The sequence below is a fragment of the Serratia nematodiphila DZ0503SBS1 genome (genome assembly GCF_000738675.1).
GTDB classification, from domain to species: Bacteria; Pseudomonadota; Gammaproteobacteria; order Enterobacterales; family Enterobacteriaceae; genus Serratia; species Serratia nematodiphila.
Window position 1 is genome coordinate 1 of record NZ_JPUX01000001.1, and the last position, 57,671, is coordinate 57,671.

Below are 57,671 nucleotides of genomic sequence, written 5' to 3' on the forward strand. Positions count from 1 at the left end.
GGCAGGCGTCACACCGTATACGTCCACTTTCGTGTTTGCACAGTGCTGTGTTTTTATTAAACCGTTGCAGCAGCTGGTATCTTCGACTGGCTTCAGCTCATCCGCAAGGGACTTCACCTACATGCCAGCGTGCCTTCTCCCGAAGTTACGGCACCATTTTGCCTAGTTCCTTCACCCGAGTTCTCTCAAGCGCCTTGGTATTCTCTACCTGACCACCTGTGTCGGTTTGGGGTACGATTTAATGTTACCTGGAGCTTAGAGGATTTCCTGGAAGCAGGGCATCAACTACTTCTGCACGTAGTGCATCGTCATCACGCCTCAGGGTTAACATGCAACCGGATTTACCAGGTCACACCCCCTACACGCTTAAACCGGGACAACCGTCGCCCGGCTAGCCTAGCCTTCTCCGTCCCCCCTTCGCAGTAACACCAAGTACAGGAATATTAACCTGTTTCCCATCGACTACGCTTTTCAGCCTCGCCTTAGGGTCGACTCACCCTGCCCCGATTAACGTTGGACAGGAACCCTTGGTCTTCCGGCGAGCGGGCTTTTCACCCGCTTTATCGTTACTTATGTCAGCATTCGCACTTCTGATACCTCCAGCAACCCTCACAGGCCACCTTCAACGGCTTACAGAACGCTCCCCTACCCAACAACGCTAAGCGTCGCTGCCGCAGCTTCGGTGCATGGTTTAGCCCCGTTACATCTTCCGCGCAGGCCGACTCGACCAGTGAGCTATTACGCTTTCTTTAAATGATGGCTGCTTCTAAGCCAACATCCTGGCTGTCTATGCCTTCCCACATCGTTTCCCACTTAACCATGACTTTGGGACCTTAGCTGGCGGTCTGGGTTGTTTCCCTCTTCACGACGGACGTTAGCACCCGCCGTGTGTCTCCCGTGATAACATTCTTCGGTATTCGGAGTTTGCATCGGTTTGGTAAGCCGGGATGGCCCCCTAGCCGAAACAGTGCTCTACCCCCGAAGATGAGTTCACGAGGCGCTACCTAAATAGCTTTCGGGGAGAACCAGCTATCTCCCGGTTTGATTGGCCTTTCACCCCCAGCCACAAGTCATCCGCTAATTTTTCAACATTAGTCGGTTCGGTCCTCCAGTTAGTGTTACCCAACCTTCAACCTGCCATGGCTAGATCACCGGGTTTCGGGTCTATACCTTGCAACTAGTCGCCCAGTTAAGACTCGGTTTCCCTACGGCTCCCCTATACGGTTAACCTTGCTACAAAATATAAGTCGCTGACCCATTATACAAAAGGTACGCAGTCACACCACGAAGGTGCTCCCACTGCTTGTACGTACACGGTTTCAGGTTCTATTTCACTCCCCTCGCCGGGGTTCTTTTCGCCTTTCCCTCACGGTACTGGTTCACTATCGGTCAGTCAGGAGTATTTAGCCTTGGAGGATGGTCCCCCCATATTCAGACAGGATGTCACGTGTCCCGCCCTACTCATCGAACTCACGACCTGTGCATTTTAGTGTACGGGGCTATCACCCTTTGCTGCGCGACTTTCCAGACGCTTCCACTAACACACAAGCCGATTCAGGTTCTGGGCTCCTCCCCGTTCGCTCGCCGCTACTGGGGGAATCTCGGTTGATTTCTTTTCCTCGGGTACTTAGATGTTTCAGTTCCCCCGGTTCGCCTCATGCCACTATGTATTCATGACATGATAGTGTGTCGAAACACACTGGGTTTCCCCATTCGGGTATCGCCGGTTATAACGGTTCATATCACCTTACCGACGCTTTTCGCAGATTAGCACGCCCTTCATCGCCTCTGACTGCCTAGGCATCCACCGTGTACGCTTAGTCACTTAACCTCACAACCCGAAGATGTTTCCATCGTTCGCGCTGCAAACATTTGAGAGACTCTATGACAGGTTACTCTTTATCCCAATACTTCTACGGAGGGATAAATTTCAGCCGTCATGTTTCAATTTTCAGCTTGTTCCAGATTGTTAAAGAGCAAAATACTTCGCAGCATACTGTCGCCAATATACTCTGAAGTATTGAAATACCGGACTATATGGTGGAGCTAAGCGGGATCGAACCGCTGACCTCCTGCGTGCAAGGCAGGCGCTCTCCCAGCTGAGCTATAGCCCCATACAGTCACGCGCAGTACCTTTTCCACTTCATGAGAAGTGGTAGGCCTGAGTGGACTTGAACCACCGACCTCACCCTTATCAGGGGTGCGCTCTAACCACCTGAGCTACAAGCCTATAAAGGTATTTCTGCTCGTTACTTTCTATCAGACAATCTGTGTGAGCACGCCACTCGAACTAATATCTTTAGGTAAGGAGGTGATCCAACCGCAGGTTCCCCTACGGTTACCTTGTTACGACTTCACCCCAGTCATGAATCACAAAGTGGTAAGCGCCCTCCCGAAGGTTAAGCTACCTACTTCTTTTGCAACCCACTCCCATGGTGTGACGGGCGGTGTGTACAAGGCCCGGGAACGTATTCACCGTAGCATTCTGATCTACGATTACTAGCGATTCCGACTTCATGGAGTCGAGTTGCAGACTCCAATCCGGACTACGACGTACTTTATGAGGTCCGCTTGCTCTCGCGAGGTCGCTTCTCTTTGTATACGCCATTGTAGCACGTGTGTAGCCCTACTCGTAAGGGCCATGATGACTTGACGTCATCCCCACCTTCCTCCAGTTTATCACTGGCAGTCTCCTTTGAGTTCCCGGCCGAACCGCTGGCAACAAAGGATAAGGGTTGCGCTCGTTGCGGGACTTAACCCAACATTTCACAACACGAGCTGACGACAGCCATGCAGCACCTGTCTCAGAGTTCCCGAAGGCACCAATCCATCTCTGGAAAGTTCTCTGGATGTCAAGAGTAGGTAAGGTTCTTCGCGTTGCATCGAATTAAACCACATGCTCCACCGCTTGTGCGGGCCCCCGTCAATTCATTTGAGTTTTAACCTTGCGGCCGTACTCCCCAGGCGGTCGATTTAACGCGTTAGCTCCGGAAGCCACGCCTCAAGGGCACAACCTCCAAATCGACATCGTTTACAGCGTGGACTACCAGGGTATCTAATCCTGTTTGCTCCCCACGCTTTCGCACCTGAGCGTCAGTCTTCGTCCAGGGGGCCGCCTTCGCCACCGGTATTCCTCCAGATCTCTACGCATTTCACCGCTACACCTGGAATTCTACCCCCCTCTACGAGACTCTAGCTTGCCAGTTTCAAATGCAGTTCCCAGGTTGAGCCCGGGGATTTCACATCTGACTTAACAAACCGCCTGCGTGCGCTTTACGCCCAGTAATTCCGATTAACGCTTGCACCCTCCGTATTACCGCGGCTGCTGGCACGGAGTTAGCCGGTGCTTCTTCTGCGAGTAACGTCAATTGATGAACGTATTAAGTTCACCACCTTCCTCCTCGCTGAAAGTGCTTTACAACCCGAAGGCCTTCTTCACACACGCGGCATGGCTGCATCAGGCTTGCGCCCATTGTGCAATATTCCCCACTGCTGCCTCCCGTAGGAGTCTGGACCGTGTCTCAGTTCCAGTGTGGCTGGTCATCCTCTCAGACCAGCTAGGGATCGTCGCCTAGGTGAGCCATTACCCCACCTACTAGCTAATCCCATCTGGGCACATCTGATGGCAAGAGGCCCGAAGGTCCCCCTCTTTGGTCTTGCGACGTTATGCGGTATTAGCTACCGTTTCCAGTAGTTATCCCCCTCCATCAGGCAGTTTCCCAGACATTACTCACCCGTCCGCCGCTCGTCACCCGGGGAGCAAGCTCCCTTGTGCTACCGCTCGACTTGCATGTGTTAAGCCTGCCGCCAGCGTTCAATCTGAGCCATGATCAAACTCTTCAATTAAAAGCTTGATGTGCTTCCACTCGAGAAGCGATGCTCAAAGATTTACTGCATGAATTTTACTTCAGTTAGTCACTCTTCAAGACTTGATATTTTTTTGCATCCGAAGATGCTGGATATCGTCTTGTGGAGTGCCCACACAGATTGTCTGATAAATTGTTAAAGAGCAGCGCCGAGAAACTCATCGGCGCGGGCTGCGTATACTACGCTTTTCGCCCGGAGAGTCAAGCGTTTATTTCGCTTTCTTCTCGCTGACCCGGCGGCTTGTCAGTCGTTGTTCCCGGTCAGTGGAGGCGCATTATAGGGAGTTCTCGGCGAGCCGCAACCCCTATTTTCAATATTTTTTCCGACCGTTGAATGTTTGACCAAAACACCGTTAAAGCGGCAGTTTTTTCAACGATTTAAAGCCATAGCCCTGCAAAACGGGCAATAAAGCGTCAGTATCTTCATTTAACGCCATGCAATACGCCAGATTCTCTTCCTGGCTCGAGACCAGGCTTTCCTGCGTAGAGATGAGCCAGGCGGTGCGGCGGGCAATCGCCGCGCCGGAATCCACCAATCGGGTGCCTTCGGGCAACACCTGCATCAGCTCTTCAGCTAACAGAGGAAAATGGGTGCAGCCCAGCACGACCGTATCCGGCGGCTCGCGCATGCTCAGCCAAGGATGCAGGATCTTCTTCAGCACCGGCAGCGGCACGGCTTCGCCGTGCAGCTTGGCTTCCGCCAGCTCCACCAGTTCAGAAGAGCCCAGCAGCTCAATCTTGCAATCGGTGGCGAACCGGGAAATCAGCTCATGGGTGTAGCTGCGCTGTACGGTGCCGCGGGTCGCCAACAGGCCGACAATGCCGTTGACGGTAAGACGGGCCGCAGGTTTGATGGCGGGCACCACGCCCACGACCGGGAAACTGAAACGCTCGCGCAAGGCCGGCAAGGAGACCGTGCTGGCGGTGTTGCAGGCGATGACGACAATCGCCAGAGGATGACGCTGCTGCACCGCGCCGACAATCTCCAGCACGCGCTCAACGATAAACTCTTCGGACTTCTCGCCGTAGGGGAACGCCACGTTGTCGAACGCGTATATATAGTGGAGATCCGGCAGCAACTGCCGAATCTCCTGATACACCGACAGCCCGCCGACGCCGGAATCAAAAACCAGCACCGTCGGGCGAGGTGTGGCGGTGCTGTTAGAAGGTATAGCTTCCAGTGAGGTAGTATTCTCTTCCTGGAGTAGCGTAGCCATAGGCCGTCTCATAATCTTTATCAAACAGGTTGGCAATTCTACCACGAACTGTCAGATGAGATGTGACCGGATACGAAACTGCGAGATCCCACAGGCTCACGCCGCCAAGTTTAACCGTACGCGTAGTGTAGCCGCTGTAATCACCGTCGTAGCGCTCTCCCAGATACTGGTAGGTTACCGCCCAATCAAAGTCATACAGCTGCCAGTCCAGCTCATATTTCACCTGCTGTTTGGCGCGGCGCAACAGCACTTCGTTGGTCTTGGCGTTGCGCGGGTCGACATAATCGTAACCAATCTGATGCGTCAGCGGACCGGTATCAAAAGACACCGTCGCTTCAACACCTTTAATCCTTGCCTGATTAACATTGTAATAGGCTGAACCTGAACCGCTTGATGCATAGCTGATCAGATTATCTATATCATTGCGATAACCGGTAACGCGCCAGGTGACCGGGCCGGTCAGCCCCTCAAAGCCCCCTTCCCACTGTTTGCTTTCTTCCGGTTTCAAATCCGGGTTGCCGCCAAAGCTGCCGTACTGCTGCCCCAAATTTGGCGCTTTAAACGCAGTACCATAAGACGCGATGGCGCGATAGCCCTCAACAAATTCCCAAGCCACGCTGGTTTGCCAAGTGCCATGCCAACCAAACTGCGAGTTATCGTCACCGCGCACCGCACCTTCCAAAGTAAAGGCATCCACTTGTTGCTGCGCCGTCAGATAGAGCCCGGTATTACGTTGGCTCTTGCTATCAGTGATGTAAGCCGTACCCGGTTCGATTTTCTGATTCTGCCAATCGACACCCGTACTGATATGGCCTTGAGCAACCTGGAACGTATTGCCCCACTGCACATTGTATTGCGTGGAGTCATCCAGGGTTGCAGACGCAGAATAAGGGCCGTATTTGGGATCGTAGTTATAGTCTTTGGTATGGCTATAGCTCGCGATCAACTGCGTAGCATAGATGCCGTCCTGATAGCGCAGACCGCTATCCCAACTTTGGCTATAGAGTTGGCGAGTGTCAGGCAACGCATCTAAATGCGCCGGATCCGAATAACTGTAATTACCGTCATAGGCCGTGCGATTGTCATAACCATAACCACGAACAAAGCCGCTGAACGCCTCATTGAACTTGTGCTCAATGCCGCCATACAGAGATTTGCTCATAAAGCCGTCGCGGTCAGGCTGTGCAGGATTGCCGAAGCTGTCCGGCAAGTTCGCTATAACATTATACCCTTTGGCATAGGTGTAGTTCCCCGCCACCGTCGCCACGGTGCTGTCGCCCAGCGGCTGTTGCGTCGACGCATCGTAGGATTGATAGCCGTTGGAGCCGACGCCGGCAGCCAGCGTCGTGCCGTTCTTTTCGCGGGTGGTAATAATGTTGACTACGCCGCCGATGGCGTCGGAACCGTATACCGCCGAACGCGGGCCGCGAATGTATTCGACTTTCTGCACCAGCGAGATCGGGATTTGGCTGAGATCGGAAGAGCCGCTGACGCCCGCCTGATTAAGGCGAATACCGTCAATTAACACCAGCACATGGCTGGAATTGGTGCCGCGAATAAACAACGAACTTTGCTGCCCCAGGCCGCCATTCTGCGCAATGTCCACGCCTGGCAAACGGCGCATCACGTCGGTCAGGCTCTTGGCCTGCCAGCGATCGATATCGTTACGGGTGACGACGGAGGTCGGCGCCAACACGGAAGAAACCGGCTGCGGGAAACGGTTGGCGGTCACCACCAGGTTATCGCCATTCGTGGCTGTAGTGTTGTCTTGCGCCCATCCAGAAAAAGCCGTGACGGAGGAGACCACCGCCAGCAGCGTATTTTTTGTAATTGTCATGAGAAAAGCATCCAAACTTAATTGGCGGATGCCGCAGGATCATGGCCGGTAGTTCGCGACGGCCACGGATATTGCGACGTAACACCGGCAGGTCTTCGGGCTTGGGATTTGCGGGCCGCGGGGCGCGACCGGCAACGGGCGATGACTTCCCATCCTGCAGTGGACAGTGTCTGCGTCAAAACGCTATCGCCGTGACTTCCCCTTACCGCTGCGCGTCAGCTCCGGATTCACACCGGATTCCCTTTTCACTCGCTGCTTGAGGCCGGACGGCAATGCTACGATCAATGCAAATAGATGTCTAGACTGCTACTAATGTTACAAATAATAAACGCGACAAAACTGGACTTCACGGGCTGATTCCCTACAATCCCCGCTGATCAAATTTGCCTGACGAGAAGACACACATGACGCCCGAGAATTTGCCTATTGAACGTTACGATGACCAACTGGCGGAGAAAGTCGCCCGCCTGAAGACGTTGATGTCACCGTTCGCGGCGCCCGAGCCGGAAGTGTTCCGCTCGCCAGTCGACCACTACCGCATGCGCGCCGAGTTCCGCATCTGGCACGATGCGGACGACATGTATCACATCATGTTCGATCAGCAGACCAAGCAGCGTATTCGCGTCGATCAATTCCCGGCCGCCAGCGAACTGATCAACCGCCTGATGAGCGCCCTGATCGCCGCGCTGAAACCGGAGCCGATCCTGCGTCACAAGCTGTTCCAGATCGATTATCTGTCGACGCAAAGCGGTAAAATCATCGCCTCGCTGCTGTACCACCGCAAGCTGGATGACGCTTGGCAGCAGCGCGCCGAGCAACTGCGCGACGAGCTGCGCGCGCAGGGTTTCGACCTGCAGCTGATCGGCCGAGCGTCGAAGACCAAGATCATGCTCGACCAGGATTATGTTGACGAAGTGCTGACGGTCGCCGGCCGCGATATGATCTACCGCCAGGTGGAAAACAGCTTTACTCAACCCAACGCGGCCATGAACGTGCAGATGCTGGAATGGGCGCTGGCGGTCACCGCCGGTTCCAAAGGCGATTTGCTGGAGCTGTACTGCGGCAACGGCAACTTCTCGCTGGCGTTGGCGCGCAATTTCGAGCGCGTGCTGGCGACCGAGATCGCCAAGCCGTCGGTGGCGGCGGCGCAGTACAACATCGCCGCCAACCATATCGACAATGTGCAAATCATCCGCATGGCGGCAGAAGACTTCACTCAGGCGATGAACGGAGTACGCGAATTCAACCGGTTGAAAGGCATCGATCTGAGCGGCTACAACTGCGAGACGATTTTCGTCGATCCGCCGCGCAGCGGGCTGGACGCGGAAACGGTGAAGATGGTGCAGGCTTACCCGCGCATTCTGTATATTTCATGCAATCCGGAAACGCTGTGCGCCAACCTGGAAACGCTGCAGGCCACGCACCGGGTCAGCCGCCTGGCGCTGTTCGACCAGTTCCCGTATACCCATCACATGGAATGCGGCGTGTTGCTGGAAAAACACCGCTGATACGACAGGGGCGCCATGATGGCGCCCCGTTTCATTACGGCTCTTGAGTCGGCGCATCCAGCGCCTTACGCGCCTTCAGCTTGACCCCAATCCACAGCACCAGCGCCACACAGATCACCGACGGCAGGAAGTTGGAGCCGATCTGCGGGTATTCGGCGCGCACGATGGCGCTGTACATCAACAGCCCCAGCAGGAAGCAGGCCGCCGCCAGCTTCGGCATGCCGTCCGGCATGGCGCGGTTCAGGTAACGCTGATGCAGACAGTACACCGCCAGCACCAACGCAATCAGCGGGAAGATCGAAAACGGCACCACCGAGCTGAACAGCGCGGCAAAGGAACCGTTGATCGAAAGGCCGGCAATCAACGCCAGCAGTAAGGTGCCATTTTCACGGCCTGGTTTTTCCATCATTTTTTACCTTTTTTATACGTGGGACACAGAAGCTTTTTCTTGTTCGCGACGATACCAGTAATACGCCCCTTTGGAGATCATCCGCAGCTGCAGCACCAGCCGTTCTTCCAGCTGCTGCCGCTGCTCGACATCGATATCCAGCGCTTCCGCGCCGGCGCTGAACACGATGGTGACCATCGCTTCCGCCTGCGCTTCGGTAAAGCTGCGCGGCATGTGGTTTTCCAACTCGAGGTAGTCCGCCAGTTCGGCGATGAAATGCTGGATCTCGCGCGCCACCGCCGCACGAAATGCCGCCGACGTGCCGGAGCGCTCGCGCAGCAGCAGGCGGAAGGCGTTCGGGTTGTTGCCGATAAATTCCATAAAGGTGGACACCGAGGTGCGGATCACGCTGCCGCCCTTGGCGATGCGTTGGCGCGCCTGGCGCATCAACTGACGCAGCATCAGGCCGCTTTCATCCACCATGGTCAGCCCAAGCTCATCCACGTCGCGGAAATGGCGGTAAAACGACGTGGGCGCGATGCCCGCCTCGCGTGAAACTTCCCGCAGGCTCAGGCTGGCGAAGCTGCGTTCGGCGCTCAGCTGGCTGAATGCGGCTTCGATCAGGGAACGACGAGTCCGTTCTTTTTGTTGTGCTCTGACGCCCATATGCATATCCGGATAGGTTCCATTCTCTCAGTCTAACGCCCTAGACTCGGCAATATAGCAAATTTTATTGCAACAGCATTTATACTAACGCGCTCTATCACACTTCCGCCCTGAGCCGATTGTGCTTTGACTCAAAAAGCCTAATGGTGATTGGGTGAGCAGCGCTATGATGTTAAGATACCGTTGTAATCTTGTATAAAAAAACAGGTCTCTCCTACATGCAACAGCACTATCAATTTGATGCCATAGTGATTGGCTCGGGCCCTGGTGGTGAAGGTGCCGCCATGGGGCTGGTGAAACAGGGCGCCCGTGTGGCCGTTATCGAACGGTACAACAACGTAGGCGGCGGATGTACCCATTGGGGCACCATCCCTTCCAAAGCCCTCCGCCACGCCGTCAGCCGCATTATCGAATTCAACCAGAACCCGCTTTACAACAATTCGCGCACGCTTAGCGCGACCTTCCCTGACATTTTACGCCACGCCGATAACGTCATCAGCCAGCAGACCCGCATGCGCCAAGGGTTCTATGAGCGGAACCAGTGCAAGCTGTTCGCCGGCGACGCGCGCTTCATCGACGCCAACACCGTCAGCGTCAGCTACATGGACGGCACCCAGGACACCATCCGCGCCGACCACATCGTGATCGCCTGCGGCTCGCGCCCTTACCATCCGGCCAGCGTCGATTTCAATCACCCGCGCATCTACGACAGCGACTCCATTCTCGAGCTGAGCCATGAGCCGCGCCACGTGATCATTTACGGCGCCGGGGTGATCGGCTGCGAATATGCGTCTATCTTCCGCGGCCTGAACGTCAAGGTGGATCTGATCAACACCCGCGATCGGCTGCTGGCGTTCCTCGATCAAGAGATGTCGGATTCGCTCTCTTACCACTTCTGGAACAACGGCGTGGTGATCCGCCACAACGAAGAATTCGAGAAGATCGAAGGCACCGAAGACGGCGTGATCGTGCACCTGAAGTCCGGCAAGAAGGTGAAAGCGGACTGCCTGCTGTACGCTAACGGCCGTACCGGCAACACCGATTCGTTGGGGTTGGAGAACGTCGGTCTGGAGTCGGACAGCCGCGGGCTGCTGAAAGTGAACAGCATGTATCAGACCGCGCTGTCGCACATCTATGCGGTCGGTGACGTGATCGGCTATCCGAGCCTGGCTTCCGCCGCCTACGATCAGGGCCGCATCGCCGCGCAAGCGATCGCCTCCGGCGAAGCCAGCGGTCACTTAATCGAAGATATCCCGACCGGCATCTACACCATTCCGGAAATCAGCTCCGTCGGCAAAACCGAGCAGGAACTGACCGCGATGAAGGTGCCGTATGAAGTGGGCCGCGCCCAGTTCAAGCATCTGGCGCGCGCGCAGATAGCCGGGATGAACGTCGGCAGCCTGAAGATCCTGTTCCATCGCGACACCCTGCAGATCCTCGGGATCCACTGCTTCGGCGAGCGTGCGGCGGAGATCATCCACATCGGTCAGGCGATCATGGAACAGAAAGGTGAAGGCAATACCATCGAGTATTTCGTTAATACGACCTTCAACTATCCGACCATGGCCGAAGCCTACCGGGTGGCGGCGCTTAACGGCTTAAACCGCCTGTTTTAACGCGCTGTCGATGTAGCCCTGCATGTGCTCGCGGATCGCTTCGGCCAACTGCTCATAACGGCTGCGCAGTGGGGAACCGGGGCGATACACCAACGCGATGGTGCGCTTCGGCTCCGGCTTGTAGCAATCCAGATAGCACACGCCGTCGCGTTCGCGCTGCGGCGGCACCGCCAGTGACGGCAGCAGGGTAATGCCGCTGCCGGCAGCGACCATATTGCGCAACGTTTCCAGACTGGTGGCGCGGAAGTGAGTATCTTCGTCCGCGCCCGCCTGGAAGCAGAAGCCCATCGCCTGATCGCGCAGGCAGTGGCCATCTTCCAACATCAGCAGCTTCTCTCCCGCTAAATCCGGCATCGCCACGCGCTCGCGCTGCGCCCACGGGTGATCGGAGTACACCGCCAGCTTCATCGGTTCATCGAACAGAGGCACTTCGATAAACGCCTCGGTTTCCTTCACCAACGCCAGAATGGCGCAGTCCAGTTTGCCGCTGTCGAGTTGCGCCAGCAGTTGGTGGGTTTGCGCTTCGTGCAGGTACATTTCCAGTTTCGGGAAGGTTTTGTGCAGTGTCGGTATGATCTGCGGCAGCAGATAAGGCCCCACGGTCGGGATCAGGCCGATGTGCAGCGGCCCGGACATGGCTTCGCCCTGCTGGCTGGCCATCTCCTTCAACACTTTCACTTCGCGCAGCACGGTACGCGCCTGCTCCACCAGCAACAGACCGGCCTGGGTGAACAGCACCTTGCGGCTGGTGCGCTCGAGCAGCATGACGCCCAACTCGTCTTCCAGCTTGCGGATCTGCCCGCTCAGCGTGGGCTGGCTCACATGGCATGAATCGGCCGCGCGGCGGAAGTGCCGGTGCTCGGCCAAGGCGACCAGATACTCTAAATCACGAATATTCATTGTTTCCCTCCATTCCATGATAGCTCATGGCGATAGATAAGATAGCAATGAGCGATTAGATCTATCAAGCCCCAGCGACAATAATGTGTCCCAACGAAGCGATATCGCGCTAAATGCTAAAAATTACTTTTCCTAATTAAGGGGTTAATCAATGTTTACCAGTCAAGAAGGCAAGAAAGTTCCTCAGGTTACTTTCCACACCCGTCAGGGCGACCAATGGATTGATGTGACCACTGATGACCTGTTCAAAAACAAAACCGTTATCGTGTTCTCGCTGCCGGGCGCGTTTACGCCGACCTGCTCTTCAAGCCATCTGCCGCGTTACAACGAGCTGTCCAGCGTATTCAAGCAGCACGGCGTCGACAGCATTCTTTGCGTCTCGGTGAACGACACCTTCGTCATGAACGCCTGGAAAGCCGATCAGCATGCGGAAAACATCACTTTCGTGCCGGACGGCAACGGTGAATTCACCAAAGGTATGAACATGCTGGTTGAGAAAGCGGATCTGGGCTTTGGCCCTCGCTCATGGCGCTACTCGATGCTGGTGCGCGACGGCGTGGTCGAGAAAATGTTTGTCGAACCAAACAAGCCGGGCGACCCGTTTGAAGTGTCCGACGCCGACACCATGCTGAAATACCTGGCGCCGGAATTCAAAGTGCAGGAATCGGTCTCCCTGTTCACCAAACCGGGCTGCCCATTCTGCGCCAAAGCCAAGCAGATGCTGCAAGAGCGCGGCATTCAGTATGAAGAGATCGTGCTGGGCAAAGACGCCACCACCGTCAGCCTGCGCGCCGTCAGCGGCCGCGCCACGGTGCCGCAGGTATTCATCGGCGGCCGTCACATCGGCGGCAGCGACGATCTGGAAACCTTCCTGTCAGCTTAATAAGTAATAACAAAGCCAACGTGAACTTTGGCGGGCTACGGCCCGCCTTTTTTTTACCTTTCAGGAGCGGATATGAAACTGTTGAACGTTGATGTCGCGGTCATCGGCGGCGGCACCGCAGGGCTCGGCGCCTACCGAGCGGCCAAACTGTCTACCCCCAGCGTGGTGATGATCGAAGGTGGGCCTTATGGCACCACCTGTGCGCGCGTTGGCTGCATGCCATCCAAATTATTGATCGCCGCCGCCGAAGCGGTGCATCAAATCGAACGTGCGCCGGGCTTTGGCGTGCACCCAAGCGGCAAAACGCGCATTGACGGGCGCGAGGTGATGGCTCGCGTCAAACGCGAACGCGATCGTTTCGTCGGCTTCGTGCTGGAAGGCGTGGACGAGATCCCGGCCGGCGACAAAATTCAGGGCTATGCCCGCTTTATCGACGACAACACGCTGCAGGTCGATGAGCATACGCGCATTGTGGCGCAGCGCATCGTAATCGCCACCGGCTCCCGCCCCAGCTGGCCGGCGCCGTGGAACGAACTGGGCGATCGCCTGATCGTCAACGACGATCTCTTCAACTGGGATGATTTGCCGCAGTCCGTAGCGGTGTTCGGCCCCGGCGTCATCGGGCTGGAACTGGGGCAAGCGCTGCACCGCCTCGGGGTCGACACCCGGGTCTTCGGCATCGGCGGCGCCGTCGGGCCGCTCACCGACAGCGCTGTGCGCGATTACGCCGCGAAAACGTTGGGGGAAGAGTTCTATCTCGACGCCGACGTGAAAGTGGAGATGATGCAGCGCGAAGGCGACAAGGTGTTTATCCGCTATCGGGATCTGCAGAGCCAACCGCAGGAGATCCTGGTGGACTACGTGTTGGCCGCCACTGGCCGCCGCCCCAACGTCGATCGGTTAGGCCTCGAAAACACCGGTTTGCAGCTCGACGCTCGAGGCGTGCCGCTGGCCGACCGCCTGACGATGCAAACCAGCGTGCCGCATATCTTCATCGCCGGCGACGCCAGCAACCAGCTGCCGCTGCTGCATGAGGCCAGCGATCAGGCGCGCATCGCCGGCGCCAACGCCGGCAGCTTCCCGGAGATCAATCCGGGTCTGCGCCGCAGCGCGATTTCGGTGGTGTTCTCCGATCCGCAGATCGCCATGGTCGGCTCGACCTTCCGCGAGCTGAGCGAGAAGTTCAGCGCCTGCGGCTGTTTTGAAGTGGGCAAGGTCTCGTTTGAGAATCAGGGCCGCTCTCGGGTGATGCTGCGCAACAAGGGCGTTCTGCACGTTTACGGCGAACAGGGCACCGGCCGTTTCCTCGGCGCGGAAATGATCGGCCCGGACGCCGAACACATTGCGCACCTGTTGGCCTGGGCGCACCAGCAGCAGATGACCGTCGATCAGATGCTGGACATGCCGTTCTATCATCCAGTGATCGAAGAAGGCTTGCGCACCGCGCTGCGCGACCTGCAGGCGAAGCTCAAACTCGGCGCGGCCGAAATCGAGCGCTGCCAGCGCTGCCCGGGCGAATAACCCCTCATTCTCCATTCATACCCACCGGGCCTTCAGGCCCGGTTTTTTTGCGCAGCGCTTTCCAGATTTTCCTCCCTCCTCTTGCCTCACGGCCCTCCTGCACGCATTCTTATGCTTTGGCATTGAAGTGATATCAATAATGACACTAAAATGGAGGGCAGAGCCAGAATGGAGGAAGAGCATGGAAAAGCATGAACACTATACCTATCGCATCACCTGGTCAGCGGAAGATCGTGAATATGTCGGGCTGTGCGCCGAATTCCCCTCGCTGTCCTGGCTGGCCGCCACGCGTACCGGCGCACTGGAGGGCATCGAAAAAGTGGTGAGCGAAACGATCGCCGATATGCTGGCGCAAGGCGAAACGCCGCCGCAGGCGCTGGCGGAAAAGAACTTCAGCGGAAAACTGGTGTTGCGCATGACGCCGGAACAGCATCGCCGGCTGGCGATCGGCGCGATGGAAGAAGGCGTGAGCCTGAACCGTTATCTGTGCGCCCGCCTGGCGGGGTAGAGGTTCAAGGGCGGCGCCAGGCCGCCCTTGTCGTCGTCAAGCCAAACGCTGTTTCGCTGCGGCGATTGCCGCGGCCACCTGTTGCGGCGCGACGCCGCCTTTGGCCGCACGTTTGTCCAGGCAGGATTGCAACGCCAGGATCGGGTAGACATCGTCAGCGATCGTCGCGCTGAACTGCTGCAAATCCGCCAGCGGCAGCGCTTCCAGCGGTTTGCCCTGGCGAATCGCTTCTACCACTGCCTCACCGACGATATGGTGCGCTTCGCGGAACGGCACGCCCTTGGCGACCAGGTAATCCGCCAGCTCGGTGGCGTTGGCATAGCCCTGCTCCGCCGCTTCCTGGCAGCGCGGGCGCTTCACCTGAATGCCGTCCAGCACCAGCGCCGCCATCTGCAGGCAGTCCATCCAGGTGTCGAGCGCGTCGAACAACCCTTCTTTGTCTTCCTGCATGTCTTTGTTGTACGCCAGCGGCAGGCCTTTCAGCGTCATCATCATGCCGGTCAGCGCGCCCTGTACGCGGCCGCACTTGCCGCGGATCAGCTCCAGCGCGTCCGGGTTTTTCTTCTGCGGCATCAACGAAGAGCCGGAGGTCACGCGGTCGGACAGCTCGACAAACGCCGCCTCGCCGCTGTTGAAGAAGATCAGATCTTCGGCGAAGCGCGACAGATGCACCATGCTGATGGCGGCGTTGGACAGCAGTTCCAACACGTGATCGCGATCGGATACGCTGTCCAGGCTGTTGCGGGTCGCCGAGGCGAAGCCCAGCCAGCCGGCCAGCTGCTCGCGATCGATAGGATAAGCAGTGCCGGCCAGCGCGCCACTGCCCAGCGGGCTGACGTCCAGCCGTTTCAGGGTATCCTGCAGGCGGCTTTCATCGCGCGCCAGCATCTCGACATAGGCCAGGCACCAGTGCGCGAAAGTCACCGGCTGCGCGCGTTGCAGGTGGGTATACCCCGGCATCACCGCATCCTGGTTAGCTTCGGCGGTCTCCACCAGCGCCTGCTGCAGCTGGACGATCGCCTGATGCAGATCGCCGATCTGCTGTTTGCACCACAGCTTCAGATCGGTCGCGACCTGATCGTTGCGGCTGCGGCCGGTGTGCAGCTTCTTGCCCAAATCGCCGACCTTCTCGATCAGCTTCTGCTCCACCCAGCTGTGGATGTCTTCGGCATCGCTTTGGACGATCGCCAAAGGCTCGGCCTGGACTTCCTTCAGTAGCGCATTCAGCGCCAGCTCCAGCTGCTGTTGCTCCGTTGCCGTCAACACGTTAACGGTCACCAGCGCCTTCGACCAGGCCACCGAGCCCACGATATCCTGCTCCGCCAGGCGATAATCGAACCGCAGCGAATCGTTGAGTTGCTTGAACCGCTGATCCGCCGCCTGAGTGAACCTTCCGCCCCAAAGTGCCATACCTTACTCCTGAATTTTTATGCGAAAGGGCGCAGCATGCTGCGCCCTTGCAGAGTCACGCCAATCGGTTATTTATTCTTTTTCTCATTCAACGCGCGGATGCGTGAAGACAGAGAGAACAGGCGGATAAAGCCGCCCGCGTGGCTGTGATCGTAAACTTCGTCTTCGCCGAAGGTGGCGAACTCTTCGGAGTACAGGCTGTTGGCGGATTTTTTCTGGGTCGCCGTCACCTGGCCTTTGTACAGCTGCAGCACCACTTCACCGTTCACCTCTTCAGCCAATGCTTCGGCAGAGGCCTGCAGCGAGCGGCGCAGCGGCGCGAACCAGCGGCCGTCATACACCACATAGGACATCTCCAGGCCCAGCTGCTCGCGCCATTTGAAGCTGTCGCGATCCAGCACCAGCTGCTCGATGGCGCGCAGCGCCGCCACCATGATGGTGCCCCCCGGGGTCTCATAGCAGCCGCGGGATTTGATGCCCACCAGACGGTTTTCCACGATGTCGATCCGGCCGACGCCGTGCTTGGCGCCCAGCGCGTTCAAGGTTTCCAGGCACTGGTAAGGCGACAACGCTTTCCCGTTAACCGCCACAACGCGGCCTTTCTCAACGGTGACGGTCACCTGCTCAGGCTGATCCGGCGCTTCCTGCGGATCGACGGTCCATACCCAGCAATCCTTGTTCGGCGCATTCCACGGGCTTTCCAGCACGCCGCCTTCGGTGGAGATGTGCCAGGCGTTCTCATCGCGGCTGTAGATTTTCTCCAGCGATGCGGTGGTCGGGATATTGCGCTCTTTCAGGTAATCCAGCAGCGCTTCACGGGAACGCAGGTTCCACTCACGCCACGGCGCCACCACTTTCAGCTGCGGCGCCAGCGCGGTGTAGGTGGTTTCGAAACGCACCTGATCGTTGCCTTTGCCGGTTGCGCCGTGGCACAGCGCGTCCGCGCCCACTTTCAACGCCAGCTCGACCTGCGCCTTGGCAATGATCGGCCGCGCCATCGAGGTGCCCAGCAGGTAGCTGCCTTCGTACAGGGCGCCGGTCTGCAGCACCGGATAAACGTAATCGCGGATAAACTCTTCACGCAGATCGACCACGTGACATTCAGAGGCACCGGACTGCAGGGCTTTTTGCTCCACGCCTTCCAGATCGCTGCGCTCCTGGCCGATGTCCGCCACGAACGCCACCACTTCACAGCCGCCGTAGTTCTCTTTCAGCCATGGAATGATGGCCGAGGTATCCAGGCCGCCGGAGTACGCCAGAACGATTTTTTTGATGCCTTGGTTTTGCATGATCTATTCCTTTCTAATTCTAAAATTAAGCGAGGATCCGGGTGCCAATCGACACGCCGTTAAACAAAGCAGGAAGCTGATCGGCATGGCGCCAGCTGGCGATATCCACCGGGCGGCCGAGGGTGCGGGCGGCGTCGAGCGCCGCATTCACCTTCACCACCATACCATCGGTGATGATGCCTTGCGCGATCAGTTGTTCCGCTTTTTGCGCCGTCATTTCCGCAATGCGTTGGCCCTTGCCGTCGAGGATGCCGCTGACGTCCGACAGCAGGATCAGATCCGCCCCCAGCGTCGCGGCCAGCGCCGTCGCCGCCTGATCGGCGTTCACGTTCATTAACTGCCCTTCGGCGGTGATGCCGATGGAGCTGATAACCGGCAGGTAGCCGGCGCCCAGCAGGGTATTGAGCAGCGCGGGCGAGCCGGGCTGCGCGTTGCCGACGTGGCCCAATGCCGGATCGAGCGGGGTCACGACCGAGCTGCCGCCGTCCGCCAGGCTCAGGCCGACAGCGTTGATTTGGTGTTTAATCGCCCACGCCAGCAGCGTTTTGTTGGCGGTGCCAGCCAGCGCGCCGGTGATGATGTCGATCTGATCGGCCGGCGTGACCCGCAGGCCGTTCTTTTTCACCACCGGCAAAGCGAGCTGCTTCATCAGTTCGTCCACCACGCAGCCGCCGCCGTGCACGATCACCAGCGGGCGCTGGTGCTGCTGCCGATAGCTGTCCAACGCGGTAAACAGACGCTCCAGCGCTTCTTCACTGTCTAATAACACGCCACCTAACTTGATAATTAACGGGTTCATTGCTGTTTACTCACGCTGGTTTAAAGGAGTGATTGGGTTTCCGGGAAGCCGAAACGGATATTCAGGCATTGCACCGCCTGCGCCGCCGCGCCTTTCAGCAGGTTATCTTCCGCCGCCACGGCGATCAGATGCTCGCCCTGCACCGCAAAACCGATGTCGCAGAACGGCAGCCCCACCACCGCTTTCAGCGCCGGCACGCCCTGGTCGTACAGCCGCACCAGCGGCTTGTCGTCATAGGCGGCATGATAGGCGGCGGCCACGTCCTGCGCGGTCACGCCGGCTTTCAGGCGGCAGGTGATGGTTTCAAGAATGCCGCGCGGGAAATTGCCCAGGTGCGGCGTAAAGATAACCGGCACGCCCAGGTGCGCGGCGATCTCCGGCTGGTGCCGGTGAGTGAAAATACCGTACGGCTGCAGGCTCACTTCGCAGAAACTGGTGGTCATGCTGGCCTTGCGCCCGGCGCCGCTGACGCCGCTGGTGGCGTTGATCACCGGCCACTGGTCGAGGTTCAGCAGTTGCTTTTCGATCAACGGTTTCAGCGCCAGCTGCGCCGCCGTCGGGTAGCAGCCCGGCACGGCGATCAGCTGCGCCTGTTTGATCTTGTCGCTCTGCCACTCCGCCAGGCCGTACACCGCCTGCTCCAGCAGGGCGCCATGCTGATGCTCGAAACCGTAGTACTGGGTATAAAAACCGGCGTCCTGCACGCGGAAGGCGCCGGACAGATCGAACACCACGCAGCCTGCCGCCAGGAAGGCCGGTGCGATATCGTGGCTGACTTCATGAGCGGTGGCGAGGAACACCACGTCGATGCCCTGCGCCGCCTTGGCGACGTCGGTCAACGGCTGCAGCGGCAGATCGACGATGCCTTTCAACTGGGGATGGAGATCGGAAAGCAACTTTCCTGCATCTGCACTTTGCGCTGAAACCGCTAAAGCGGTTATGTTCATGTGTGGGTGGCGATTCAGGTAAGCCGTGAGCTCCGCTCCGGCGTAACCGCTGGCACCAACGATCAGCGTATTCAACATGTGGCCTTTCACCTTCTAAACTGACGTGCGGTCGCTTGCGACCCAGGTAACAGGGCTAGCCAGCGTTGTTGCGCCGTTCACCCACGGAGCCAGGCGTTGATGCTTTTATAAACATCCGGGCATCGGGTTCCCTTACGCTTCGGCTTACTGTATTTTTATTCAAAATAAATGCATGAATATTGATACTATCCTAACCAAAGGCTGTCAACAGTGAAGATGAAATTACCTCCATTTATTGAGCTGTACCGGGCGTTGATCGCCACTCCGTCAATCAGCGCCACCGATGCCGGCCTCGATCAGAGCAATGAGGCGTTAATCAACTTGCTGGCCGGATGGTTTGCCGACCTGGGCTTCCGAGTCGACGTGCAGCCGGTGCCGGAGTCGCGCCACAAATTCAACCTGCTGGCCAGCATTGGTGAAGGCAGCGGCGGCCTGCTGCTGGCCGGCCACACCGATACGGTGCCTTACGACGAAGGCCGCTGGACGCGCGATCCCTTCACCCTGACCGAGCACGACAACAAGCTCTACGGGCTGGGCACCGCCGACATGAAAGGCTTCTTCGCCTTTATTCTGGACGCGGTGCGCGACATCGACGCGAGCAAGCTGACCAAGCCGCTGTACATTCTGGCGACCGCAGATGAAGAAACGACGATGGCCGGCGCGCGTTATTTCGCCGCCTCCACCGCCATTCGGCCGGATTTCGCCATCATCGGCGAGCCGACCTCGCTGCAGCCGGTGCGCGCGCACAAGGGCCACATGGCCAACGCCATTCGCATCGTCGGCCAGTCCGGCCACTCCAGCGATCCGGCGCGCGGCGTCAACGCCATCGATCTGATGCACGAGTCCATCGGCCGCCTGATGGAGCTGCGCAAAACCCTGCAGGAGCGCTACAACAACCCGGCGTTCGCCGTGCCTTATCCCACCATGAACTTCGGCCATATCAGCGGCGGCGACGCGGCCAACCGCATCTGCGCCTGTTGCGAGCTGCACCTGGATATCCGCCCGCTGCCCGGCATGACGCTCGACAACATCAACGAACTGATGCATCAGGCGCTGGAGCCGGTGAGCCAACGCTGGCCGGGCCGCCTGACCATCGAAGAGCTGCACGCGTCGGTGCCGGGCTACGAGTGCCCGACCGACCACCGCATGGTGGCGGTGATCGAGGAGCTGCTGGGCACCCGCACGCAGGTGGTCAACTACTGTACCGAGGCGCCGTTCGTGCAACAGGTATGCCCGACCCTGGTGCTCGGCCCCGGTTCCATCGATCAGGCCCACCAGCCGGACGAGTACATCGATACCGCGTTTATCGAACCGACGCGCAAACTGCTGGGCCAGCTGGTCAGTCACTTTTGCCGGCAATAAACCCGACATTTAACAGGGGAAATGCCTTATGCTTTCCACTACCTCAAAATAAGTATAAAACAGCGAAATAAGCCATGCTGATAACCGACGAGGCGTAATTAAATTTCAGAAAATGCGCCGATTTTGATGTTTTTTTGCTAAAAATAGTGTCAATTGACGATTGGACAGGAACGCGATGTGATCAGGCAGGCGGTCTGCGCCTGACGCGTGAAATTTATTTACAAGATAAAAATCATACAGAACTGGGTCAGGGGTTATATGAACGAACAATATTCGGCAATGCGCAGTAATGTCAGTATGCTCGGCAAATTGCTCGGCGATACCATCAAAGAAGCGCTGGGCGAGCATATTCTCGATCGCGTTGAGACCATCCGTAAGCTTTCCAAATCTTCACGCGCCGGCAACGAAGCGCATCGCCAGGAGCTGCTCTCCACCCTGCAGAACTTGTCCAACGACGAGCTGCTGCCGGTGGCGCGCGCCTTCAGCCAGTTCCTCAACCTGACCAACGTCGCCGAGCAGTACCACAGCATTTCGCCCAACGGCGAAGCCGCCAGCAACCCGGAAGCGCTGGCGCAGCTGTTCAGCCGTCTCAAAGACAAAAAGCTCAGCGACAAAGAGCTGCAGCACGCGGTGTCGCAACTTTCCATCGAGCTGGTGCTGACGGCGCACCCGACGGAGATCACCCGCCGCACCCTGATCCACAAGCTGGTGGAGGTCAACACCTGCCTCAGCCAGCTCGATCACAACGATCTGGCCGACTACGAGCGCAACAAGATCATGCGCCGCCTGCGCCAACTGGTGGCCCAGTCGTGGCACACCGATGAAATTCGCAAACATCGCCCCTCCCCGATCGACGAAGCCAAATGGGGCTTTGCGGTGGTGGAAAACAGCCTGTGGGAAGGCGTGCCGGCGTTCCTGCGCGAATTCAACGAACAGCTGGAAAACTCCATCGATTACAGCCTGCCGGTGGAAGCGGTGCCGGTGCGCTTCACCTCCTGGATGGGCGGCGATCGCGACGGCAACCCGAACGTCACCGCCGAAATCACCCGCCATGTGCTGCTGCTCAGCCGCTGGAAAGCCTGCGACCTGTTTACCCGCGATATCCAGGTGCTGGTCTCCGAGCTGTCGATGACCGAGTGCACCCCGGAGCTGCGCGCCCGCGCCGGCGGCGATGAGGTGCAGGAGCCGTACCGCGAAATCATGAAGCAGCTGCGTAGCCAGCTGATGAGTTCCCAGGCTTATCTGGAAGGTCGCCTGAAGGGCGAGCGCGTGCTGAAGCCGCACGACCTGCTGGTGAACAACGAGCAGCTGTGGGAGCCGCTGTATGCCTGCTACCAGTCGCTGCAGGCCTGCGGCATGGGCATCATCGCCAACGGTCAACTGCTGGATACCCTGCGCCGCGTGCGCTGCTTCGGCGTGCCGCTGGTGCGCATCGACGTGCGCCAGGAAAGCACCCGCCATACCGAAGCCATCGCCGAGCTGACCCGCTATCTGGGGCTGGGCGACTATGAAAGCTGGTCGGAAGCCGATAAACAGGCGTTCCTGATCCGCGAACTGAACTCCAAACGCCCGCTGGTGCCGCTGAAGTGGCAACCGAGCGCCGACACGCAGGAAGTGCTGGAAACCTGCCGGGTGATCGCCGAAGCGCCGCAGGGCTCGATCGCCGCCTACGTGATTTCGATGGCGCGCACGCCTTCCGACGTGCTGGCGGTGCACCTGCTGCTGAAAGAGGCCGGCTGCCCGTTCGCGCTGCCGGTCGCTCCGCTGTTCGAAACCCTCGATGATCTGAACAACGCCGACGACGTAATGACCCAGCTGCTGAATATCGACTGGTATCGCGGCTTTATTCAGGGCAAACAGATGGTGATGATCGGCTATTCCGACTCGGCGAAAGACGCCGGCGTGATGGCCGCTTCCTGGGCGCAGTACCGTGCGCAGGACGCGTTGATCAAAACCTGTGAAAAAGCCGGCGTGGCGCTGACGCTGTTCCATGGGCGCGGCGGTTCCATCGGCCGCGGCGGCGCACCGGCGCATGCGGCGCTGCTGTCGCAGCCGCCGGGCAGCCTGAAGGGCGGCCTGCGCGTCACCGAACAGGGCGAGATGATCCGCTTCAAATTCGGCCTGCCGGAAGTCACCATCAGCAGCCTGGCGCTGTATGCCGGGGCGATCCTCGAGGCCAATCTGCTGCCGCCGCCGGAACCGAAGAAAGAATGGCGGGCGTTGATGGACGACCTGTCCGAGACCTCCTGCCGGATGTATCGCGGCTACGTGCGTGAAAACCCGGACTTCGTGCCTTACTTCCGCGCGGCCACGCCGGAACTGGAGCTGGGTAAACTGCCGCTGGGCTCGCGCCCGGCCAAACGCAAGCCGAACGGCGGCGTAGAGAGCCTGCGCGCCATTCCGTGGATCTTCGCCTGGACGCAGAACCGCCTAATGCTGCCGGCCTGGCTCGGCGCCGGCGCCGGATTGCAGGAAGCGGTGAAGGCCGGCAAACAGGCGGAGCTGGAGGCGATGTGCCGCGACTGGCCGTTCTTCTCCACCCGCATCGCCATGCTGGAAATGGTGTTCGCCAAGGCCGACCTATGGCTGGCGGAATACTACGATCAGCGCCTGGTGGATAAATCGCTGTGGCCGCTGGGCCAACAGCTGCGCGATCAGCTGGAAAGCGACATCAAGGTAGTGCTGACCATCGCCAACGATGCGCACCTGATGGAAGACCTGCCGTGGATCGCCGAATCCATCGCGCTGCGCAACGTCTATACCGACCCGCTGAACGTCCTGCAGGCCGAACTGCTGCACCGTTCGCGCCAGCAGGAGCAGCCGGACGCCCGCGTCGAGCAGGCGCTGATGGTCACCATCGCCGGCGTCGCCGCCGGGATGCGCAACACCGGCTAGTGAGCCTAATCGCGGCCCCGTTTATCGGGGCCGTTTTTTTATGCCTTCCCCCACAAAAAAAGGGCGCCGCGGTAAAGCGACGCCCTTTTTCAATGGAACAAGCCCGTCAGGCGGCGGCCACCGGGCGCACGCCCAGCGTGTGGCAGATGGCGTAGCTCATCTCGGCGCGGTTCAGCGTATAGAAGTGGAAATCTTTCACCCCTTCGCGGCTGAGGATCTTCACCATGTCCATGGCGATATTGGCACCGACCATTTTGCGGGTCTCCGCATCGTCGTCCAGCCCTTCGAACATGCTGGTCATCCAGCTTGGCACCCGCACGTTGGTCATGGTGGCGAAGCGCTGCAGCTGCTTGAAGTTGGACACCGGCAGAATGCCCGGCACGATTTCCACGTCGATACCGGCGGCGACGCAGCGGTCGCGAAAGCGCAGGTAGCTCTCGACGTCGAAGAAGAACTGAGTGATGGCGCGGCTGGCGCCAGCGTCGATCTTGCGCTTCAGGTTAATCAAATCCGCCTGGGCGCTCTTCGCCTCCGGGTGCACTTCCGGGTAGGCGGCGACGGAAATATCGAAGTCGCCCACGTCTTTCAGCAGCGCCACCAGATCGGTCGCGTACATGTCCGGCTTGCCGCCGCCCGGCGGCAGATCGCCGCGCAGCGCCACGATATGGCGAATGCCGCTGTTCCAGTAATCGGTCGCGATGTCGCGCAGCTGCGCCGGGCTGGCGTCGATGCAGGTCAGGTGCGGTGCCGCCTCCAGGCCGGTGCGCTCCTTGATCCCCTTGATGATGCTGTGGGTGCGATCGCGCTCGCCGGAGTTGGCGCCGTAGGTGACGGAAACGAATTTGGGTTTAAGGATGCTCAGACGATCGATCGACTGCCACAGGGTCTCTTCCATCTCGCTGGTGCGTGGCGGGAAGAACTCGAATGATACGTTAATCTGGCCGTTCAACTCCGCCAGACTCTGATTCAGCGCTTCCCGCTGGTTTGCGTGGAAAAAACTCATACCCTGCTCACCTCTTCTCGATCACTGTTTTTATTTCATCTTGATGAGCGTCTATACGTTTAGACGTCTAGATAGAAAATGCCGCATGTTGGCTAAAGAGTCAACAGGAAAATGAGGGGAATAAGATGATTAATCCTCACCCGCTCAAAGAGGAAATTTCATGACAGCGGCAGGGATAAGTATGGCAGGAAAAGCAAAGGGGCGCGGTGAACCCGCGCCCGCAGAGGATTAAAGCAGCTGCGCCAATCGGTTAAGGTCTGACTGGATCGCGCCGGCGGTGACGTCGCGGCCGGCGCCCGGCCCGCGGATCACCAGCGGATTATCGCGATACCAGCGGCTTTCGATGGCGAACACGTTGTCGCACGGCAGCAGCGAGGCCAGAGGATGCTCAGGGCGCACCGCCTCCACGCCGACCCGCGCCTTGCCGTTGGCGTCGAAACGCGCCACGTGGCGCAGCACCAGGCCCATTTCGCTGGCGGCCTCAAAGCGCTGCTGCATCTGCTGGTTCAGCGCCTCGCCGTTCTCGAAGAACTGATCGACAGAGCCCAACTCGCAGCCCGCCGGCACCAGCGACTCGACCCGCACCTGGTTCGGTTCGATGTCGTAGCCCGCTTCGCGCGCCAGGATCACCAGCTTGCGCATCACGTCCTGGCCGGAGAGATCGACCCGCGGATCCGGTTCGGTCAGCCCCTGCTGCCAGGCCTGATCCACCAGCTCGGTGAACGGCACCGTGCCGTCATACTGCAGGAACAGCCAGGAGAGCGTGCCGGAGAAGATGCCGCTGATCGCCAGAATGCTGTCGCCGCTGTCGCGCAGATCGCGCACCGTGTGGTTGACCGGCAGGCCGGCGCCGACGGTGGCGTTGTACAGCCAGTGGCGGCCGGTTTTGGCGAAGGCGTCGCGAATTTGGCGATAGCTGTCGCTGCACGAGGCCCCCGCCAACTTGTTGGCGCTGATCACGTGGAAACCGTAGCTGGCGAAATCCAGATACTGCCCGGCCAGCTCTTCGCTGGCGGTCACGTCAAGCACCACCAGATCGTCGAACGGGTGCGCGCGCATCCACAGGAACAGCGATTCTTCATCCAGCTCCTGCGCTTCGTCCTCAAAGAATGCCAGCGCGCGGCTGGCGTCCAGCCCGTCATAGTTCAGCAGGCTGCGGCGGCTGTCCACCACCCCCGCCAGGATAAATTCGAAGCCGCTGCGCGCGGAGATATTGGTCTGCTCACGGGCGAACAGCTCCAGCCAGCGCGAGCCGATATTGCCCTTGCCGAACAGCACCAGACCGATGCGCTTCTCGGCGCGGAACAGGCTTTGGTGCAGCCCCTGGATCAGCAGCGCGGTCGGCCCCTGGCGCAATACCGCCACCAGGCTGATGCCATCTTCCGCCTGCCAGATGAACTCGACCGGCTGATCTTTCAACTGCTGATAGAAACGGTGGCTGTGCAGCGGGTTCTTGCACACCCCGGCGCCGACCATCGCCACCAGCGCCAACCCTTCACGCAGGCGCAGCTCGCCTGGCAGCGCCGCGGCCTGCAGCGTCACCAGCGCGCTGTTGACCACCTCGGAGGTGTAGCACAGCTGCACCAGGTTGCGGTCAGGGTGGATGCCCACCGCCAGCGGTTTGATCTGCGCGCGCTTGAGCACCAGATCCAACTCTTTCTGCGCCAGTTTGAAGTCATGCTGAGCGGCAACGTGCAGTTCAATCAGGCACACATCGTCGTGGCTGGTGACAATCTTGGCGCCGGTGCCGGACGCCAATACGCGCTCGATGCGCGTCGAGCCCTGCTCCGGCTGATAGCTGCAGCGCAGCTGAAGATCGATATCGCTGCCGGAGACCGGCTGCAGGGTGCGGGTGTGCAATACCGGCGCCGCCAGGCGCGCCAGCTCGCTGGCTTCGTCCAGACGCAGCAGCGGCAGCAGGCAGGCGTCTTTCACCTTGCGCGGATCGGCGCTGTATACCCCGGCCACGTCGCTCCAGATGGTGACGCGCGCAGCGCCAGCCAACGCGCCGACCTGAGTGGCGGAGTAGTCGCTGCCGTTACGCCCCAACAGCACGGTTTCCCCGGCGTCGTTGCGCGAAATGAACCCGGTCACCACCAGGCGTTTGCCCGGATGTTGAGCCATCAATTGCTGCAGCAGCGGGTAAGAACGGCCTTCATCCACCTGCGGCTGCGCGGCGCGCTCAGCGCGCAGGAAATCACGCGCGTCCAGCCAGGCCGCCTGCATATCCAGCTGATTAAGCACCGCCGCCATCAGGCGCGCCGACCAGATCTCGCCGTGCCCGACCACTTCGGCATAGCATACCTCGTCGACGTTGCCGTCCAGCAGCGCCGCCAGACGTTCCAGATCCTGAATGAACTCGGCGATCAGCGGCTCGGCGCTTTCCGGCGGCAACAGGCCGCTGATAAGATCGCTGTGATAGCGACGCAACGTCTGCTGCACCTGATGCGCAGACAGGCGATCGCTCTGGCTGAGCTTCAGCCAGTTGATCAACTGGTTGGTGGTACTGCCGGCGGCCGATACCACCATCATGTCGCCCGGCTGGCTGTATTCCGCCATAATCCCGGCCACACGCAGATAACACTTCACATCCGCCAGACTGCTGCCGCCAAACTTGTGCAGTTGACGCCCGCTCACCGGCCCTGCTACAGCAATTGCATTCATGCTTACCTCGTTGCCGCCGCCTGGAAAGCGCGTTCCAGATCGGCAATCAAATCTTCACTGTCTTCAATACCCACGGAAATGCGCAGCAGGCTCTCGGAGATGCCGGCCGCTGCCCGCGCCTCCGCCGCCATGCCGGCGTGAGTCATGGTCGCTGCATGCGAGATCAGGCTTTCTACGCCGCCCAACGATTCTGCCAGAGTAAACAGCTCAAGGGCAGAGAGAAAACGGCGCAGCACCGCTTCATCGCCGTCCAGTTCAAAACTCAGCATCGCGCCGAAACCGCGCTGCTGACGGCGGGCGATCTCATGCCCCGGATTCTCCGGCAGGGAGGGATGATACAGCTTTTTCACCAGCGGTTGCTGCTGTAAATAGTCAACAATCGCTTCAGCGTTTTGTTGCGCCGCCTTGATGCGCGGCGACAGCGTGCGCATGCCGCGCAGCAGCAGATAACTGTCGAACGCGCCGCCGGTCACGCCAATGTTGTTTGCCCACCAGGCCAACTCGACCGCCAGCTCGGGATCTTTGGCAATCACCGCCCCGGCCACCACGTCCGAATGCCCGTTCAGGTATTTGGTGCAAGAATGGACCACCAGATCGGCACCGAGTGCGATCGGCTGTTGCAGGGCCGGGCTGAGGAAGGTGTTGTCCACCACCGTCAACGCGCCCGCCGCATGCGCGGCAGCGCAGATCGCCGCGATGTCCACCACCCGCAGCAGCGGATTGCTGGGGCTTTCTATCAGCACCAGCTTCGGCTTCTGCGCCAGCGCCTGCTGCAGGGCTTCTTCATTACCCTGATCGACGAACAGCACGCGATAGGCGCCGCGCTTGCTCAGGCTGTCGAACAGCCGATAGCTGCCGCCGTAGCAGTCGTGCGGCGCCACCAGCAGATCGCCGGGCTTCAACAACACGGTGGTCACCAGATGGATCGCCGACATCCCGCTACCGGTCATCACCGCGCCGGCGCCGCCTTCCAGCTCCGCCAACGCGCGCTGCACTACGTCGCGCGTCGGGTTGCCGCGGCGCGAGTAGTCATGGGCTCGGGGTTGGTTGAAGTCGGTAAAGTTATAGGTGCTGGACAAATGAATCGGCGGGACAACGCAGCCGTACTGTTCGTCGTCGTTCAGGCCGCTGCGTACGGCAATCGTGGCTGGTTTACGCGTCATGGGCTCGCTCGGCTCTCGGTTCGGTGGATGAGGCCTAAAGAGTAATCGCAGGATTGATAGACGTCAATACATCTGGACATCTAAACTTCTTTGCGTATAGATTGAGCAATGACACAATACCCGCTAAAATTATGCCGATATGACATGACGATAAGATGTTAAGCGGCAATGCCTGGCCGAAGCGGGGCATTCAGTGACCCTGGTCGCGTAAAATTGACATTTATTTAGTGAGAACAGTGAAGATCGGGCATAATTGGCCGGTTTTTAGAATTTTGTAATTTTTCTGACAAAGTTAAGGTGTCCCATGGCTGAGTGGAACGGCGAGTATGTCAGCCCTTACGCTGAACACGGTAAAAAAAGCGAGCAAGTCAAAAAGATCACGGTATCCATTCCGCTGAAGGTCCTGAAAATCCTTACCGACGAACGGACCCGTCGCCAGGTGAACAACCTGCGCCACGCCACCAACAGCGAACTGCTGTGCGAAGCGTTTCTGCATGCCTTTACCGGCCAGCCGCTGCCGAACGATGAAGACCTGCGCAAAGAGCGCAGCGATGAAATCCCGGAAGCCGCAAAAGCGTTGATGCGCGAACTGGGTGTCGATCCCGATACCTGGGAATATTGAGAACCGCCCGGCGAACGCCGGCGGCAGAAAAGAAAAAAGGCGCCCAGGGCGCCTTTTTCATCGGTCGATAAGAAATCTTATTTCTTAGCGCCTGGTACGCTGAAACGCTTGTTGAAGCGGTCAACGCGGCCACCGGTAGCAACGTCACGCTGCTTGCCAGTGTAGAACGGGTGGCATGCGCCACAAACGTCTAGGTTCAGATCGTGGCCCACGGTGGAGCGGATCTTCATCACGTTACCGCAAGAGCAGTTAGCAGTAACTTCTTCGTATTTTGGGTGGATACCTTGTTTCATGGGAAACCTCAGTTAAGGCCGTGTCGCTATCCAGCCCTGTTTCGCCAGACACCACACGTGGTTGATAATAGAATTTTGGTATCGAATTATACCAAAGGCGGCAAATTATACAGCATTAGTCGGGGCGCGCAATCGGAACCGTACATTTGCCGATGCGCCGTGTAAACTGATGCCCACTTTTTTTCAATTTGGATGAGATCATGCCCGTCGTACACGTTGCTTTGCCGGTCCCCCTCGCCCGCACCTTCGACTATCTGCTGCCGCCCGGCATGCAGCCGGTGGCCGGCGCGCGCGTGGGCGTGCCCTGGGGCAGGCAGCATGCAATCGGCATCGTCACCGGCTGCAGCGACACCAGCGAACTGCCGCTGGACAAGCTCAAACCGATCGACAGCGTGATCGACACCGAGTCGCTGTTCTCTCCCAGCCTGTGGCGCATCCTGCGCTGGGCCAGCGATTACTATCACTATCCCATCGGTGAAGTGCTGTTCCATGCGCTGCCGATCCTGCTGCGCCAAGGCAAACCGGCCGAGGCCGCGCCGTTGTGGCAGTGGTTCGCCACCGAAGAGGGGCGCGCCACGCCGCCCGAAAGCCTGAAACGCGCGCCGAAACAGCAGCAGGCGCTGGCGGCGCTGTTGCAACGCCCGGTCTATCGCCATCAGGTCAGCCAGCTTGAGCTGACGGAAAGCGCTCTACAGGCGCTGCGCGCCAAAGGGCTGATCGACCTGCGCGCTCAGGTCGCGGCCACGCAGGACTGGCGCCCCAATTTCGCGGTGCTTGGCGAGCGGCTGCGGCTGAATACCGAACAGGCCACCGCCGTCGGGGCGATCAGAAGCGAGGATGAGCAGTTCGCCGCCTGGCTGCTGGCCGGGGTCACCGGCTCCGGCAAGACCGAGGTGTATCTCAGCGTGCTGGAGAACGTGTTGGCCAAAGGCCGGCAGGCGCTGGTGCTGGTGCCGGAAATCGGCCTGACGCCGCAAACCATCGCCCGCTTTCGCGAGCGCTTCAACGCGCCGGTGGACGTGCTGCACTCCGGGCTGAACGACAGCGAACGGCTGGCGGTTTGGCTGCGCGCGCGCAGCGGCGAAGCCGCGATCGTCATCGGCACCCGCTCGGCGCTGTTCACGCCGTTCCGGCAACTGGGCGTAATCATCATCGACGAAGAGCACGACAGCTCTTATAAACAGCAGGAAGGCTGGCGCTACCATGCCCGCGATCTGGCGGTGTTTCGCGCCCGGGAAGAGGACATCCCGATGGTGATGGGCTCCGCCACGCCGGCACTGGAAACGCTGCACAACGTGCAGCTGGGCAAATATCGCCAGTTGAAGCTCACCCAACGCGCGGGCAACGCCAAACCGGCGGCGCAGCACCTGATCGATCTGAAAGGGTTGCCGCTGAAGGTCGGCCTGTCACAGCCGCTGTTGAAGAGCATGCAACACCATTTAAAAGCCGGCAACCAGGTGATGCTGTTCCTCAACCGCCGCGGTTACGCCCCGGCGCTGCTGTGCCACGAGTGCGGTTGGATCGCCGAATGCCAGCGCTGCGATCACTACTACACCTTCCACCAGCATCAGCGCCAGCTGCGCTGCCACCACTGCGACAGCCAGCGGCCGGTGCCGCACCAGTGCCCGCAGTGCGGCTCCACCCACCTGGTGTCGGTGGGCGTCGGCACCGAACAGCTGGAACAGGAGCTGGCGCCGCTGTTCCCCGACACGCCGATCACCCGCATCGATCGCGACACCACCAGCCGCAAAGGGGCGCTGGAGCAACACCTGGCGGATATTCATCGCGGCGAAGCGCGCATTCTGATCGGCACGCAGATGCTGGCCAAGGGCCACCACTTTCCCGACGTCACGCTGGTGGCGTTGCTGGACGTGGACGGCGCGTTGTTCTCCGCCGACTTCCGCTCCGCCGAGCGTTTCGCTCAGCTGTATACCCAGGTCTCCGGCCGGGCGGGCCGCGCGGGCAAACAGGGTGAAGTGCTGCTGCAAACCCACCACCCGGAGCACCCGCTGCTGCAGGTGCTGCTGCAACAGGGTTACGACGCCTTCGCCAAACAGACGCTGGCGGAGCGCAACAGCGTGTTTCTGCCGCCCTACACCAGCCACATCATCGTGCGCGCCGAAGATCACGATAACCAACAGGCCCCGTTGTTCCTGCAGCAGCTGCGCAATCTGTTGGAAGCCAGCCCGCTTAAGGACGATTCGCTGTGGGTGATGGGCCCGGTGCCGGCGCTGCAGTCCAAACGCGGCGGCCGTTTCCGCTGGCAGCTGCTGCTGCAGCACCCGACGCGGCGCGTCCTGCAACAGCTGATGAAAAGCTCGCTGCCGCTGATCGGCACCCTGCCGCAAACGCGCAAGGTGAAATGGACGCTGGATGTCGATCCGATCGACAGCTGATCCCGGAAAAGTCCGATTTAGCTGCCGCAGTGCAAACGTTTACCCTTGAAATTGCGAGCGAACGCTAAAAAACCTTCTCAGGTCACATTTTTTATGCAAATTAGGTAACAAAGGCGGGGCGTATTCTGTTTAGAATGTCTGCGAGGGCAAATTTTGTCGCCACATCGCAGCGCGACGGAGTGCCCGAACGCGAGTGGCGCTCAATGACAACAATCTCGCCACCGCATGCCGGACATTGTGAGCAAACAGCAGTAGTGGCGTCGGCATGGGGCTGACGCAAGGAGAAAGGCGTTGGAACACAAGAAAGAGTTATCCATGGCGACCATGAAAGACGTCGCCGAAATGGCGGGCGTTTCAACGGCTACCGTATCGCGTGCGCTGATGAACCCGGAAAAGGTGTCAACGCCAACGCGCCAGAAAGTGGAACAGGCCGTGCTGGCCGTGGGTTATTCTCCTCATGCTCTGTCACGCAATATCAAACGCAACGAATCCCGCACCATCCTGGTGATCGTGCCCGACATCTGCGATCCGTTTTTCGCCGATGTGATCCAGGGGATCGAACAGACCGCGGCCCAACAAGGTTATCTGGTGCTGATCGGCGACTGCGCGCAGCAAAATCAGCAAGAGCGCACCTTCGTCAATCTGATCATCACCAAACAGATCGACGGTATGCTGCTGCTGGGCTCCAACCTGCCGTTCGACGCCAGCAAGGAAGAGCAGCGCAACCTGCCGCCGATGGTGATGGCCAACGAGTTTGCCCCTGAGCTGGAACTGCCGACGGTGCACATCGATAACCTGACTGCCGCCTTTGAAGCCGTGCATTATTTGCATCAATTGGGCCACCGGCAGATCGCCTGCGTCGCCGGGCCGGAACAGATGCCGCTGAGCCATTATCGGCTGCAGGGTTACGTTCAAGCGCTACGTCGTAATGGCATTACCGTCGAAAGCAGCTATATTACCCGGGGTGATTTTACCTACGAAGCCGGCGCGCAAGCGCTGACGGCGCTGATGGCTCAGCCGAAACCGCCGACGGCGGTGTTCTGCCACAGCGACGTCATGGCGATCGGCGTGCTGTCCCAGGCGAAGAAAATGGGGCTGCGGGTACCGCAGGATCTGTCGATCGTCGGCTTTGACGACCTCAAGCTGGCGCAGTATTGCGATCCGCCGCTGACCACGGTGGCGCAGCCGCGCTTCCAGATCGGCCAGCAGGCGATGTTGCTGCTGCTGGAGCAGTTGAACGGCCAAACGGTGGCCAGCGGCTCCCGGCTATTGGACAGTGAATTGATTATCAGAGGCAGCACCGCTGCCCCGAAACGCTAGTCAAATATTTTAGGGTTCAGTAACATGACGGACTTATCCTCTCATCAGGACACAGCGGAATAATAGTGGCACAAAAAGACTATGTAAGCCGTGGGCGCGCAGCAGGAGCTAAGCGTAAAACCCCCAGCCGTAAAAAACGCAGTTCTCCGAAGGTTTCCAAAACCGTGCTGGCGTTAGCCGCCGCGTTGCTGGTTGTCTTTGTCGGTGGCCTCTATTTCATTACGCACAACAAGCCGGAAGACGCGCCGTTGTTGCCTGCGCACACCACTCGCCCGGGCAACGGCCTGCCGCCGAAGCCGGAAGAGCGCTGGCGCTATATCAAAGAGCTGGAAAACCGGCAGATCGGCGTGCAAACCCCGACCGAACCGACGGCCGGCGGCGAGCTCAATTCCAAAACTCAGCTGACCGCCGAACAGCGGCAGTTGCTGGAACAAATGCAGGCCGACATGCAGCAGCGTCCGACGCAGCTGAATGAAGTGCCGTATAACGATCCGGGCCAGGCCAACGCGCGCAGCAACCGCCAGCAGCAGCAGCAGATGCAACAACCGCAAATGCAGCAGCAGCCGGTACAGCAACAGCAGCAGGTCACTCAGCCGCCGCGCAACCCGTTCAACAACGGGGCCACCATCGCGCCGGTGCAGCAGCACCAGCAGCCGAAGCCGGCCACCCAGCAACCGGTGCAGGTGAAACAGCCTGAGCCGAAGCCGCAACCGAAGCCGGAGCCCAAACCGGAAGTGAAACAGGAAACGGCCAAGCAGGAAACCAAGCCGGAATCGAAACAGAAGTGGATGGTGCAATGCGGTTCGTTCCGCGCCACCGATCAGGCTGAATCCGTGCGTGCGCGCCTGGCGTTCGAGGGCATCGAGAGCCGCATCACCGCCGGCGGCGGCTGGAATCGCGTAGTGCTCGGCCCCTACAGCAGCCGCGCCGCAGCGGACAAAACCCTTTCGCGCCTGAAGGGCGTCGGCATGTCGAGTTGCATTCCCCTCTCCGTTGGGGGTTGAAAAGCGTCAATCCCCCCCCATCTATACTCTCAATATGCCTCGTAGCGTCTGCGAAAGCAGGCGCTGCGGGGACTTCTTTCCGTCTTTAACGAGGGTCTGCTCGTGACAACAATTGTAAGCGTACGCCGCAACGGCCAGGTCGTCATCGGTGGTGATGGCCAGGCAACCCTGGGTAATACGGTGATGAAGGGTAACGTCAAGAAAGTGCGTCGCCTGTATAACGACAAAGTGATCGCCGGTTTCGCCGGTGGCACCGCTGACGCCTTCACGCTGTTTGAACTGTTTGAACGCAAACTGGAAATGCATCAGGGCCACCTGGTGAAAGCCGCCGTCGAGCTGGCGAAAGACTGGCGCACCGACCGCATGCTGCGCAAGCTCGAAGCGCTGCTGGCGGTCGCCGATGAAACCGCCTCGCTGATCATCACCGGCAACGGCGATGTGGTGCAGCCGGAAAACGATCTGATCGCCATCGGCTCCGGCGGCCCGTACGCCCAGGCTGCCGCCCGCGCCATGTTGGAAAATACCGAACTGAGCGCCCGCGACATCGTTGAGAAATCTCTCAACATCGCCGGCGACATCTGTATTTACACCAACCATTTCCACACCATTGAAGAATTGCCTTCCAAAGCGTAAGGATCGAATACCATGTCTGAAATGACCCCGCGCGAGATCGTCAGCGAACTGGACAGCTATATCATTGGCCAAAACAAGGCCAAACGCGCTGTCGCCATTGCCCTGCGCAACCGCTGGCGCCGGATGCAGCTCAACGAGATGCTGCGTCACGAAGTGACCCCGAAAAACATTCTGATGATCGGCCCGACCGGCGTCGGTAAAACCGAAATCGCCCGCCGTCTGGCGAAGCTGGCCAACGCGCCGTTCATCAAGGTTGAAGCCACCAAGTTCACCGAAGTGGGCTATGTGGGCAAAGAAGTGGACTCCATCATCCGCGATCTGACAGATGCCGCCATCAAAATGGTGCGCATGCAGTCGATCGAGAAAAACCGCACCCGCGCCGAAGAGTTGGCCGAAGAGCGCATTCTCGACGTGCTGATCCCGCCGGCCAAAAACAACTGGGGCCAGCCGGAAGAAAATCAGGAACCGTCCGCCGCCCGCCAGGCATTCCGCAAGAAACTGCGCGAAGGCCAGCTGGATGACAAAGAGATCGAAATCGATCTGGCCGCCGTGCCGATGGGCGTGGAAATCATGGCGCCTCCAGGCATGGAAGAGATGACTAACCAGCTGCAGTCGATGTTCCAGAACCTCGGCGGCCAGAAGCAAAAACCGCGCAAGCTGAAGATCAAAGAAGCCTTCAAGCTGCTGGTGGAAGAAGAAGCCGCCAAGCTGGTGAACCCGGAAGAGCTGAAAGAGCAGGCGATCGAAGCGGTTGAGCAGCACGGCATCGTGTTTATCGATGAGATCGACAAAATCTGTAAGCGCGGCGGCCAAAGCTCCGGTCCGGATGTCTCGCGTGAAGGCGTGCAGCGCGATCTGCTGCCGCTGGTGGAAGGCTGCACCGTGTCCACCAAGCACGGCATGGTGAAGACCGACCACATCCTGTTCATCGCTTCCGGCGCGTTCCAGACCGCCAATCCGTCGGATCTGATCCCGGAACTGCAGGGCCGTCTGCCGATCCGCGTTGAGCTGCAGGCGCTGACCACCGAAGACTTCGAGCGCATCCTGACCGAGCCGAGCGCGTCGCTGACCGAGCAGTACAAAGCGCTGATGGGCACCGAAGGCGTCAACATCGAGTTCACCGCCGACGGCATCCGCCGCATCGCCGAAGCCGCGTGGCAGGTCAACGAAAGCACCGAGAACATCGGCGCGCGTCGTCTGCACACCGTGCTGGAGCGTCTGATGGAAGATATTTCCTACGATGCGAGTGAAATTAATGGCCAATCCATTACAATTGATGCGGATTACGTGCGCAGTCATCTGGATGAACTGGTGGCGGATGAAGATTTGAGTCGTTTTATCCTATAATCGCTCAATCATTGTCTTGTCAGTCATCTGTGTGGGAGGCATTGCCTCCCACAATTATTTCTAACGGACACCGCAACTTACTGACAGAAGCGAAACATGAGCTCATCAACCTCCACCACCCCGATTTCCGCCTGGCTGGAAAGTCTACGCCCCCGCACCCTGCCGTTGGCCTTTGCCTCCATCGTGGTCGGCTCGGCGATCGCCGCCTGGCACGGCAGCCTGAAACCAGAAGTGGCGCTGCTGGCGCTGTTGACCGCCGGCCTGCTGCAGATCCTCTCCAACCTGGCGAACGACTACGGCGATGCGGTCAAAGGCAGCGACAAAGAAGATCGCATCGGGCCATTGCGCGGCATGCAGAAAGGCATGATCACCCAGGCGCAGATGAAACGGGCGCTGGTGGTGACGGTGGTGCTGATCGCCATCGCCGGCTGTTCGCTGATCGCCGTCGCCTGCGAGCAACCCAGCGACGTGGTGGGTTTCCTGGTGCTGGGCGGGCTGTCCATCGTGGCGGCCATCACCTATACCGTCGGCAACAAGCCCTACGGGTATTTGGGGCTGGGCGATATCTCGGTGCTGGTGTTCTTCGGCTGGCTGAGCGTGGCCGGTACCTACTATCTGCAGACGCACACCTTCGACAGCGTCGTGATGCTGCCCGCCACCGCCTGCGGCCTGCTGGCGACGGCGGTGCTCAACATCAACAATCTGCGCGATATCGAAAGCGATCGCGAAAACGGCAAGAATACGCTGGCGGTGCGTCTCGGCCCGCACAAGGCGCGCATTTACCATGCCCTACTGCTCGGCGGCGCAGTGCTGTGTTTCGCGCTGTTCACGCTGTTCAACCTGCACAGCCCGTGGGGTTGGCTGTTCGTGCTGGCGATCCCGCTGCTGGCGCGCCACGGCCTGCGCGTGCTGCGCGATCCGACGCCGGTAGGCATGCGGCCGATGCTGGAGCATATGGTCAAGGCGGCGTTGCTGGCCAACCTGCTGTTCGCCATCGGCGTGGCGCTCAGTTAAAAACTGATGATTTTGCCAACAGGGCGAATAAAGGGATATACTGAACATTCCTGCGGCAAACAGACGTAAAATCCTATGAAATACGATACTTCCGAACTTTGCGACATCTATCATGAAGAGGTGAACGTTGTTGAACCTCTGTTCTCCAATTTTGGCGGGCGTACTTCATTTGGCGGGCAGATCACCACGGTGAAATGCTTTGAGGATAACGGCCTGTTATTCGATCTGCTTGAAGAAAACGGTCGCGGCCGCGTGCTGTTGGTCGACGGCGGCGGTTCGGTACGCCGGGCGCTGATCAACGCCGAACTGGCGCGCCTGGCCGCCCAGAATGAATGGGAAGGCATCGTGGTATACGGCGCGGTGCGCCAGGTGGACGATCTGGAAGAGCTCGACATCGGCATTCAGGCGATGGCGGCGATCCCGGCGGGTGCCGTAAGCGAAGGCGTGGGCGAAAGCGATATCCGCGTCAACTTCGGTGGCGTCACCTTCTTCTCCGGCGACCACCTGTATGCCGACAACACCGGCATCATCCTCTCCGAAGACCCGCTCGACATCGAGTGATTTTCGGACATGAAAAAGGGCGCCTCAGGCGCCCTTTTCGTTGCTGCATGGCGTAAGGAATCAAACCTCTTCCATTTTGCCCAGCAGCGCGCGCAGGCGATCTTGCCATACGTGCTGTTCTTCTTTCAGCTGTTGGTTTTCGCGCACCAACGCTTCGTGGTTGCCGGAGGCAGCCTGAACTTCCTGCGACAGAGAGTTGTTTTTGTCTTTCAGCTCTTCAATTTCCATCTGCAACAGGGTGATGGTATCAATCGCCTGCTGTACTTTTGCTTCCAGTTTCTCAAATACTTCAAATGACATGCTTCAGTCCCCTCATGATAGCAAGGCGTACATCTATAAGTAGCGGCCGCAACGTCGGCTGCAGCTACTGCGAATATTGCATCGCGCTCAGTGACGCGCGCCATTACGAAAGGCGCGCCGGTCTCGATTCGTTAAAAACGATTGTAAGTAGCCAGTCTCCGCCTGTCTAGCAACATACCGGATCATCGCGCAGTCTGTTGCAATTTTCCTGCCCTCGCCATCAGTAAAAACTGAAAATCCCCATCGCCGCCGCCACGAGTTGTTAACGCCCCTCGCTAAACCACTGGTCAGATCACACTTTTATGGCTCAGAAAGAACACTAAACGACGCGAAATCGCTCAATTTTATGACGCGCCACACACATTTTGATTTCGCTATTTCTCGTTTATGTTCGTTAACGATAAATTTACATCACGTCCTCATTCAATAATTGGACGAGATGAAAAAACTGTGCCCATAGGCCAGATGTATACCTGGCTGAGCCTATAAACCAACAACCGCCGTTTTGCAGGACACCAACATTATGAGCCAAACCACCAGTCCGACATTAAAAGGCCAGTGCATCGCCGAGTTCCTCGGCACGGCGCTGCTGATCTTCTTTGGCGTAGGCTGCGTTGCCGCGCTGAAACTGGCGGGCGCCAGCTTCGGCCAGTGGGAAATCAGCATCATTTGGGGCCTGGGCGTCGCCATGGCCATCTATCTGACCGCCGCCATTTCCGGTGCGCATCTCAACCCGGCGGTCACCCTCGCCCTGTGGCTGTTCGCCTGCTTCGACGGGCGCAAAGTGGTGCCTTACATCATTGCGCAGATCGCCGGCGCCTTCTGCGCCGCGGCCTTGGTCTACGGGCTGTACTACAATCTGTTCTTCGACTTCGAAGCGGCCCACCACATGGTGCGCGGCAGCAACGAAAGCCTCGAACTGGCAGGCATCTTCTCGACTTACCCTAACGCGCACATCTCGGTCGGCCAGGCCTTTCTGGTAGAAATGGTGATCGCTGCAATCCTGATGTGCCTGATCCTGGCGCTGACCGACGACGGCAACGGCATTCCGCGCGGCCCGCTGGCGCCGCTGCTGATCGGTATTCTGATTGCCGTGATCGGCGCCTCCATGGGACCATTGACCGGCTTTGCGTTGAACCCGGCGCGTGACTTCGGGCCGAAACTGTTCGCCTACCTGGCCGGCTGGGGCAAAGTCGCCTTCACCGGCGCGCGCGACATCCCGTACTTCCTGGTGCCGATCTTCGCCCCTATCGTCGGCTGTGGCCTGGGCGCTTTCGGTTACCGCGCGCTGATTGGCCGCCACCTGCCGTGCGACGTCTGCGTGACGGAAGAAGAGCCCGATGCCAAGACCCAGCAGCGTAAAGCGTGATGGGTGCAGTTTTACACGGTTAACAACAGCAGGATAATTACCATGACTGTAGAAAAAAAATACATTGTCGCACTCGACCAAGGGACCACCAGCTCACGCGCCGTCGTGCTCGATCACGACGCCAACATCGTTGCAGTATCGCAGCGCGAATTCCCGCAGATCTATCCAAAGGCCGGCTGGGTTGAGCACGACCCGATGGAGATCTGGGCATCGCAAAGTTCGACGCTGGTAGAAGTGCTGGCGAAAGCCGACATCAATTCCGATCAGATCGCCGGCATCGGCATCACCAACCAGCGCGAAACCACCATCGTCTGGGAAAAAGAGACCGGCAAGCCGATTTACAACGCCATCGTTTGGCAGTGCCGCCGCACTGCCGACATCTGCGAGAAGCTCAAGCGCGACGGCCTGGAAGAGTACATCCGTCACAACACCGGCCTGGTGGTTGACCCGTACTTCTCCGGCACCAAGGTGAAGTGGATCCTGGACAACGTCGAAGGCGCCCGCGAGCGCGCCAAGCGCGGCGAACTGCTGTTCGGCACCGTGGATACCTGGCTGGTGTGGAAAATGACCCAGGGGCGCGTACACGTCACCGATTACACCAACGCCTCACGCACCATGATGTTCAACATCCACGAACTGGACTGGGACGAGCGCATGCTGGAAGTGCTGGATATCCCGCGCGCCATGCTGCCGAAAGTCCGCCCGTCCTCCGAAGTGTACGGCCAGACCAACATCGGCGGTAAGGGCGGCACGCGTATTCCTATCGCCGGTATCGCCGGTGACCAACAGGCGGCACTGTACGGCCAGCTGTGCGTTCAACCGGGCATGGCGAAGAACACCTATGGCACCGGCTGCTTCCTGCTGATGAACACCGGCAAAGAAGCGGTGCGCTCGAAAAACGGTCTGCTGACCACCATCGCCTGCGGCCCGCGCGGCGAAGTGAACTATGCGCTGGAAGGCGCGGTGTTCATCGGCGGTGCGTCTATCCAGTGGCTGCGCGACGAGCTGAAACTGATCAGCGACGCCGCCGACTCCGAATATTTCGCCACCAAGGTGAAAGACAGCAACGGCGTCTATGTGGTGCCGGCCTTCACCGGCCTGGGCGCGCCCTACTGGGATCCGTATGCTCGCGGCGCCATCTTCGGCCTGACCCGTGGTGCCAACAGCAACCACATCATCCGCGCCACGCTGGAATCCATCGCCTTCCAGACCCGTGACGTGCTGGACGCCATGCAGGCCGACGCCAACACCCGCCTGCAATCGCTGCGCGTGGACGGCGGCGCGGTCGCCAACAACTTCCTGATGCAGTTCCAGTCCGATATTCTCGGCACCCGCGTAGAACGCCCTGAAGTGCGTGAATCGACGGCGCTGGGCGCGGCGTTCCTGGCGGGTCTGGCCATCGGCTACTGGAACGATCTGGATGAAGTGAAGAGCAAAGCGGTGGTTGAGCGTGAATTCCGCCCAAGCATCGAAACCACCGAACGCAACTACCGCTACAGCGGCTGGAAAAAAGCGGTGGCTCGCGCTCAGGCATGGGAAGATCACGAGTAATCCCGAAGCTGCCGTTTCGCCAACAAGCGCTGCCTGCGGGCGGCGCTTTTTTTTGCCCCGCCCTGCCGCCACCGCGCTGTGATAGACTTTGTCAATATTTTCCTCCCTTTCTCACAGACAGGTTTGCCATGAAACGTGAATTAGCCATCGAATTCTCCCGCGTTACCGAAGCCGCCGCGCTGGCGGGCTACAAATGGCTGGGGCGCGGCGACAAGAACGCCGCCGACGGTGCGGCGGTCCACGCCATGCGCATCATGCTCAACAAAGTGGATATCGATGGGCGCATCGTGATCGGCGAAGGCGAGATCGACGAAGCGCCGATGTTGTATATTGGCGAGCAGGTCGGTACCGGCCAGGGCGACGCGGTCGACATCGCGGTCGATCCGATCGAAGGCACCCGCATGACCGCCATGGGCCAGTCCAATGCGCTGGCGGTATTGGCGGTGGGCGATCGCGGCACCTTCCTGCATGCGCCGGACATGTACATGGAGAAGCTGGTGGTCGGCCCGGCGGCGCGCGGCGCCATCGATCTCAACCGGCCATTGGCAGAGAACCTGCAGAACGTCGCCGAACGACTGGGCAAACCGCTGTCGCAGCTGACGGTGATCGTATTGGCCAAACCGCGCCACGACGGCGTCATCGCGCAGATGCAGCAGTTGGGCGTGCGAGTATTCGCCATTCCTGACGGCGACGTAGCGGCCTCCATTCTCACCTGCATGCCGGAAAGCGAGGTCGATGTGATGTACGGCATCGGCGGCGCGCCGGAAGGGGTGATCTCAGCCGCGGTGATCCGCGCGCTGGACGGTGACATGCAGGCGCGTTTGCTGCCGCGTCATGAGGTGAAAGGCGACAGCGCCGAAAACCGCCGCATCGGCGAACAGGAGTTGGTCCGCTGCCGGGAGATGGGTATCGAAGCCGGCCAGGCGCTGCGTCTGGATCAGATGGCGCGCAACGACAACGTGATCTTCTCCGCCACCGGCATCACTAAGGGCGATTTGCTGGAAGGCATCAGCCGCCAGGGCAACATGGCCACCACCGAAACTCTGTTGATCCGTGGTAAATCGCGCACCATCCGCCGTATTCGTTCGACCCACTATCTGGATCGCAAAGACCCGACGCTGCACGAATTTCTGCTGTAACGAAACAGGGCGCCGAAGGGCGCCCTGATGATTGATGACAAACCTCATACTCTTGCCAGGTTGGCAGAGAGCAGCGAACAGAAAACAAGGAAAATCAATTTATTGATTTTCGGCTGATAACCACAAAGGGGAGAAAACCCCCGCTTTTTCTCCCCTTTGTCAACGGTATGAGGGCGCCGAATGGCGCCCTGTGGTTATGCGGTATGCCCCTGATGCTGCATACGATTGGACAGCGGCCACCAGCACAGCAGGATCAGCAGCGCCATCGCGAACATCAGCAAGCCGAGGCTGAACTGCCCGGTTTGCGGCAACATGGCGGACAGCCAAGTCGCCAGACCGGACCCCATGTTCTGCATCCCGCCCACCAGTGCGCCCGCCGCGCCTGCCAGGTAAGGGAACGGCTCCATCGCCCCGGTGGTCGCCAGCGGGAACAGCATGCCGGCGCCGAAGAAGAACAGCGCGGCCGGCACGATCAGCGTCCAGATGTTCATCACGCCGAACCAGCCCGGGATCCACATCATCGCTCCCGCCAGCAGGCAGCTCAGCACCGAATGCCACATCAGGGTGTGGAAGGTCTTACCGTCGCGCCCGGCATACCAGGCGCCGAAAAACGCCGCCGGGATCGGCAGAATGAACAGGATACTGACGGTCAGACCGCTCAGCCCCAACACGCCCCCCATCAATACGCCGCAGCTGGCTTCAAATACCGCAATCCCCGCCAGCGCGCCGATCAGCATCACCAGATAGCAGCTGAAGGTACTGTCACCCAGCAGTTGGCGGAAACTGGCCAGCATGCGGCGTTTTTCCGTCTGTACCGGACGGGTCTCCGGCAGCCAGCGGAACATGGCGAAGGCAACGCAGGCGCACAACGCCAGCAGGAAGGCGTAACAGGCGCGCCAGCCGAACACCATCGCCAGCGCGCCGCCGATCACCGGCGCCAGCAACGGACTGACCAAAATCCCCATGTTCAGCAGGCTGTTGGCGTAACGCAGCGCAGTACCGGCATACAGATCGCGCGGCATGGTGCGCGCCATTACGCCCGCCACGCCGGTGCCCATGCCCTGAATCGCGCTGGCGGCGACCAGCATCGTCAGGTTGGTGGACAGCAGCGCGCCCAGCGCCCCCAACAGGAAGATCATCATGCCGGTCAGGATCACCGGCCGACGCCCGATACGATCCGATATCGGCCCGTAAATCAGCTGGGAGAAACCATAGGTCAGCAGATACGCCGCCATCACCCGCTGCACGGCGCCGGTGCGCACCGACAGATCGTGAGCGATGTCAGCAATAACGGGAACATAAATGGTTTGCGCCATCTGGCCGACGGCGACCAACAGGATAAGCATCACCAACAGGTGAAAGTTCTCTAGTTTTCTCATTATCTTCGTTAACGTTTCAACTCGTCACAGCGTCCCGGTATGGCCGTTGCAGCAGCCAGAACGGCGAGCAGCCCTCTATGGCGGCATAAGCTAATCAAATCTGATTTTTTTAGCGAGTTTCAGACAAATATTGATCCAGGTCACACTGGCAGCAAACCCGACCAGGCTCGTAAATTAAACTGTACGTCTAACGCTTTGGGGGTAAAAATTAGCGCGTTTGCAGTAGCTGCGCTTTAGCATTTAATCGATAATTATTTTCATCAACTTGAAATAAAATAACACCATAGGGATTTGGTTCATGAAAACACCTGAGCTGATTTTATTGCAGTTAAAGGCTCTCGGCCCGCACTCGGCCAAAATGCTGGCGGAGCGTCTGGACATCACGCCGATGGGCATCCGACAACATCTGCAATCCCTGGAAAAACGTGAGCTGGTTTGTTACGAAGAAGCGCGCAGCAAGGTCGGCCGCCCGACACGCTACTGGTCGCTGACCGAGCGGGGGCACGCCTACACGGCCGACGATCAGGAGCGACTGCGGGAATCCGCGCTGCAGCTGTTTGGCGGCGCCGGCGTGGAACCGTTGCTCATCGCGCGCGAAGAGCAGCTTTATCTGCGCTATGCCGAAGAGTTGTCCGCCGAGCGCAGCCATCAGGATCGGCTAACCCGCCTGGTTCGCCTGCGGCAACACGACGGTTACATGGCCGAATTGCTCGATCATCCGCACGGTGCGCTGCTGGTGGAAAACCACTGTCCGATCGGCGTGGCCGGTTCCAACTGCAGCAGCCTGTGCAATTCCGAGCTGCAGCTGTTTCACCGGCTGTTCGGCAACGACTACCGGGTAGAGCGCACCGCGCACGCCATTTCCGGCTCACGACATTGTGCTTATTTGATTCGACCACGGGAGCTTTAGAGTATGGCTGAATGGGTAAACGGCAAGGTTACGCAGGTAAAACAATGGACCGACGGGCTGTTCAGCCTGGTGGTCAATGCCCCCATCGATCCTTTCACCGCCGGGCAATTCGCCAAGCTGGCGCTGGAGATCGACGGTGAGCGGGTGCAGCGCGCCTACTCCTACGTCAATGCCCCCGATGACGCCAATCTGGAGTTCTATCTGGTCACGGTGCCAGAAGGCAAACTGAGCCCGCGCCTCAATCAGCTGCGGCCGGGCTCGGACGTGATGGTGACCAAAGAAGCCGCCGGCTTCTTCGTGCTGGACGAGGTGCCCGACTGCGACACGCTGTGGATGCTGGCGACCGGCACCGCCATCGGCCCCTATTTATCGATTCTGCAGCAAGGCGCCGGCCTGGAGCGCTTTAACAACCTGGTGCTGGTGCACGCCGCGCGCTTTGCGCGCGACCTGAGCTACCTGCCGCTGATGCAGCAACTGCAGCAACGCTACAACGGCAAGCTGCGTATCCAGACCGTCGTCAGCCGTGAAGAGACGCCCGGCTCACTGACCGGCCGCGTGCCGGCGCTGATCGAGGACGGCCGACTGGAAGCGGCGATCGGCTTGACCATCGACGCCGAAACCAGCCACGTGATGCTGTGCGGCAACCCGCAAATGGTGCGGGACACCCAGCAAACGCTGAAAGACCACCGCCAGATGCGCAAGCACCTGCGCCGCAAGCCGGGCCATATCACCAGCGAACACTACTGGTAACCCGGCGGGGATCAGCGGAACTTCACCGGTTCGGCTTCCGGGCCGAACCGATTGTCCCCCGGCGTGCCGACGAAGGCGCCCAGATCGATAGTCATCATCACGATAATCAGCGTCGGGATGAAACGCCCGACGCCCCATTGCCAGATTGGCGCCAGCATCTGCCAGTTGCCCGCCGCCAGCATCCACGCCAGGATCAGCAGCAGCGCCCACCAGCCGGCCTTGTTGCGATCGTGCAGCCGTTTGACCAGCACCGCCGCCGTCGGCCACAGCAGCGCCACGATAAAGAAGGCGATGGATTGGATGGCGACCAGCTGATAATTGGCCAACGTAAACGCCGCCGCCATCAGCACCAGCCACAGCCCCATCCAGATCCAGAAGTCGCGCCGCCCGATGCGGCCCTTAAAAGAAAAACACCACTGTTGTAACGTCATCGATTCCTGCGCTCTAAGCCTGCCCATATTCTGCGCCGCAGTGTAACATAGGCGCTGCCGGGCCGAGTTTTCCGCCTCGCATAACGCGGCGCGCCGCACAGCTTTCTCGTCAGCGAACCGATAATGGCGTGGGATCTTTGACAAGGCCTGCGGGTTATCGCTTTAATCGGAGCCATCTTTGTCCTTGATGCCATACGCCATGCTGAGAAAAACCCTCGCCATCGCCTGCCTGCTGCAGGCCGCCGCCAGCGCCTGGGCCGAACCGCCCGCCGCCGAAGCGAAACCGACTGCGCCTTACCTGCTGGCCGGCGCGCCGACCTTCGATCTGACGGTGGTCAAGTTCCGCGAGAAATACAATCGCGACAACCCCAAGCTGCCGATTGGCGAATTCCGCGCCATTCCCGCCGCCGAAGACGATTCGCCGCTGCTGACGCGCGCCGCCAGTAAACTCAACGAAAACCTGTACGCCTCCACCGCACTGGAGAAAGGTACCGGTAAAATCAAAACGTTGCAGATCACGCATCTGCCGCTGCAGCAGGCCAATGAAGAAAAAGCCGCGCGCGCCATCGCCATCACCTACATGGCGGCGCTGATGCGTCAATTCGAACCGGCGCTGACGGTGGAACAGAGTCAGAACAAGGTGAACAGCCTGCTGGAAAAAGGCAAAGGATCGCGTTTTTACCAACAGCAGGTCGGCGCCATTCGCTATGTCGTCTCGGACAACGGCGATAAAGGCGTCACCTTCGCGGTTGAACCGATTAAGCTGGCGCTTTCCGAGCCGTAACGGCGCGGCATTTAATGACGAAAAGCAAAGCCTTCGCGCTTAATGATCTCTATACTGTTGGGCAGGTAAACTGCCGGTCCGGCAGTTGTCATTTCGACTCTCGCGTTCCCTAGTTGGAGGAAAAAACATGCGTCATCCATTAGTTATGGGTAACTGGAAGCTTAACGGCAGCACCCACATGGTCAACGAACTGATCGCCGGTCTGCGCCATGAGCTGAGCAGCGTTGACGGCTGTGGCGTCGCCATCGCCCCGCCGGTGATGTATCTGGATCAGGCCAAGCATGCGCTGGCCGGCAGCCGCATCGCGCTGGGCGCGCAGAACGTGGACGTTAACCTGTCCGGCGCCTTCACCGGTGAAGTTTCCGCCAACATGCTGAAAGACGTCGGCGCTCAGTACATCATCATCGGCCACTCCGAGCGTCGCACCTACCACAAAGAAAGCGACGAAGTGATCGCCGAGAAATTCGCCGTGCTGAAAGAAGCTGGCCTGATCCCGGTGCTGTGCATCGGTGAAACCGAAGCGGAAAACGCCGCGGGCAAAACCGAAGAAGTATGCGCGCGCCAGATCGACGCCGTGCTGAAAACGCTGGGCGCACCGGCGATGAAAGGCACCGTGATCGCCTATGAGCCGGTCTGGGCCATCGGTACCGGCAAATCCGCCACCCCTGCGCAGGCGCAGGCCGTGCACAAATTTATCCGCGATCACATCGCCAAGCACGATGCCGCGGTTGCCGCTGAAATCATCATCCAGTACGGCGGTTCGGTGAACGACAAGAACGCCGCAGAGCTGTTCTCCCAGCCGGACATCGACGGCGCGCTGGTTGGCGGCGCCTCGCTGAAAGCCGACGCTTTCGCCGTGATCGTCAAAGCCGCTGCCGCAGCGAAAAAAGCCTGATTGCCTTAGGCTCGCCATAAAAAAACCCCGGCAAGCCGGGGTTTTTTAATTGCCGCTCAACCGGCATCAGCGTTTGCTGATTTCGTCGAACACGCCACCGGTGGCGAAGTGCACCTTCTGCGCTTCGGTCCAGCCGCCGAAGGTGTCATCCACGGTGAACAGCTTCAGCTGCGGGAACTGCCCGGCAAACTTGGCCGCCACCGCCGCATCGCGCGGGCGATAATAGTGCTGCGCCGCGATGGTCTGCCCTTCCGGCGAATACAGATATTTCAGGTAGGCGGTCGCCACCTCGCGGGTGCCGCGTTTATCGACCACCTTATCCACCACCGACACCGTCGGTTCGGCCAGAATCGATTCGCTCGGGGTGATGATCTCGAACTTGTCTTTGCCCAGCTCTTTCTCCGCCAGCAGCGCTTCGTTTTCCCAGGCGATCAGCACGTCGCCGATGCCGCGCTCAACGAAGGTGTTGGTCGAGCCGCGCGCGCCGGAATCCAGTACCTCTACGTTCTTGTACAGGTTTTTGACGAAGTCCTGCGCCTTGGCCTTATCGTTGTTGTTGTGGTGCAACGCGTAGCCCCAGGCGGCCAGGTAGTTCCAGCGGGCGCCGCCGGAGGTTTTCGGATTCGGGGTGATCACCGACACGCCCGGCTTGATCAAGTCAGGCCAGTCATGAATTTGTTTCGGATTGCCTTTGCGCACCAGGAAGACGATGGTCGAGGTGTAAGGCGCCGAGTTGTCCGGCAGGCGTTTGATCCAGTCTTTCTCAATGCGCCCGCGTTCGGCGATGGCGTCGACGTCATAGGCCAACGCCAGCGTCACCACGTCGGCCTCGATGCCGTTGATCACCGAAGTCGCCTGTTTGCCGGAGCCGCCGTGCGACTGACGCACCGTCACCTTGTCGCCGGTTTCCGCCTGGTAGTGCTTGCTGAATGCCGTGTTGTAAGCCTGATAGAACTCACGCGTCGGATCGTATGACACGTTCAGCAACTGAATATCCTTCGCCATGGCGCCGGACGCCAACAGCACCAATGTCAGACCTACACCCCATTTACGCATCGACAGGCTCTCCCAGAAAATTAACGCAACCTCAATCGGTTGATTTAGCATCAGAGCCTGCCAGAAACTTTCCCGGCAATTAAAGAATAAAAAATTTTGGGCTAGATGATTCTGGAATATGTCACCGGCGAGCATAAAAAAGCCCCCGCAAGCGGAGGCTTTCGGCGAGCGGCGAATCAGTACAGCTTTTTCGCCGTTTCCAGCCAGTCGCCCTTGAACGGACGCTTCATGTTTTCGATCGCGTCGATGATGTCGTGATGCACCATCTTTTCGTTCTGGATACCGACGCAGCGGCCGCCGTAACCCTGCAGCAGCAGTTCGATGGCGTAGGCGCCCATGCGTGAGGCCAGGATGCGGTCATAGGCGACCGGTGAACCGCCGCGTTGAATGTGGCCCAGCACGGTGGCGCGGGTTTCACGCTTGGTTTCCTGCTCGATGTGGCGCGCCAGCTCATCGATATCGCAGATGTGCTCGGTGATCGCCACGATGGCGTGCTTTTTGCCCTTGGCGATACCGGCCTTGATTTCGCACACCAGATCTTCGCGATTGAATTCGATTTCAGGCAGCACGATGAATTCGCAGCCGCCGGCAATCGCCGCCGCCAGCGTCAGATCGCCGCAGTAACGGCCCATCACTTCCACGATAGAGATGCGCTGGTGCGACGAGGAGGTATCGCGCAGGCGGTCGATCGCTTCCACCACGGTTTCCAGCGCGGTGAAGTAACCGATGGTGTAGTCGGTACCGGCGACATCGTTATCGATGGTGCCTGGCAGGCCGATGCACGGGAAGCCTTCTTCCGTCAGGCGTTTGGCGCCCATGTAGGAACCGTCGCCGCCGATCACCACCAGCGCGTCGATGCCGCGATTCTTCAGGTTTTCAATCGCCTTGGCGCGCACGTTTTCATCCCTGAATTCCGGGAAGCGGGCAGAACCGAGGAAGGTGCCGCCGCGATTGATCATGTCGGACACGCTATAGCGGTCCAGCTGCTCCATGCGATCTTCGTACAAGCCAAGGTAGCCATCGTAAATACCAAAAACTTCCAGACCTTCTGAAAGCGCAGAACGCACAACGCCGCGGATTGCAGCGTTCATACCCGGCGAATCACCGCCGCTCGTCAGTACACCGATTTTCTTGATCATGACTACCTCTGAACTGTGTAGATGCAATTTCTTAAGAATTCTGTCTCCGCCGATCGTCTTGAAACCTCTCCGGCTGCAGAAAACCAGCTTTACGGCTTATTGCTGGATATTATATCAAAAACACCCAGCTGAATTGATTCAAGTCACGCAATATAACGGTTAAAACACCGCATGGCACGCTGAGCTAACTCAGATATTCATGATAATACGTTGCGCTATGCCTCTATATGATTATAGCTCCCAATGCCCCTGCCTACCCGGCGGCACCACGGAGCACGGATCCAGGTGAATGATGACGTCCGCCCCCGCAAAACGTTGCCGCAGGGCTTGTTCCACCTGATCGGCCAACCGGTGCGCCTCGCGCAGCGGCAGCGTGTCCTCCATCTCCAGATGCAGCTGGATGAAACGCGTCGGCCCCGACTGACGCGTGCGCAGATCGTGTGCGCCTTTCACGCCGGGCCAGGAGGAAACCACGGCGATAATCGCCTGGCGCTCATCATCCGGCAACGCCCGATCCAACAGCGACTGCACCGCTTCATAGCCCATGCGCAGCGCGCTATAGAGGATGTAAACGCCGATGCCCAGCGCGAACAACGCATCCGCCCGTTGGAAGCCGTACCAGCTTAGCCCAAGAGCGATAAGAATAGCACCATTCATCATGACATCTGACTGATAATGCAGCATATCTGCGCGTACGGCCTGACTGCGCGTTTTTCTGACCACCCAGCGTTGATAGGTGACCAGAATCAGCGTGCTGACCAACGCTATCACCGTCACCACGACCCCGACACCGGGATCGCGCAGCGTTTGCGGTGCGTACAGGTGCTGGAAGCCGGTGAGGAACAAAAACAGGGCGGAGCCGGAAATAAACATGCTTTGCGCCAGCGCCGCCAGCGATTCCGCTTTGCCGTGGCCGAAAGTGTGCTCGGCATCGGCCGGCTGCAGCGAATAGCGCACCACCAGAAGGTTGGTCAGCGAGGCGGCGATATCGACCAACGAATCCACCAGCGCCGCCAACAGGCTGACCGAACCGGTGTGGTACCAGGCGACGATTTTGATCAACAGCAGCGACGACGCCAGCGCGGTTGCTGCCAACGCGGCGGACTTTACCAGGCGTGCATAGCGCTGTTCCATAAGGGGCCCCGGCTAAAAGGTGTGGCGCTCAATATAGCGAAATGTCGGATAAAAAAAACCCCGCCATCATGGCGGGGAAGACAGGGATGGTGTCTATGGCAAGGAAAAACAGGGGACTACTCAGTCGTACTTCACTTCTGGGCAGAAGCTTGCTGCAAACCAGAAATTTGCTGCTCCATCTGCTGCATGCGCTGCTGATGTTTCTGGTCTAAAACACTTTTTTGCTCTGGCGTCAGCAGGTTATACATTTGGTTGCGCACCCGGGCCATTTCCACCTGGCGCTTGACCTGCTGTTGGGCCATCTTTTCCGCCTGGGCGTACACGGCGGCTTCATCAAATTTCTCTGCGGTCACCAGTTTATGCATGGCTTCCATTTCAGCTACATTGACACCAGGCAGATCGTGCCGGGCCTGGCGCATCAAATCGCGCATTTGCTGGCGCTGCTGTTCGCTGAGGCTGACACCGTCGAACATATGGTGCTGGCCGGGTATTCGGGTCATCGCGTCGTTGCCGGGAGGTTGGGCTGTGTCCGGTATAGTGTCGGCAGCGAAGGCAGCGGTCGAACCAATTGCCAGCAGTGATGCCATAACTAATGCGGTCACCTTACGCATTTCAACTCCTCAAGCTTTCTCACTTTGCGAATCAACGAGGAGCAGTGTACCGCCACACCTGAAAACCTGCGTCAGTGCATGTAAAACTACGTAAAGTCATGGAATGGCAACAGTTGATGACGTATTTTGCGTCTGGAGGTAAATCATAATGAACAAGATTCTGTTAGTTGACGACGACCGCGAGTTGACCTCGCTGTTAAAAGAACTGCTTGAAATGGAAGGTTTTAATATCGTCGTCGCGCACGATGGCGAGCAGGCGTTGTCGCTGCTGGACAGCTCCGTCGATCTGCTGCTGCTCGACATCATGATGCCGAAGAAAAACGGCATCGATACGCTGAAAGAACTGCGCCAACATCACCAGACGCCGGTCATCATGCTGACCGCGCGCGGCAGCGAGCTGGACCGCGTGCTGGGCCTGGAGCTGGGCGCCGATGATTACCTGCCGAAACCCTTCAACGATCGCGAGCTGGTCGCGCGCATTCGCGCCATTCTGCGCCGTTCCAACTGGAGCGAACAGCAGCAACAGGTCGACAGCGGCGCCCCGACGCTGGATGTCGATGGCCTGCAGCTGAACCCCGGCCGCCAGGAGGCCAGCTTCGACGGCCAGGTGCTGGATCTGACCGGCACCGAGTTCACCCTGCTGTATCTGCTGGCGCAGCATCTCGGCCAGGTGGTGTCGCGCGAACTGCTGAGCCAGGAAGTGCTGGGCAAACGCCTGACTCCGTTCGATCGCGCCATCGACATGCACATCTCCAACCTGCGGCGTAAGCTGCCGGATCGCAAAGACGGGCATCCGTGGTTCAAAACCCTGCGCGGGCGTGGTTATTTGATGGTATCTGCAACATGATCAACAGTTTGACGGCACGCATCTTCGCCATTTTCTGGTTCACGTTAGCCCTGGTGCTAATGCTGGTGCTGATGGTGCCCAAGCTCGACTCCCGCCAAATGACCTCGCTGCTCGACAGCGAGCAGCGGCAGGGGTTGATGCTGGAACAGCACGTCGAGGCCGAGCTGCAAAACGATCCGGCCAACGATCTGATGTGGTGGCGCCGCCTGTTCCGCGCCATCGACAAATGGGCGCCGCCGGGCCAACGCCTGCTGCTGGTCACCAGCGAAGGCCGGGTGATCGGCGCGCAGCGCAACGAAATGCAGATCGTCCGCAACTTCATCGGCCAATCCGATAACTCGGATCATCCGAAGAAGAAAAAATACGGCCGCGTCGAGCTGGTCGGGCCGTTCGCGGTGCGCGACGGCGAAGACAACTATCAGCTGTACCTGATCCGTCCCGCCAACAGCCCGCAATCCGACTTCATCAACCTGATGTTCGACCGGCCGCTGCTGCTGCTGATCGTCACCATGCTGATCAGCGCCCCGCTGCTGCTGTGGCTGGCCTGGAGCCTGGCGAAGCCGGCGCGCAAGCTGAAGAACGCCGCCGATGACGTGGCGCGCGGCAACCTGAAGCAGCATCCGGAGCTGGAGGCCGGTCCGCAGGAATTCCTGGCCACCGGCGCCAGCTTCAACCAAATGGTCAGCGCGCTGGAGCGCATGATGAACGCGCAGCAGCGGCTGATCTCGGACATCTCGCACGAGCTGCGCACGCCGCTGACTCGCCTGCAGCTGGCCACCGCGCTGATGCGCCGCCGCCACGGCGAAGGCCACGAACTGGCGCGCATCGAAACCGAAGCGCAGCGGCTGGATTCGATGATCAACGATCTGCTGGCGCTGTCGCGCGGGCAGCAGAAGAGCGAGCTGGCGCGCGAGCAGTTGAAGGCCAACGAGCTGTGGGCCGACGTGCTGGACAACGCCCGTTTCGAAGCCGAACAGATGGGCAAGCAGCTGGAGATCGCTGCGCCGCCCGGCCCGTGGACGCTGTTCGGCAACGCGAGCGCGCTGGACAGCGCATTGGAAAACATCGTGCGCAACGCCCTGCGTTATTCGCACACCCGCATCGCCGTGGCGTTCAGCGCCGACAATCAGGGCGTGACCATCCAGGTTGACGACGACGGCCCCGGCGTCAGCGCCGAAGATCGCGAGCAGATTTTCCGCCCGTTCTACCGCACCGATGAGGCGCGCGACCGTGAGTCCGGCGGCACCGGCCTTGGCCTGGCGATCGTCGAGGCGGCGGTCAATCAGCATCGCGGCTGGGTGAAGGCCGAAGACAGCCCGCTTGGCGGTCTGCGGCTGGTGCTGTGGCTGCCGCTGCATCATCAACGCCTATCGTCTAAGACAGAACAGTAAGAGTTTGCTATCCTGCGCCCCTCGTTCACGAGGGGCCTGCAACATGCTGAACATCGTTTTATTTGAACCCGAAATTCCACCCAATACCGGCAATATCATCCGCCTGTGCGCCAATACCGGCTTTAATCTGCATCTGATCGAACCGCTGGGTTTTCCGTGGGACGACAAGCGTCTGCGCCGCGCCGGACTGGATTACCATGAGTTCACCCGCGTCCACCGTCATGCCGACTACGCCGCTTTTCTCGCCGCCGAGGAGCCGCAACGGCTGTTTGCTCTCACGACCAAAGGCACGCCGGCGCACAGCGCCGTCAGCTATCAGGCCGGCGACTACCTGCTGTTCGGCCCGGAAACGCGCGGGTTGCCCGCCGACATCCTCGATGCGCTGCCCGCGCAGCAAAAAATCCGCATCCCGATGCAGGCGCAAAGCCGCAGCATGAACCTGTCGAATGCCGTCGCGGTGGTGGTTTATGAAGCCTGGCGGCAGCTGGACTATGCCGGCGCGCTGATCAAGGCGTAATCCGCAACGACGCGCCATACTGAAGGAGGCATCGTTGCGATGCTCTCTCCAGGAACGGCACATGGCTTTCGTCGAGGATATTGTCACCCAGCTTCGCCGGCTCGAGTCGGCGCTGAACGAAGCGCTACAGCGGCTGCAACAGGCGCCGGACAGCGAAGCGCTGCACGATTTGCGCGTCACTCTGCGCCGTATCCGCAGCCTGCTGCGCCCGTTGCGCGGTTGCCCCGGCGCAACGCGGCTCGATCGGGCCGCCGCCCAGTTGGGCAGGCTCACGACGCCGCTGCGCGATCTCGAGGTGCTGATCGCCGAACTGGCGCACCATCACCTGGATTGGCAGGCCAACGTGCGCCAGAGCGATTTTCAGGCCCGCTGCCGCCAACTGCTCGCCAACCCGCAGCTCATCAGCTTCCCTTCGCTATTGCACGCCTGGCCGCACCGCTTTCGCCGCACCGCGCAACGCGCCGCCAAACACCGTGTGAACCGACGCCTGCAGCGCCAACAGCGGCAATTGCGCAGGGCATTGGCTGATATCGGCTACGATCGCCACCGTCTGCGGCTGCTGGTTAAACGCCTGCGTTACGCGGCCGAAGCCTATCCGCAGAGCCTTCCCCTCTCTCCCGCCGCGATGGCGAGCCTGAAAGCGGCGCAAAACGCCCTCGGTGATTGGCACGACCGGGAGGTTTGGTGCCTGCAAGCCGAGCATCAGGCGGATCTCTGGCTCTTGTTGCCCCGGTGGCAAGCTGAGCAACGCCAGGCGCTGGTCAGAGCGGACGCCTTGCTCGCCGCCTTATCACCGGCACTGGCGGCGAAAACCGGCGGCGCATCACGATCCTGAAAAAAGGCCGCAGCAGGGCACGCCCGGCCCCGAAAAAGCCCGATGAGGCGCAGATAATGCGCTATGTTTTGTAAGGGTAATCACCACTCATCATAGGAAACCATATGAAGAAACAACGTTTGAGCGTTGCCATGGCGGTTCTGGCGGCGGGCCTGTTGCTGGCGGGCTGCTCGTCCAAAGTCACCCAAACGAATCAATATTCGGGGTTCCTGCCGGACTACAGCAAGCTGCAGGAAACCAGCTCGCCAAGCGGCCATAAAACGCTGCGTTGGATCGATCCCAACTTTAAAGAGTCGAATTATCGCGGCGTGTATGTCGCTCCCGTGGTTTATTACCCGGCGGCTAAACCCACCGCCCGCGTCAGCCAACAAACGCTGGACAAAATTAGAAACTATACCGACCAAAGCGTGAGAAAAGCGGTGGCCGAGCGCACTACCGTTTTGAATAACCCGACAGGTTCCCGCGTGCTGTTGGCCAAAGTCGCGATTACCGCCGTGTCTGCCGAAGATGAGGATATGAAATTCTATGAAGTGGTGCCGGTAGCGGCCGTGGTGGCCAGCACCATGGCCGCCACTGGCCACCGGACGCAAAACACCACGCTGTTCCTGGAAGCGCAGTTGATCGATCAGGATAGCGGTAAAACGGTGCTGGAAGTGGTGCGCAAGAGTTACGGCAAAACCGTCAACAACGACAGCGCGCCAGTCACGGAACAAGAAGTCAAAGCGGCGATCGATGACATGGTCAACGACATCGTCACGTTCCCGAAACAGGGCTGACCACCGCCTGAAAAACACAGGGGGAGCCGAAGCTCCCCCTGAATGAACCCGCAACCACGGCTTAGATGCCGTCGCCATACTCGAAGCCGTGGTTGGTGCCGTTGAAGTATTGGTCCATATCCATCGACGGCGTATCGCTCTCCGGCCGCCCGACGATGCGCGCCGGCACGCCGGCGGCGGTGGTGTGCGGCGGTATCGCCTGCAAGACCACCGAGCCCGCGCCGATCTTCGCGCCCTTGCCCACTTCGATATTGCCGAGAATTTTGGCGCCTGCGCCAATCATCACCCCTTCACGGATTTTCGGGTGACGGTCGCCGCTGGTTTTACCGGTACCGCCCAGGGTGACCGACTGCAGGATAGAGACGTTGTTCTCCACCACCGCCGTTTCACCGATCACGATGCCGGTGGCGTGATCGAGCATGATGCCGCAACCGATGGTCGCCGCCGGATGGATGTCCACGCCAAAGGCGACGGAAATTTGATTTTGCAGGTAGATAGCCAGCGCCTGCCGCCCTTGCTGCCACAGCCAGTGACCGATGCGGTAAGCCTGCAGCGCATGGAACCCCTTCAGGTAAAGCAGCGGCGTGGAGTATTTATCGACCGCCGGGTCGCGCAGGCGCACCGCGAGGATATCGCGCGCCGCCGAAACGATCATCTGGTTGTCAGACTTGTAGGCCTCTTCCACCACCTCGCGCACCGCGATGGCGGGCATGATCGGCGTGGCCAGCTTGTTGGCCAGCATATAGCTGAGCGCGCTGCCCAGGTTCTCGTGCTTGAGCAACGTCGCATGGAAAAAGCTGGCCAGCATCGGTTCACAATCAGCCAGTGCTCGCGCTTCTGATTTAATGCTGTTCCAGACCTGTTCCAACTCTTCTGACGACATCACATACCCCTCTGCCTTGCCAAACGGGCCGCTTCACACGGTAGCGCGAAGCAGCCCAGGTCATTTGCGGGGTCAGCATTCCGCTGCCCCGACATATCGTTTTATGTCACGCGCTGGGTTTTTCGTCCTTTCGGGCTCGCCCCAGCAGGCTCAGCGCCGCTTCGCGAGCGTCCTTGTGGCAGTAAAGCACCTGATAAATCTGTTCGGTGATCGGCATTTCCACACCGTGCCGCTGCGCCAACGCCAACACCTCTTTGGTATTGCGATAGCCCTCGACCACCTGACCGATACTGTCCTGCGCTTCCTGCACGCCTTTACCCTGCCCCAGCATAATGCCGAAGCGACGGTTGCGCGACTGGTTGTCCGTGCAGGTTAGCACCAGATCCCCCAGCCCCGCCATGCCCATGAACGTCGAAGGATCGGCGCCCAGCGCAGAACCCAGACGGCTCATTTCCGCCAGCCCGCGCGTAATCAACGCGGTACGGGCATTGGCGCCGAAACCGATGCCGTCGGACATGCCGGCGCCGATGGCGATCACATTCTTCACTGCGCCGCCAAGCTGCACACCGATGAAGTCGGGATTGCTGTAGACGCGGAAGCTCTTGCCGCAGTGCAGCAGCTGTTGCAGATCGTCGGCGAACTGCGCATCGGTCGCCGCCAGCGCGATCGCCGTCGGCAGGCCGGCGGCCAGCTCTTTGGCGAACGTCGGCCCGGAGAGCACCGCCAGCGGGATCGTCTCGCCCAGCGCCTCACGCGCCACGTCCTGCAGCAACCGGCCGGTTTCCGCTTCCAACCCCTTGGTGGCCCACACGATGCGGGCATCCGGGCGCAGATGCGGCTTCAGCTGGCGCAGCACGTCGCCGAACACGTGGCTCGGCACCACCACCAGCACGTCGCGGCTGGCGGCCAGCGCACGCGCCAAATCGGCTTCGAGCAGCAGGGTATCGGGGAAGGGAACATCGGGCAGAAACGCCTGATTGCAGCGATCGCGCTGCAACGTTTGAATTTGCGCGGGGTTGTGCCCCCACAGCACCACGGTGTGGCCGTTACGCGCCAGCGTGATGGCCAATGCGGTGCCGTACGAGCCGGCACCGATAACAGTCATTGAAGCATTGACGGTGTTCATCAGGCATCCTGATGTGGTGCGGCACCTTCGCCTTCCGCCTGCTGCTGCAGATAGTTCATGAACAGCGCGTCAAAGTTGACCGGTGCCAGATTCAGCTGCGGGAAGGTGCCGCGGGAAACCAGGCTGGTGATGCACTCG

50 protein-coding genes, 2 tRNA genes, 2 rRNA genes and 1 riboswitch (1 of these 55 running past the window's edge) are annotated in these 57,671 nt (G+C 59.6%); of the genes, 27 read left to right on the top strand and 27 right to left on the bottom strand.

All coding sequences use genetic code 11. The features are described 5' to 3' along the window. The 6 genes from JL05_RS00005 to btuB all read right to left on the bottom strand — a co-directional run. Positions 1–1,831 (bottom strand): 23S ribosomal RNA (locus JL05_RS00005); the annotation flags it as partial. A gap of 207 nt (positions 1,832–2,038) precedes the next feature. Then, positions 2,039–2,114 (bottom strand) — tRNA-Ala (locus JL05_RS00010). Positions 2,115–2,153: 39 nt separating this feature from the next. Further along, positions 2,154–2,230 (bottom strand) — tRNA-Ile (locus JL05_RS00015). Between the two features lie 74 nt (positions 2,231–2,304). Beyond that, a 16S ribosomal RNA gene (locus tag JL05_RS00020) occupies positions 2,305–3,846 on the bottom strand. Positions 3,847–4,219: 373 nt separating this feature from the next. Next, the gene (gene murI, locus JL05_RS00025) at positions 4,220–5,083 is read right to left on the bottom strand and encodes a glutamate racemase (protein ID WP_033631312.1); all 864 of its coding nucleotides are present in this window, start codon (positions 5,081–5,083) and stop codon (positions 4,220–4,222) included. Further along, positions 5,028–6,920, bottom strand: a complete 1,893-nt coding sequence (gene btuB, locus JL05_RS00030; RefSeq protein ID WP_033631313.1) for a TonB-dependent vitamin B12 receptor BtuB — start codon at positions 6,918–6,920, stop codon at positions 5,028–5,030. The genes murI and btuB overlap by 56 nt, the downstream gene beginning before the upstream one ends. A 69-nt stretch (positions 6,921–6,989) precedes the next feature. Beyond that, a riboswitch (cobalamin riboswitch) is annotated at positions 6,990–7,202 on the bottom strand. Positions 7,203–7,324: 122 nt separating this feature from the next. Here btuB and trmA point away from each other — a divergent pair. Continuing rightward, positions 7,325–8,428 (top strand): tRNA (uridine(54)-C5)-methyltransferase TrmA, encoded by a 1,104-nt coding sequence (trmA, locus tag JL05_RS00035; RefSeq protein ID WP_033631315.1) that lies wholly within the window; start codon positions 7,325–7,327, stop codon positions 8,426–8,428. A gap of 34 nt (positions 8,429–8,462) precedes the next feature. On the opposite strand, the gene JL05_RS00040 is transcribed toward trmA, so the two are convergent. Continuing rightward, the gene (locus JL05_RS00040) at positions 8,463–8,834 is read right to left on the bottom strand and encodes a YijD family membrane protein (protein ID WP_004931042.1); all 372 of its coding nucleotides are present in this window, start codon (positions 8,832–8,834) and stop codon (positions 8,463–8,465) included. A 15-nt stretch (positions 8,835–8,849) separates the two neighbouring features. Continuing rightward, a complete protein-coding gene (gene fabR / locus JL05_RS00045; protein ID WP_004931044.1) occupies positions 8,850–9,482 on the bottom strand; it encodes an HTH-type transcriptional repressor FabR in 633 nt (210 codons plus the stop codon). A 218-nt stretch (positions 9,483–9,700) separates the two neighbouring features. Between fabR and sthA the strand changes: the two genes are divergently transcribed. Next, a complete protein-coding gene (sthA, locus tag JL05_RS00050) occupies positions 9,701–11,098 on the top strand; it encodes a Si-specific NAD(P)(+) transhydrogenase (protein WP_004931047.1) in 1,398 nt (465 codons plus the stop codon). Here sthA and oxyR read toward each other — a convergent pair. Beyond that, on the bottom strand, positions 11,081–11,998 hold the full coding sequence (oxyR, locus tag JL05_RS00055) for a DNA-binding transcriptional regulator OxyR (RefSeq protein ID WP_015379402.1): 918 nt from the start codon (positions 11,996–11,998) through the stop codon (positions 11,081–11,083). The genes sthA and oxyR overlap by 18 nt on opposite strands. Before the next feature lie 151 nt (positions 11,999–12,149). On the opposite strand from oxyR, the gene JL05_RS00060 reads away from it, so the two are divergent. The 3 genes from JL05_RS00060 (at position 12,150) to JL05_RS00070 (ending at position 14,910) form a co-directional block, all read left to right on the top strand. Further along, positions 12,150–12,881 carry a glutathione peroxidase gene (locus tag JL05_RS00060; RefSeq protein WP_004931051.1) on the top strand — a complete coding sequence of 244 codons (732 nt, stop codon included), beginning with the start codon at positions 12,150–12,152 and terminating at the stop codon, positions 12,879–12,881. A gap of 72 nt (positions 12,882–12,953) precedes the next feature. Then, on the top strand, positions 12,954–14,402 hold the full coding sequence (locus JL05_RS00065) for a dihydrolipoyl dehydrogenase (protein ID WP_033631317.1): 1,449 nt from the start codon (positions 12,954–12,956) through the stop codon (positions 14,400–14,402). 181 nt (positions 14,403–14,583) lie between these two features. Beyond that, the gene (locus tag JL05_RS00070; RefSeq protein WP_019452249.1) at positions 14,584–14,910 is read left to right on the top strand and encodes a type II toxin-antitoxin system HicB family antitoxin; all 327 of its coding nucleotides are present in this window, start codon (positions 14,584–14,586) and stop codon (positions 14,908–14,910) included. A 36-nt stretch (positions 14,911–14,946) separates the two neighbouring features. Here the strand turns inward: JL05_RS00070 and argH are convergent, their stop codons facing one another. From argH to argC, 4 genes are all read right to left on the bottom strand, one after another. Continuing rightward, positions 14,947–16,320 carry an argininosuccinate lyase gene (argH, locus tag JL05_RS00075; protein ID WP_033631318.1) on the bottom strand — a complete coding sequence of 458 codons (1,374 nt, stop codon included), beginning with the start codon at positions 16,318–16,320 and terminating at the stop codon, positions 14,947–14,949. A gap of 68 nt (positions 16,321–16,388) precedes the next feature. Continuing rightward, on the bottom strand, positions 16,389–17,609 hold the full coding sequence (locus tag JL05_RS00080) for an argininosuccinate synthase (protein WP_004931061.1): 1,221 nt from the start codon (positions 17,607–17,609) through the stop codon (positions 16,389–16,391). Positions 17,610–17,634: 25 nt separating this feature from the next. After that, a complete protein-coding gene (argB, locus tag JL05_RS00085; protein WP_033631319.1) occupies positions 17,635–18,408 on the bottom strand; it encodes an acetylglutamate kinase in 774 nt (257 codons plus the stop codon). A gap of 20 nt (positions 18,409–18,428) precedes the next feature. Further along, positions 18,429–19,433: an N-acetyl-gamma-glutamyl-phosphate reductase gene (argC, locus tag JL05_RS00090; RefSeq protein ID WP_004931065.1), complete on the bottom strand. Its 1,005-nt coding sequence runs from the start codon at positions 19,431–19,433 to the stop codon at positions 18,429–18,431. A gap of 216 nt (positions 19,434–19,649) precedes the next feature. Between argC and argE the strand changes: the two genes are divergently transcribed. Beyond that, positions 19,650–20,795 carry an acetylornithine deacetylase gene (argE, locus tag JL05_RS00095; protein ID WP_033631320.1) on the top strand — a complete coding sequence of 382 codons (1,146 nt, stop codon included), beginning with the start codon at positions 19,650–19,652 and terminating at the stop codon, positions 20,793–20,795. Positions 20,796–21,053: 258 nt separating this feature from the next. After that, positions 21,054–23,690: a phosphoenolpyruvate carboxylase gene (gene ppc / locus JL05_RS00100; protein WP_004931070.1), complete on the top strand. Its 2,637-nt coding sequence runs from the start codon at positions 21,054–21,056 to the stop codon at positions 23,688–23,690. A 106-nt stretch (positions 23,691–23,796) separates the two neighbouring features. Here the strand turns inward: ppc and metF are convergent, their stop codons facing one another. The 3 genes from metF to metB all read right to left on the bottom strand — a co-directional run bounded on the left by metF (position 23,797) and on the right by metB (position 28,520). After that, positions 23,797–24,693, bottom strand: coding sequence for a methylenetetrahydrofolate reductase (gene metF / locus JL05_RS00105; protein ID WP_004931071.1), 897 nt, complete (start codon positions 24,691–24,693; stop codon positions 23,797–23,799). 228 nt (positions 24,694–24,921) lie between these two features. Beyond that, entirely contained in the window at positions 24,922–27,357 is a 2,436-nt protein-coding gene (locus JL05_RS00110; RefSeq protein WP_033631321.1) for a bifunctional aspartate kinase/homoserine dehydrogenase II, read from the bottom strand. A gap of 2 nt (positions 27,358–27,359) precedes the next feature. Continuing rightward, the gene (gene metB, locus JL05_RS00115; protein ID WP_033631322.1) at positions 27,360–28,520 is read right to left on the bottom strand and encodes a cystathionine gamma-synthase; all 1,161 of its coding nucleotides are present in this window, start codon (positions 28,518–28,520) and stop codon (positions 27,360–27,362) included. Between the two features lie 304 nt (positions 28,521–28,824). Here metB and metJ point away from each other — a divergent pair, with 304 nt between their 5' ends. After that, positions 28,825–29,142 (top strand): met regulon transcriptional regulator MetJ, encoded by a 318-nt coding sequence (gene metJ, locus JL05_RS00120; protein WP_004931076.1) that lies wholly within the window; start codon positions 28,825–28,827, stop codon positions 29,140–29,142. 77 nt (positions 29,143–29,219) lie between these two features. Here metJ and rpmE read toward each other — a convergent pair whose 3' ends face one another. Beyond that, positions 29,220–29,435, bottom strand: coding sequence for a 50S ribosomal protein L31 (rpmE, locus tag JL05_RS24520; RefSeq protein ID WP_004931078.1), 216 nt, complete (start codon positions 29,433–29,435; stop codon positions 29,220–29,222). A gap of 200 nt (positions 29,436–29,635) precedes the next feature. On the opposite strand from rpmE, the gene priA reads away from it, so the two are divergent. The 7 genes from priA (at position 29,636) to rraA (ending at position 37,710) form a co-directional block, all read left to right on the top strand. Beyond that, on the top strand, positions 29,636–31,831 hold the full coding sequence (gene priA / locus JL05_RS00125) for a primosomal protein N' (protein WP_004931080.1): 2,196 nt from the start codon (positions 29,636–29,638) through the stop codon (positions 31,829–31,831). Between the two features lie 291 nt (positions 31,832–32,122). After that, positions 32,123–33,151: a DNA-binding transcriptional regulator CytR gene (cytR, locus tag JL05_RS00130; protein ID WP_004931082.1), complete on the top strand. Its 1,029-nt coding sequence runs from the start codon at positions 32,123–32,125 to the stop codon at positions 33,149–33,151. Between the two features lie 65 nt (positions 33,152–33,216). Then, entirely contained in the window at positions 33,217–34,155 is a 939-nt protein-coding gene (ftsN, locus tag JL05_RS00135) for a cell division protein FtsN (RefSeq protein ID WP_033631323.1), read from the top strand. 102 nt (positions 34,156–34,257) lie between these two features. Further along, positions 34,258–34,788: an ATP-dependent protease subunit HslV gene (gene hslV, locus JL05_RS00140; protein WP_004931085.1), complete on the top strand. Its 531-nt coding sequence runs from the start codon at positions 34,258–34,260 to the stop codon at positions 34,786–34,788. Positions 34,789–34,800: 12 nt separating this feature from the next. Continuing rightward, positions 34,801–36,135: an ATP-dependent protease ATPase subunit HslU gene (gene hslU, locus JL05_RS00145; RefSeq protein WP_033631324.1), complete on the top strand. Its 1,335-nt coding sequence runs from the start codon at positions 34,801–34,803 to the stop codon at positions 36,133–36,135. A 96-nt stretch (positions 36,136–36,231) separates the two neighbouring features. Then, complete coding sequence (locus JL05_RS00150; RefSeq protein ID WP_033631325.1) at positions 36,232–37,149, top strand: 1,4-dihydroxy-2-naphthoate polyprenyltransferase; 918 nt, start codon at positions 36,232–36,234, stop codon at positions 37,147–37,149. A gap of 75 nt (positions 37,150–37,224) precedes the next feature. Then, positions 37,225–37,710, top strand: coding sequence for a ribonuclease E activity regulator RraA (rraA, locus tag JL05_RS00155; RefSeq protein ID WP_004931090.1), 486 nt, complete (start codon positions 37,225–37,227; stop codon positions 37,708–37,710). Between the two features lie 60 nt (positions 37,711–37,770). On the opposite strand, the gene zapB is transcribed toward rraA, so the two are convergent. Continuing rightward, on the bottom strand, positions 37,771–38,010 hold the full coding sequence (gene zapB / locus JL05_RS00160; RefSeq protein ID WP_004931092.1) for a septal ring assembly protein ZapB: 240 nt from the start codon (positions 38,008–38,010) through the stop codon (positions 37,771–37,773). 523 nt (positions 38,011–38,533) lie between these two features. Here zapB and JL05_RS00165 point away from each other — a divergent pair. The 3 genes from JL05_RS00165 to glpX all read left to right on the top strand — a co-directional run bounded on the left by JL05_RS00165 (position 38,534) and on the right by glpX (position 42,069). Then, positions 38,534–39,379: an MIP/aquaporin family protein gene (locus JL05_RS00165; RefSeq protein ID WP_004931095.1), complete on the top strand. Its 846-nt coding sequence runs from the start codon at positions 38,534–38,536 to the stop codon at positions 39,377–39,379. A gap of 42 nt (positions 39,380–39,421) precedes the next feature. After that, a complete protein-coding gene (gene glpK, locus JL05_RS00170) occupies positions 39,422–40,930 on the top strand; it encodes a glycerol kinase GlpK (protein ID WP_004931097.1) in 1,509 nt (502 codons plus the stop codon). Between the two features lie 128 nt (positions 40,931–41,058). Next, complete coding sequence (glpX, locus tag JL05_RS00175; RefSeq protein WP_033631326.1) at positions 41,059–42,069, top strand: class II fructose-bisphosphatase; 1,011 nt, start codon at positions 41,059–41,061, stop codon at positions 42,067–42,069. Positions 42,070–42,263: 194 nt separating this feature from the next. Here glpX and emrD read toward each other — a convergent pair whose 3' ends face one another. Further along, on the bottom strand, positions 42,264–43,448 hold the full coding sequence (gene emrD, locus JL05_RS00180) for a multidrug efflux MFS transporter EmrD (protein WP_033631327.1): 1,185 nt from the start codon (positions 43,446–43,448) through the stop codon (positions 42,264–42,266). Between the two features lie 298 nt (positions 43,449–43,746). Here emrD and JL05_RS00185 point away from each other — a divergent pair, with 298 nt between their 5' ends. Together JL05_RS00185 and fpr are read left to right on the top strand one after the other, a co-directional pair. After that, positions 43,747–44,358: a helix-turn-helix transcriptional regulator gene (locus JL05_RS00185; RefSeq protein WP_033631328.1), complete on the top strand. Its 612-nt coding sequence runs from the start codon at positions 43,747–43,749 to the stop codon at positions 44,356–44,358. 3 nt (positions 44,359–44,361) lie between these two features. Then, positions 44,362–45,108 carry a ferredoxin--NADP(+) reductase gene (fpr, locus tag JL05_RS00190; RefSeq protein ID WP_033631329.1) on the top strand — a complete coding sequence of 249 codons (747 nt, stop codon included), beginning with the start codon at positions 44,362–44,364 and terminating at the stop codon, positions 45,106–45,108. An 11-nt stretch (positions 45,109–45,119) separates the two neighbouring features. On the opposite strand, the gene JL05_RS00195 is transcribed toward fpr, so the two are convergent. After that, positions 45,120–45,539, bottom strand: a complete 420-nt coding sequence (locus JL05_RS00195; RefSeq protein WP_033631330.1) for a DUF805 domain-containing protein — start codon at positions 45,537–45,539, stop codon at positions 45,120–45,122. A gap of 199 nt (positions 45,540–45,738) precedes the next feature. Between JL05_RS00195 and JL05_RS00200 the strand changes: the two genes are divergently transcribed. Continuing rightward, positions 45,739–46,323: a DUF1454 family protein gene (locus JL05_RS00200; RefSeq protein WP_033631331.1), complete on the top strand. Its 585-nt coding sequence runs from the start codon at positions 45,739–45,741 to the stop codon at positions 46,321–46,323. Positions 46,324–46,450: 127 nt separating this feature from the next. Beyond that, complete coding sequence (gene tpiA, locus JL05_RS00205) at positions 46,451–47,218, top strand: triose-phosphate isomerase (RefSeq protein ID WP_025160373.1); 768 nt, start codon at positions 46,451–46,453, stop codon at positions 47,216–47,218. 66 nt (positions 47,219–47,284) lie between these two features. Here the strand turns inward: tpiA and JL05_RS00210 are convergent, their stop codons facing one another. The 4 genes from JL05_RS00210 to cpxP all read right to left on the bottom strand — a co-directional run bounded on the left by JL05_RS00210 (position 47,285) and on the right by cpxP (position 51,158). Next, positions 47,285–48,274 (bottom strand): sulfate ABC transporter substrate-binding protein, encoded by a 990-nt coding sequence (locus JL05_RS00210; protein ID WP_015379419.1) that lies wholly within the window; start codon positions 48,272–48,274, stop codon positions 47,285–47,287. A gap of 176 nt (positions 48,275–48,450) precedes the next feature. After that, on the bottom strand, positions 48,451–49,413 hold the full coding sequence (gene pfkA, locus JL05_RS00215) for a 6-phosphofructokinase (RefSeq protein WP_004931116.1): 963 nt from the start codon (positions 49,411–49,413) through the stop codon (positions 48,451–48,453). Positions 49,414–49,644: 231 nt separating this feature from the next. After that, positions 49,645–50,547, bottom strand: a complete 903-nt coding sequence (fieF, locus tag JL05_RS00220; protein ID WP_033631333.1) for a CDF family cation-efflux transporter FieF — start codon at positions 50,545–50,547, stop codon at positions 49,645–49,647. Positions 50,548–50,678: 131 nt separating this feature from the next. Further along, on the bottom strand, positions 50,679–51,158 hold the full coding sequence (gene cpxP, locus JL05_RS00225) for a cell-envelope stress modulator CpxP (protein ID WP_004931122.1): 480 nt from the start codon (positions 51,156–51,158) through the stop codon (positions 50,679–50,681). 148 nt (positions 51,159–51,306) lie between these two features. Between cpxP and cpxR the strand changes: the two genes are divergently transcribed. From cpxR to JL05_RS00250, 5 genes are all read left to right on the top strand, one after another. Then, on the top strand, positions 51,307–52,005 hold the full coding sequence (gene cpxR, locus JL05_RS00230) for an envelope stress response regulator transcription factor CpxR (protein ID WP_004931124.1): 699 nt from the start codon (positions 51,307–51,309) through the stop codon (positions 52,003–52,005). Continuing rightward, complete coding sequence (cpxA, locus tag JL05_RS00235; protein WP_033631334.1) at positions 52,002–53,396, top strand: envelope stress sensor histidine kinase CpxA; 1,395 nt, start codon at positions 52,002–52,004, stop codon at positions 53,394–53,396. The genes cpxR and cpxA overlap by 4 nt, the downstream gene beginning before the upstream one ends. Before the next feature lie 43 nt (positions 53,397–53,439). Next, on the top strand, positions 53,440–53,913 hold the full coding sequence (trmL, locus tag JL05_RS00240; RefSeq protein ID WP_033631335.1) for a tRNA (uridine(34)/cytosine(34)/5-carboxymethylaminomethyluridine(34)-2'-O)-methyltransferase TrmL: 474 nt from the start codon (positions 53,440–53,442) through the stop codon (positions 53,911–53,913). A gap of 61 nt (positions 53,914–53,974) precedes the next feature. Next, on the top strand, positions 53,975–54,748 hold the full coding sequence (locus tag JL05_RS00245; protein WP_033631336.1) for a CHAD domain-containing protein: 774 nt from the start codon (positions 53,975–53,977) through the stop codon (positions 54,746–54,748). A 104-nt stretch (positions 54,749–54,852) separates the two neighbouring features. Then, a complete protein-coding gene (locus JL05_RS00250; protein WP_033631337.1) occupies positions 54,853–55,524 on the top strand; it encodes a DUF3313 domain-containing protein in 672 nt (223 codons plus the stop codon). 61 nt (positions 55,525–55,585) lie between these two features. On the opposite strand, the gene cysE is transcribed toward JL05_RS00250, so the two are convergent. From cysE to secB, 3 genes are all read right to left on the bottom strand, one after another. Beyond that, positions 55,586–56,407, bottom strand: coding sequence for a serine O-acetyltransferase (gene cysE / locus JL05_RS00255; protein ID WP_004931135.1), 822 nt, complete (start codon positions 56,405–56,407; stop codon positions 55,586–55,588). Positions 56,408–56,513: 106 nt separating this feature from the next. After that, positions 56,514–57,533 (bottom strand): NAD(P)H-dependent glycerol-3-phosphate dehydrogenase, encoded by a 1,020-nt coding sequence (gpsA, locus tag JL05_RS00260; protein WP_033631338.1) that lies wholly within the window; start codon positions 57,531–57,533, stop codon positions 56,514–56,516. Continuing rightward, positions 57,533–57,671, bottom strand: partial view of a protein-export chaperone SecB gene (gene secB, locus JL05_RS00265; protein ID WP_004931139.1) — the end only. Its footprint extends 332 nt past the window's final position; the window shows 139 of its 471 coding nt (coding positions 333–471); the start codon falls outside the window, past its right edge; the stop codon is at positions 57,533–57,535. Before secB ends, gpsA begins: the two co-directional genes overlap by 1 nt.

Coding starts and splice junctions, on each gene's coding strand:
- glpK (WP_004931097.1), top strand. CDS start 39,422: ATGACTGTAGAAAAAAAATACATTGTCGCACTCGACCAAGGGACCACC.
- priA (WP_004931080.1), top strand. CDS start 29,636: ATGCCCGTCGTACACGTTGCTTTGCCGGTCCCCCTCGCCCGCACCTTC.
- tpiA (WP_025160373.1), top strand. CDS start 46,451: ATGCGTCATCCATTAGTTATGGGTAACTGGAAGCTTAACGGCAGCACC.
- JL05_RS00165 (WP_004931095.1), top strand. CDS start 38,534: ATGAGCCAAACCACCAGTCCGACATTAAAAGGCCAGTGCATCGCCGAG.
- cpxA (WP_033631334.1), top strand. CDS start 52,002: ATGATCAACAGTTTGACGGCACGCATCTTCGCCATTTTCTGGTTCACG.
- metJ (WP_004931076.1), top strand. CDS start 28,825: ATGGCTGAGTGGAACGGCGAGTATGTCAGCCCTTACGCTGAACACGGT.
- JL05_RS00060 (WP_004931051.1), top strand. CDS start 12,150: ATGTTTACCAGTCAAGAAGGCAAGAAAGTTCCTCAGGTTACTTTCCAC.
- JL05_RS00200 (WP_033631331.1), top strand. CDS start 45,739: ATGCTGAGAAAAACCCTCGCCATCGCCTGCCTGCTGCAGGCCGCCGCC.
- argB (WP_033631319.1), bottom strand. CDS start 18,408: ATGAACCCGTTAATTATCAAGTTAGGTGGCGTGTTATTAGACAGTGAA.
- ppc (WP_004931070.1), top strand. CDS start 21,054: ATGAACGAACAATATTCGGCAATGCGCAGTAATGTCAGTATGCTCGGC.
- sthA (WP_004931047.1), top strand. CDS start 9,701: ATGCAACAGCACTATCAATTTGATGCCATAGTGATTGGCTCGGGCCCT.
- fpr (WP_033631329.1), top strand. CDS start 44,362: ATGGCTGAATGGGTAAACGGCAAGGTTACGCAGGTAAAACAATGGACC.
- hslU (WP_033631324.1), top strand. CDS start 34,801: ATGTCTGAAATGACCCCGCGCGAGATCGTCAGCGAACTGGACAGCTAT.
- metF (WP_004931071.1), bottom strand. CDS start 24,693: ATGAGTTTTTTCCACGCAAACCAGCGGGAAGCGCTGAATCAGAGTCTG.
- trmL (WP_033631335.1), top strand. CDS start 53,440: ATGCTGAACATCGTTTTATTTGAACCCGAAATTCCACCCAATACCGGC.
- JL05_RS00070 (WP_019452249.1), top strand. CDS start 14,584: ATGGAAAAGCATGAACACTATACCTATCGCATCACCTGGTCAGCGGAA.
- argH (WP_033631318.1), bottom strand. CDS start 16,320: ATGGCACTTTGGGGCGGAAGGTTCACTCAGGCGGCGGATCAGCGGTTC.
- oxyR (WP_015379402.1), bottom strand. CDS start 11,998: ATGAATATTCGTGATTTAGAGTATCTGGTCGCCTTGGCCGAGCACCGG.
- cysE (WP_004931135.1), bottom strand. CDS start 56,407: ATGTCGTCAGAAGAGTTGGAACAGGTCTGGAACAGCATTAAATCAGAA.
- JL05_RS00195 (WP_033631330.1), bottom strand. CDS start 45,539: ATGACGTTACAACAGTGGTGTTTTTCTTTTAAGGGCCGCATCGGGCGG.
- cpxP (WP_004931122.1), bottom strand. CDS start 51,158: ATGCGTAAGGTGACCGCATTAGTTATGGCATCACTGCTGGCAATTGGT.
- JL05_RS00210 (WP_015379419.1), bottom strand. CDS start 48,274: ATGCGTAAATGGGGTGTAGGTCTGACATTGGTGCTGTTGGCGTCCGGC.
- fieF (WP_033631333.1), bottom strand. CDS start 50,547: ATGGAACAGCGCTATGCACGCCTGGTAAAGTCCGCCGCGTTGGCAGCA.
- JL05_RS00150 (WP_033631325.1), top strand. CDS start 36,232: ATGAGCTCATCAACCTCCACCACCCCGATTTCCGCCTGGCTGGAAAGT.
- glpX (WP_033631326.1), top strand. CDS start 41,059: ATGAAACGTGAATTAGCCATCGAATTCTCCCGCGTTACCGAAGCCGCC.
- trmA (WP_033631315.1), top strand. CDS start 7,325: ATGACGCCCGAGAATTTGCCTATTGAACGTTACGATGACCAACTGGCG.
- JL05_RS00185 (WP_033631328.1), top strand. CDS start 43,747: ATGAAAACACCTGAGCTGATTTTATTGCAGTTAAAGGCTCTCGGCCCG.
- fabR (WP_004931044.1), bottom strand. CDS start 9,482: ATGGGCGTCAGAGCACAACAAAAAGAACGGACTCGTCGTTCCCTGATC.
- rpmE (WP_004931078.1), bottom strand. CDS start 29,435: ATGAAACAAGGTATCCACCCAAAATACGAAGAAGTTACTGCTAACTGC.
- emrD (WP_033631327.1), bottom strand. CDS start 43,448: ATGAGAAAACTAGAGAACTTTCACCTGTTGGTGATGCTTATCCTGTTG.
- pfkA (WP_004931116.1), bottom strand. CDS start 49,413: ATGATCAAGAAAATCGGTGTACTGACGAGCGGCGGTGATTCGCCGGGT.
- argE (WP_033631320.1), top strand. CDS start 19,650: ATGAAATTACCTCCATTTATTGAGCTGTACCGGGCGTTGATCGCCACT.
- rraA (WP_004931090.1), top strand. CDS start 37,225: ATGAAATACGATACTTCCGAACTTTGCGACATCTATCATGAAGAGGTG.
- JL05_RS00080 (WP_004931061.1), bottom strand. CDS start 17,609: ATGCAAAACCAAGGCATCAAAAAAATCGTTCTGGCGTACTCCGGCGGC.
- JL05_RS00065 (WP_033631317.1), top strand. CDS start 12,954: ATGAAACTGTTGAACGTTGATGTCGCGGTCATCGGCGGCGGCACCGCA.
- JL05_RS00250 (WP_033631337.1), top strand. CDS start 54,853: ATGAAGAAACAACGTTTGAGCGTTGCCATGGCGGTTCTGGCGGCGGGC.
- btuB (WP_033631313.1), bottom strand. CDS start 6,920: ATGACAATTACAAAAAATACGCTGCTGGCGGTGGTCTCCTCCGTCACG.
- JL05_RS00110 (WP_033631321.1), bottom strand. CDS start 27,357: ATGAATGCAATTGCTGTAGCAGGGCCGGTGAGCGGGCGTCAACTGCAC.
- argC (WP_004931065.1), bottom strand. CDS start 19,433: ATGTTGAATACGCTGATCGTTGGTGCCAGCGGTTACGCCGGAGCGGAG.
- JL05_RS00245 (WP_033631336.1), top strand. CDS start 53,975: ATGGCTTTCGTCGAGGATATTGTCACCCAGCTTCGCCGGCTCGAGTCG.
- cpxR (WP_004931124.1), top strand. CDS start 51,307: ATGAACAAGATTCTGTTAGTTGACGACGACCGCGAGTTGACCTCGCTG.
- gpsA (WP_033631338.1), bottom strand. CDS start 57,533: ATGAACACCGTCAATGCTTCAATGACTGTTATCGGTGCCGGCTCGTAC.
- zapB (WP_004931092.1), bottom strand. CDS start 38,010: ATGTCATTTGAAGTATTTGAGAAACTGGAAGCAAAAGTACAGCAGGCG.
- metB (WP_033631322.1), bottom strand. CDS start 28,520: ATGACGCGTAAACCAGCCACGATTGCCGTACGCAGCGGCCTGAACGAC.
- murI (WP_033631312.1), bottom strand. CDS start 5,083: ATGGCTACGCTACTCCAGGAAGAGAATACTACCTCACTGGAAGCTATA.
- JL05_RS00040 (WP_004931042.1), bottom strand. CDS start 8,834: ATGGAAAAACCAGGCCGTGAAAATGGCACCTTACTGCTGGCGTTGATT.